Here is a 55,697-nt window from a genome sequence, read left to right as displayed (position 1 = left end):
ATTGATCCGCATGATGCGCACACCCGTACGTCTCGCGGTCGCCGCCGCGCTGCTGCCGCCGGTCGGCCGTCAGGCGTGGCAGGGGCCGGAGCGCACCGACGCGGGAGCCGAGTCCGGCGTGGCGGTGGCCTGGCGGCCGGCGGACTTCCCCGTCGGCGCACGGCCGCGGCCGTGCGCCGACGGGGAGTGCCGGGAGCACGCGGCGCCGCCGGCGGAGGACCCCCTCGCCCTCCTCGACGCGCCGCTGCCCGGCGGGGACGGAGTGCGGGAGGTGGCGCCGCGCTCCTCGGTCGCCGACCCGGCCGGTGGGGGCCGGGCCGTGCGGGAGTTCTCCGGACGCTTCGCGCTGCGCGGGGTCGCCCCGAACGGGGAGGGGTGCGGACCCACCGCCCGGCGGGCGGACGTCCGCGCCGATCCCCGGGCGGGCCGGTGTCCGGCGGCTGATCCGGCGCGCCCCTACGGGACCCAGTGGTTGCCGGAGACCGTGATCATCACCTGGAGCTGGATGCTCGCGGAGAAGTAGCTGCCGGTGTCGATCGGGGTGGCGGCCATCTTGTTCCACAGGGCGTCGAGCCATGCCTGGCTGCCGGAGTCGGTCATGGCGGCGACGGCGAAGGGGGCGAAGAAGGCGGCTTCGCTGCCGGCGGAGATCTGGGTGCCGTTGAGCTTGTAGCCCATGGCGATCTTGTTCGGGTCGCCGCCGGTCTTCGTCTTGATCCAGCCGTTGAGCTTGCGGGCGGCGGCGAGGGACTTGGCGTCGCCGCTGGTCACGGCGTCGTCGGCGATGCGCCACGGGGTGCGGCAGGCGTTCCACCAGTACTGGCCGTCGTTGGGGTCCTCCAGGACCTCGCCGGGGGCGGGCTTGGGGCTGGTGCTGGTGTCGACGACGAAGTCGGGGAGCAGGCCGGTGCCCGGGGCGTAGCCGGACTGGAGGTTGGCGATCTGCGTCTGGTGGGCGGTGCGCACGGTGTCCCAGGTGGTGTCGCCGGTGGCGGCGCGGAAGGCGCGGAAGTGGTCGACCATCCAGTCCGAGGTGCGGGAGATGTAGTAGTACTGGTCGCCGGAGCTGGTCCAGTCGCCGAGCTTGAGGAGCTTGGTGGTGGCGTTCAGCTCGTCCTTCTTGATGGCGGCGATGTGCTTGAGGGCGAGCGCCTTGTAGTTGTACGTGCCGCCGCTGCCCCACTGCTTGTCGGCGAGGAGCAGGCCGTAGGCGACGTCCATGTCGCCGTCGGTGGCGCCGTCGCCGCCGTTGACGCTGCGGCAGTTCACGTCCTGCTCGGCGGCGAGGAGGTCGGGGTTGATGGACGAGGGGTGGTCGATCTTCCACTTGACCAGACCGTCGAAGATCTTCTTGGCGTCGGGGTCGGCGCCGGCCATGGTGGCGGCGATGACCATGCCGTAGCCCTGGGCCTCGGCGACGTACGGGTGGTCGGCGTCGGGCGAGATGACCTGGTACCAGCCGTTGCCGCAGTTCTGCCGGACGAAGGCCGCCTTCCAGCGGTTGTAGTAGTCGACGACCTTCTGGTCGATGCCGGCCTGGGAGCCGGAGGGCTTGAGCATGCCGGCGGCGTAGGGCCTGAGGTGGCTGCCGAAGGGCACGCCGGGGCCGGTGCCGCCTCCGCCGCCGGTCGGAGAGCCGTAGACCTCGAACTCGTGGAGCGAGTAGCCGTACGGGGTGCCCCGCCCGGTCCCGTACATGCGGACGTAGCGGCCGGTGCCGGAGACCGCGAGGTCGTCGACGGCGCCGTCGCCGCTCGTGGTCGAGTAGACGTCGGTCCAGGTGGTGCCGTCGGTGGAGGTCTGCACGCGGTAGGTCTTCGCGTAGGCGGCCTCCCAGTCGAGCTTGACCCGGGAGAGGGTGTGGCCGGCCCCGAGGTCGATCCGGATCCACTGCGGGTCGACGCCCTCCAGGCTGGCCCAGCGGGTGGCGCGGTCTCCGTCCACGGCCAGGCCGGGGGCGAAGCCCGGGCCCTCCACGGACGAGGAGGCCGCCGGCTTGCCCGCGGACACGAGGGCGTCGGCGGCCTCGGCCTCGCTCTCGGGCAGGACGGCGAGGGGCAGGGCGAGCAGAGCGGCGAGTCCGAGCGGGATGACGCTTCGTCGGCGCATGGCAACTCCCTATTCTCTTCGGGGCAATCGCTCGTTAGGAAACGTTCCTAACTATCGGCGCGCCGAGCGTAGAGAGGGGCGGGGGCCCCGCGCAAGACCTCTGCGCGGGACCGTCGGCCGCAAGGTGGCCCTTCCGGCCGGGAAGTGACGCACCGTCAGGGCAGGTTCACCGGTCCGGCCCGCCCGCGAGGGCGCGGGCCAGCGCGCCGGCGAAGCCGTCGGGATTGTCGAGCATCAGGTTGTGACCGGCGGCGGGCACCTCCAGGACCGGCACGCCCATCGCCGCCGCCCGCTCCGCCGCCGGGTCCGGCAGGCTCGACTCCCCCACCAGGAAGGCCCGGGGGAGCGTCAGCGCCCCCAGTACGTCGCCGGCCTCGGGGTCGCCGCCCTCGACGAGCGCGACCGCGCTGCGGTGCACGGCCCGCGGGTCGGCGAGCCGCAGCCGCGCCGCGTAGTCGGCCCGGTCGGCCAGGGCGAGCATCCTCCCGAACCCGTCCCGGACGAAAGCCTCCTCGGACTGGCGCGCCACCGGACCGCTGAACGCGCCTCCGCCCGCGTACAGGTTGGGCTCGGCGACGACCAGCCGGGCGATCCGGCCGGGCCGGGCCGCCGCGAGGTGGATGGCGACGGCGCCGCCCATGGAGTGGCCGATCACGTCGACACCGGTCAGGTCGAGGTGGTCGAGGAGCGCGGCGACGGCCTCGGCCTGCCCCTCGGGGCGGTAGTCGAAGTCCGCGGGCCGGTCGCTCAGTCCGTACCCGAGCAGGTCGACCAGGAGCGCCCGGCCCCCGCCCAGCGCGGGGTGGGTGGCGATGTGCGCGAAGTCGGAGGCGGCGGTGCACCCGAGGCCGTGGAGGTAGACGCGGACGGGGCCTTCGCCCGGGACGGCGCCCGGAAGGTCGAGCCACCGGAGGTACGCCCGGCGCTCGGGCAGGAACAGTTCTCTCATGGGGGCAGCCTACGAAGGGGGCGGCGCGCCCCGATGGCCCGCCCCGGCATGGACCTGACACGTGGCTGGATCCCTGCGGTACGCTGGCCTTCCATGGCATCGAGCACCGCACTCTGGTCCTTCGCGCTCGTCGTGGGACTCCTCACCCTCACCCCGGGCCTCGACACGGCCCTCATCCTGCGCACGGCCGCGCTCGGCCGCCGCACCCGCGCCTGGGGCGTCGTCCTCGGCATCCAGACCGGCACGCTGATCTGGGGCGCGCTGACCTCGCTGGGCGTGACGGCGCTCCTGACCGCCTCGCACCTCGCGTACGAGATCCTCCGCTGGGCGGGCGCCGCCTACCTGCTGTGGATGGCGGGCCGCATGATCGCCGCGACGTTCCGGCGCGGCGGCGCCGGCGCGGGCGCGGAGGTGGAGGTCGGCGGCGCCGACACCCTCTCCGGCGGCTGGCGCCAGGGCACCCTCACCAACCTGCTCAACCCCAAGGTCGGCGTCTTCTACGTCGCCGTCCTCCCGCAGTTCATCCCGGCCGAGGCCCCGCACTTCGCGAGGGGCCTCGCGCTGACCTCCGTCCACGTCCTGCTCGGCATGGTCTGGTCGACGGTCCTGATCGCCTCCGCCACCGCCCTCGGCACCTGGCTGCGCGGAGCCCGCGCCCGCCGCGTGCTGGACCGGGTCACGGGCACCGTGATCGGCGCGTTCGCGGTACGCCTCGCGGCCGGCGACTGACCGGAATCCGCCGGGGCGGGCGGCTACGCGTACTGGGCGAGCTGGATGAGGTTGCCGCAGGTGTCGTCGAGGACGGCGGTGGTGACGGGGCCCATCTCGACGGGGGGCTGGGTGAAGCGGACACCGAGGGCGGTGAGGCGGGCGTGCTCGGCGCGGACGTCGTCGACGGCGAAGGAGGTCGCGGGGATGCCGTCGGCGACGAGTGCCCGCTTGTACGGGGGGACGGCGGGGTGGCCGGAGGGTTCCAGGACGAGTTCGGTGCCGTCCGGGTCCTCCGGGGAGACCACGGTGATCCAGCGGTCCTCACCGAGGGGCACGTCGTGCTTGAGCGCGAAGCCGAGCACGTCGGTGTAGAAGCGGAGCGCCCGCTCCTGGTCGTCGACGAAGACGCCGGCCAGGTTGATCCTCATGGAATGTCCTCCGGGGGTGCGGGGGCGAGCCATCGCGAGACGATGTGCCGCAGGGGGCTGGTGTCGAGGTCGTGGAACTTGTATCGGCCCTCACGGCGGGCCCTGACCAGGCCCGCGGCCTCCAGCACGGCGAGGTGCTGGCTGACCGCCTGCCGGGAGATGGCGAGGCCGTGCCGGGTCGCCAGCCGGGCGCATATCTCGAAGAGCGACTGCCCGCTGCGGTCGGTCAGCTCGTCGAGGATCACCCGGCGCGTCGGGTCGGCCAGCGCCTTGAACAGATCCTCCTCCATGCCGCCACGATAGGCAAGTGACTGCTTGCCTATCAAGCGGGCGTGCCGGACCCCGCTTCTCCGGCGCCGGACCGACCTCCCTCCGGCGCCGGGCCGTTGTCGGACCCCCCGCCTAAGGTGGGGCGGACACCGGTCCCGCCCTGACGAGGGAGAACGCTTTGAGCACGGCCCAGCACGACGGCACGCCTCCGTCCGGCCCGCACCTCGCCGACAGCCACGAGATGATCCGCGTGGTCGGCGCGCGGGAGAACAACCTCAAGGACGTCAGCGTCGAGATCCCCAAGCGCCGGCTGACGGTCTTCACCGGGGTCTCCGGATCCGGCAAGAGCTCACTGGTCTTCGACACGATCGCCGCCGAGTCCCAGCGGCTGATCAACGAGACGTACAGCGCCTTCGTCCAGGGGTTCATGCCGACGCTCGCACGGCCCGACGTCGACGTGCTCGACGGCCTGACCACGGCGATCATCGTCGACCAGCAGCGGATGGGCTCCGACCCGCGCTCCACCGTCGGCACCGCCACCGACGCCAACGCGATGCTGCGCATCCTCTTCAGCCGGCTCGGCACCCCGCACATCGGCTCGTCACGGGCCTTCTCCTTCAACGTCCCCTCGGTGAGCGGCGCGGGCTCCGTCACCGTCGAGCGCGGCGGCCGGACGGTGAAGGAGAAGGCGAGCTTCACCATCACCGGCGGCATGTGCCCGCGCTGCGAGGGCCGCGGCCGGGTCTCCGACATCGACCTGGCCCAGCTGTACGACGACACCAAGTCGCTCGACGAGGGCGCGCTGACCATCCCCGGCTACACGGCGGACAGCTGGTACGGCCGGACCTACCGCCTCTGCGGTCTCCTGGACCCGGCGAAGCCGATCCGGGAGTACACCGCGCGGGAGCTGGACACGCTCCTGTACAAGGAGGCGACCCGGGTCAAGGTGGAGGGCGTCAACGTCACGTACGAGGGCCTGATCCCCAAGCTCCAGAAGTCCTTCCTGGCCAAGGACGTCGAGTCGCTCCAGCCGCACATCCGGGCCTTCGTGGAGCGGGCCACGACCACCCAGGTCTGTCCCGAGTGCGACGGCACCCGGCTGAACGAGGGGGCCCGCTCCTCGAAGGTCGAGGGCATCAGCATCGCCGACGCCTGCCGGATGCAGATCAGCGATCTGGCCGCGTGGGTGCGGGAGTTGGACGACCCGTCGGTGGCCCCGCTGCTGGAGTCGCTGCGCCGGACGCTGGACTCGTTCGTCGAGATCGGCCTCGGCTACCTGGCCCTCGACCGGCCGGCGGGCACCCTGTCGGGCGGCGAGGCGCAGCGGGTGAAGATGATCCGGCACCTCGGCTCCTCGCTCACCGACGTCACCTACGTCTTCGACGAGCCGACGGCCGGTCTGCACCCGCACGACATCCAGCGGATGAACGAACTCCTGCTGCGGCTGCGGGACAAGGGCAACACCGTGCTGGTCGTGGAGCACAAGCCGGAGACGATCGCGATCGCGGACCACGTGGTGGACCTCGGGCCCGGCGCCGGCACCGGCGGCGGCACGATCTGCTACGAGGGAAGGCTCGACGGGCTGCGCGGCAGCGGCACCGTGACCGGCCGGCACCTGGACGACCGGGCCTCGGTGAAGGACGCGGTCCGGACGCCGACCGGAGTCCTGCCGATCCGCGGCGCGACCGCGAACAACCTGCGGAAGGTGGACGTCGACCTCCCGCTCGGCGTCCTCGCCGTGGTCACCGGCGTCGCCGGTTCCGGCAAGAGCTCGCTGGTGCACGGTTCGATCCCGGCGGACGCCGGCGTGGTCTCGGTCGACCAGACCCCGATCCGCGGCTCGCGGCGCAGCAACCCCGCGACGTACACCGGGCTGCTCGACCCGATCCGCAAGGCCTTCGCCAAGGCCAACGGCGTCAAGCCGGCGCTGTTCAGCGCCAATTCGGAGGGCGCCTGCCCGACCTGCAACGGCGCCGGCGTCACGTACACCGACCTGGCGATGATGGCTGGCGTGGCCACCACCTGCGAGGAGTGCGAGGGCCGGCGTTTCATGGCCTCGGTGCTGGAGTACGAGCTGGGCGGGCGGGACATCAGCGAGGTCCTGGCGATGTCGGTGTCCGAGGCGGAGGAGTACTTCGGCGCGGGCGAGGCGCGGACGCCGGCCGCGCACCGGATCCTGGAGCGGCTGGTGGACGTCGGCCTGGGCTACCTCACGCTGGGGCAGCCGCTGACGACGCTCTCCGGCGGCGAGCGGCAGCGGCTGAAGCTGGCCACGCACATGGGCGACAAGGGCGGTGTCTACGTGCTCGACGAGCCGACCACCGGTCTCCACCTGGCCGATGTGGAGCAGTTGCTCGGGCTGCTCGACCGGCTCGTCGACTCCGGCAAGTCGGTCATCGTGGTCGAGCACCACCAGGCGGTGATGGCCCACGCGGACTGGATCGTCGACCTGGGTCCCGGCGCGGGCCACGACGGCGGCCGGGTCGTCTTCGAGGGCACGCCCGCCGAGCTGGTCGCCGCCCGCTCGACCCTCACGGGCGAGCACCTGGCGCAGTACGTCGGGGCCTGACCGGCGGACCCGGCCGGTCCCGGCGGGGCGGCGGCGCCGGCCCGCCGAGGACCGCCGACGGCGGGAGCAGGGCCGGCGGGGCGCCGGCCGCCACCGCCGCCGTCACGGCGGCGCGGAGGTGGTCCGTCCACTCCGCGAGGTGGTGTACGGCCTCCGGGGGCGGGGGGCCCGCCTTGAAGCGGGCCTCCGCGCGGACCCAGGCGCGCAGCAGGGCCGGGCCGGGGTCCGGGTGGGCCAGGGCCTCGTGGAGGTCGGCCCCCGGCAGGACGCGGCGGAGGACCGGGAGGGGGCCGGGGCGGCGGGCCGCCGGTTCCACGTCGACGCCGACCGGGCCGGGGCCCGCCGCCGCCGCGACCAGGCCGTCGGCGTGGCTGAGGCTGACGCCGAGGCCGGGGTGGGCGGGGAGGTACGGGCGTCCGTGGCCGTCCCGGCCGCAGTCCGGGCACCGCTGGGCGATGCCGGCCGCCTCCGGGGAGCGGCCGGTGAGGCGGGCGGCGCAGAGGCGGAGCAGCAGGCGGGCGGCCAGGACGTCGTCGCGGCGGGACGGGACGCGGATCGCCGCGAGGCGGCGGCGCTCCCAGGGGGCGAGGAGCCGCGGGCCGAGGCCGGGGGCGTCCAGGACCTCCCGGGTGGTCGCCACCACCGCGAAGGCGCCGGGGGTCACCCGGCGGGGGCGAGGAAGCGTTCCCGGACGCGGGCGAGGGTGCGGAAGTCGTCGATGGTGACCTCCTGGAGGTCGATCGAGGTGCCGGAGATGTCCTCCAGGAGGTCGATGAACTCCAGGAAGTCCATGGAGTCGATCAGCCGGGCCTCGATGAGGTCCTCGTCGGCGTCGATCGGTCCGTCGAGGCCGGGGTTCTTCTCCTGGATCCAGGCGGCGACACGTTCCATGGCGCGGTTCTCCACTCCTTGCGGGTCGGTGGGTAGGACGGGTGGTGAATCGGACGGGTGGTGAATCGGGCGGGCGGTGAATCGATGCTGACGAGGTGTCAGCCGGTGGCGGCGCGGAGCCGGTCGAGGGCCCGCTCGGGGCCGCCGTGGGCACTGAGCATGGCGTGCACCCAGCGTTCGAGACCGAAGGCGACGCAGGCGCTGTAGGCGGGGCCGTGGCTTCCGGCGCGGATGCCGAGGCGCTCGCCGAAGAAGTTGCGGTGGCGGTTGACGGAGGCGATGGCGGTGCCGTCGGGGGCGCCGTACTCGTGCTTGACCGGGTCGAGGGCCATCAGCCGGGCCCGGGAGCCGCCCTTGTCGTAGAAGGGGTCGTCGGCGGTGGCACGGGTGAGGTCGAGGCCGAGGAGTCCTGCGGTCTCCTGGATGAACTCGCCGCCGCGCTCCAGGTGTTCGACGGCGCCTTCCTTGGTTCCGAGGTAGACGACCTCGCGCATGTGGAAGCCCCAGAGGCGGCGCAGGCCGTCGTAGTGGGTCTCGTTGCGGAAGCAGCGGCCCGCGGCGGAGATCCGCAGGCCGTCCTCGCCGACGTCGGTGCCCTCCAGGGAGAGCAGCAGTCCGTAGCAGGTGGCGGAGGGCAGCAGGTAGCCGGTGGGTTCGAGGGGCCGGCCGCCGGGGGCCCCGCCCGCGGCGAGGCCGTCGTAGGCGTCGGGGGCGAACCGGCCCGCGGAGACGCCGAGATGGGGGAAGTTGCGGAAGTAGTCGAGGCGGGCGAGTCCGTCGGCGGCGAGCAGCGGCGGGCCGGTGACCTCGGGGGCGGAGAGCCGTGCGGCGAGTCCGGTGAGCAGGGTGTCGAGGCCGCGCAGCAGGGCGGTGTGCACCGGGTCCAGCGTGATCAGCCCCGGGCCGGGGCTCTGGAGACCGGCGACGGACGGGGTCGTGGCGCTGGGTGTGCTCATGGAACCGTTCCCTCTCGGCGTGGGTGGTCGGTCAAGGGCGTCGGTCGCGCGGGCACGGCCGGCGCCTTCCCCGGGCCGGTCCGGACGGGGCGGCGGGCGGGGCCTCGCTCGCGGTCGCCGTCGACCGGGGCGCAGTGGTCGGGCCGGGGCCGACGGGTCGGGTCGTTCCGGCGCTGCGCAAGCAGGACAGTAGGCCAGTCCGCCGATGGTTGTCTAGACCAAAGATCGCCACCCAACGGACCTTCGGGGGACTGGATTTCGGGCCATTGGCCGACACGCGGGGCATACCGGCGGGTCACTTGACACCGATGATGGTCTACACCAATTCTTTCCCTCGTCCCCCGCGGCTCCTCCACCGTCGCCAGGTCCGCACCCCCCGCTCCCGTCCCGCCGTGCCCCGCACCCCCGAGCCCGCACGCCGCACGTCGCCCGACTCCCGCCTGGAGGGACCCTTGACGACCACGCCCGCCCCCGCCCCGCGCCGTCCGCGCGCCCCGTACCTGCACCGGGCGGCCACCGAGCGCCCCTACTTCAGCGACGACGGCGAGTCCTACCTCGCCGCGACGACCCTGCGGGAGCTGAAGAAGACCCGCCCGCTGCGGGTGCTCTCCGAGGCGGACTTCGCGCACTGGCAGACGTACGGCTACGTCATCGTGCGCGAGGCGATCCCGGCCGAGGCGGCCCGCCGGCTCCTCGACTTCACCTGGGACTTCCAGGGACTCGACCCCGAACGGCCGGACAGCTGGTACGAGGACCGGCCGCTGCGCTCCGCACTCGACCAGCAGCTGCTCGTCTACGGCTTCGTCGAGGCGTACCACCACCAGCTGCTCTGGGACAGCCGCCAGACCCAGCGGGTCTACGACGCCTTCGTCGACGTGTGGGACTGCGAGGAGCTGTGGGTCACCCTCGACCGGCTCAACCTCAACCCGCCCAACATCCGCAACCGCGACCGCGCCCTCATCGAACCCACCGACCGGGGCTTCGACATCGAGCTGCACTGGGACATCGACACCACCCTCGGGGTGCCGCCGCAGCGCGTCCAGGGCATCATCGCCCTCAACGACACCAGCCCCGAGACCGGCGGCTTCCAGTGCGACCCCGAGCTCTTCCGCCGCTTCGAGGAGTGGAAGCTCGCCCAGCCCGACGGCCGCGACCCGATCCGCCCGGACGTCGACCGCGCCGAGTACCCCGTCGTCCGCCCCGACCTGCGCCCCGGCGACCTGCTGATCTGGAACGGCCTGCTGGCCCACGGCGTGGCCCGCAACACCTCCGAGAACGGGGTCCGCGCGGTCCAGTACCTCTCGATGATGCCCGCCCTGGAGGAGCACGCGAAGCTGCGGCGCTCCCGCGTCGAGTCCTGGCGCCACCTGCGCACCCCGCGCTGGAACCGCACCCTCGTCGGCGACCCCGTGCTGCACGAGTCCAAGCGCTACCCCACCGCCGAACTCACGCCGCTCGGCGCCCGCCTGCTGGGCCTCACCTCCTGGCACGAGGAGGCCGCCGACGAGGCGGAGCCCGCGGCCGCCCCGACCGGGGAGCCCGCGTGCGCCGCGTCTGCCTGACCCTCCCCACCAACCGCGCCTGCACGGCGACGATCGCGGCGGTCGCCGAGGAAGCGGCCTACGGAGCCCGGGAGTTCGGCGTCGAGGTGCACCTGCTGATCCTCGACTCCTCGGCGCCCGCCGACCTCGCCGCGCACCGGGCCGCGGTCGCCGCGCTGGCCCCGGCGCCCGGCGTCGTCGTCCACCACCTCGACGAGGACCACCAGCGCGCCTTCCTGCGGGAGACCGTCGCCGCGGCCGGACTCCCCGGAGCCGACCGGCTCCTCGGCCTGATGCTGCCGGCCGCCGTGTCGTACGGCGCCTGCACCAACCGCGCCTTCCTGCTGGCCGAGGCACTGGGCTGCGCCTCGGTGCACCGCCGCGACTCCGACAGCCGCTACCAACTCCTGGACGGCGCACCGGTCTTCCCGATCCACCACGAGCTGGCCGCTCTCGGGCGGCGGGCGGCGGACGTGACGGACTCGGTCACCCGCAGCCGGCTCGACCCGGGCTGCGCCGACCGGACCGTCGCCCTCGCCGGAGCGTCCTTCATCGGCGAACCGTCCGTGGACGTCGCCGAGATCCGCGCGCTCGACCCGGAGGCGTACCACGAGGTCGTCGGCCTGTCCGTGCCCGCCGGCCATCCGGAGATCTGGCGGCGGAACCTGATCGACGAGGCGTTCCGGGGAGCCGGCACCGCCCCGTTCACCCGTGACCTGTCCACCCTGACCCTGGTCAGCCCCACCCGCGTCGACATGTGCAACGTGGCGCTCGGCCGGGAGGTCTACGGCCGGATCCCGCTGCCCCCCGCCACCGACACCATCGGCACCGACTACTTCCTCCTGCACGTGGTGCGCCACGCCCGGCTGCCCGGCGTGCTGCACAACCGGCACATCGTCAACTACCACACCGGCGAACGCCGTTCGGAGGAAGGCTTCCTGGCCTACCAGCTCCGCTTCGCCAAGTACCTGCTCGCCGCCCCCCGCCTCGAAGCGGTGTACGCGGGACTCGCGGCGGCCGGCGACGCGCTCCTCGACCCCGGCGGGCGGGTGCGGCCCGCCGCCGTCTCCGCCCTCCTGCGCGAGAGCGCCCTGATCGACCCCGCGGACGACGAGGCCAGGCTCGACGTGCTGGACCGCCGCTACCGCTCCCTCGGCGGCCGGTACGCCACCGCCGCCGCGCTCTTCGCCGAGCGGCGCGGCCGGCTGCTCGCCGACGCCCGCTCCGACATGGAGGACTTCGCCCTGCTCGTCGACGCCTGGGGCTCCCTGACCGCGCACGCGAAAGGCACCGCCGTGAACCACCCCGCCGGCCCCCCGGCCGCGTCCGCGCCGGCCGTGACGCCGTGACGGCCGCCCCCGCCGCCGACGGCGTCACCGGGGCCCGCACCCTCACCGTGCGCTACGCGGGCGGCGGCGCGCGCCGGGGTCCCGTCACCATGGGCCAGGCCAACATGATCCGCTGCATCCTGCGGGACGAGCCCGGCAGCATCAACATCCACGACGTGTGGCCGGTCCCCGAGGGCACCGGGATGGACCGGGTCCTCGCCGCGCTCGCGGAACTCGCCGCGCGCCACGAGGCGTTGCGCACCACCTTCCCGTACCAGGAGGGCGGCCCCGCCCCCGCCGAGCAGGTCGTGGCCCCCGCCGGCGCGTTCACCGTCACCGTCCTCGACCACGACGAACTCCCCGAGGACCCCGACGCCTACGCCGAGGCGGTGGCCCGCTCGGCCCGCGACACCCGCTTCCGCCTCGACCTCGACTTCCCGCTGCGGCTGAGGATCGTCGCCCTCGGCGGCCGGCCCGTCCGCGTCGCCCTCGCGGCCAGCCACGCCGTCACCGACGGCAGCGCCCTCGGGGTCCTCCGGGACGAATGGCTGACCCTCCTGTCGGGCGAGCCGCTTCCGCCGGTCACCTCGCCCACCCCGCTCGACCTCGCCGCCGAGGAGAACACCCCGGCCGGCCGGCGCAGGTCGGCGGCCTCCCTGGCCCATTGGGAGAGGATCCTGCGCACCGGGCCGCAGGCGATGTTCGCCGAGGACGGCGCCGCCGGCACCGAGACCGACACCCCGGGCCTCACCCTCCGCTCGGCGCGCGGCGGCCGGGCGCTGACCGCCGCCGCGCGGCGCACCGGCGCCCTCCCCGGCACGGTGCTGCTGACCGCCTGGTGCGTGCTCACCGCCCACCGGGCGGGCCAGTCCGTCTGCGTCGCGGCCGTGCCCACCTCGAACCGCTTCCTGCCGAAGCTCGCCCGCTCGGTGAGCACCCTCTCCCAGGACGCCCTGCTCGGCCTCGACGTCCGCGCGCCGTCCTTCGACGCCCTGCTCGCCAAGGCGTGGGGCGCGGCGATGAACGCGTACCGCCACAGCCGCTTCGACGCGCTCGACCTGTGGGAGCTGATCGGCCGGGTCACCACCGAGCGGGGCAGCCAGTTCGCGCGCGACGCCGTCTTCAACGACATCAGCGCCCTGGCCGGCACGCTCGCCGCCGCGGCGGCCCCCGACGAGGACGCCCCGGAGCTGGAGATCGGCTGGAACGAAGGGCTTTCGCTGCCGACGCGGCTGCTGACCTTCGTCTACGAGACGGAGCCGGTCCTGCGCCTCGCGACGTGGGCCGACCCCGCGCTGTTCCCCCGGACGGCTGCCGAGGACCTGGCCACCGGTCTGGTGCGGCTCCTGGAGGCCGTCGCCGAGGCCGACGTACCGCTCGACGCGCCCGGGCTCACCGGCGTGACGGGGGTGCGGCCGGTGGCGCGCGGCCCGGAGTGGACCCGGGTGGACGGCTGCTGGGTCTCCCCCGCGGCCGTCGCCGCCGCCCTCACCGACGCGCTGCGCGGGCGGCCCGTCGAGGTCGTGGTGGAGGAGGGCCCCGGGGGCGAGGAGAGCGGCCGGAGGCTCGTCGCGTACGTCGGCGCGGACGTCGGCGCGGACGAACGGGCCCGGCCGGACGGGGCGTCGACGCCCGAAGCGGCGCACACCGCGCTGATGGGCGTCCTGCCGGGGCGGCCCGGGGTGCTGGCCCCGCACCGGTACGTGTTCGTCGAGGGCCCGCCGCGGCACCCCGTCGCGGCGCAGCGGATTCTGAGCGAAGGGACCGGCCGGAGCCGGGAGATGCCACATGACCACCGATGACACCGTCGCGGCACCGGGGGCCGGGCCGCTGCCCAGCCCCTGGCGGTCGCGTCGCTTCCGGCTCTTCTTCACCGCGCGCAGCGCCTCGCTGCTCGCCGACGGCATGCTGATGGTCTCCGTGACCACCTCGGTCCTCGGCGCCGGCTTCGGGGCCACCGGCGTGGGGTACGCGCTCGCCGCCTGGATGGTGCCGATCGTGCTGCTCATCCTCTTCGGCGGGGTGCTCGCCGACCGCTTCACCCCGCGGGTGATGATGGTCGGCGCGGACGCGGTCCGGGTGGTGGCCATGCTCGTCATGGCCGCGCTGTTCGCCGGGGGCGGCGTACGGCTCTGGCAGATCATGGCCCTGATGGCGGTGAGCGGCGCGGCGACGGCGATGTTCCAGCCGGGGCTCGCGAGCATCGTCCCGCGGGTCGCCGACGACATCCAGCGGGCCAACGCGCTGCTGCGGATCTCCGAGTCGATGGCCACGCTCATCGGCCCGGGCCTGGCCGGTTTCCTGGTGGCCTACTGGGACCTGGCCGGGTCGTTCGTGGTGATCGCGGCGGCCTACGCGGTCAGCGCCGGCGGGCTGCTGCCGCTGCGGGGGCTCGCCTCCGGGCGGGACGGGAGCGCTGGGGCCGACGGGAGCGACGAGAGCGACGATCCGATGTGGCGCCGGCTCGCCACCGGCTGGCACGAGTTCCGGTCCCGTTCCTGGCTGTGGGGCGTCATCTCGCTGTGGGCGGTGTACGGCCTCTTCGTCTTCGGCCCCTCGCTGCCGCTGGGCGCGGCGCTCCTCACGGAGCAGCACGGCGCCACCGGCTACGGCTGGATCGCCTCGGCCGACGGCCTGGGCACGATCGTCGGCGGTCTGCTCGGCATGCGGGTCCGGCCGCGCCGGCCGCTGGTGGCGGGGGTCGGCGCGATGTTCTTCTTCGCCCTGAACCCGCTGGCTCCGGCGCTCGGCTGGAACTTCGCCGTCACGGCCATCACGGGCATGGTGGCCGGCTGCGGCTTCGCCTTCTGGGGCGTGATGTGGGCGACCAGCGTCCAGTCCCACATCCCGCTGGCCGTACTGAGCCGGGTGTCGGCCTACGACATCGCCGGGTCGATCATGGTGATCCCGCTGGGCCGCGCGCTGGCGGGCCCGGTGGCGGAGTCCTTCGGCGCGGACCGGGTGCTGCTCTTCTCCTCGGCGGTGTCGTTCGTCCTGCTGGGCGCCATGCTCTGCGTCCCGGCGATCCGGGGCCTCACCCGTCTCGACCGCCCCGCGACGGACAAGGCGGTGGAAACAGCAGTGGAGACGGCGGTGGAGACGGCGGCGGCGCCGGCGCCAGTGGCGGGGAAGGGGTCCGCCGCGGCGGAGGCGTGAGAGAGCCCCCGTGAGGCGGTGGTACGGAGCCCTCGGGCCCGGCCGGACGGTCGTCGTCCGGCCGGGCCCGAGGCCCGTCACTCCCAGTCGTCCCAGGACGGCTCGGTCTCGTCGTCGCCGAAGAAGAGCGGCTCGTCCTCGGGGGCCGGGGCCGCGACGGCGGGACGGGCGGCGGCCCGGGCGGCCGGTACCGGTGCCGCTGCCGTCGCCGAGGCACGGGCGGCCGGTGCCGGCGCGGTGCCGACGGAGCCGGCCGCCCGCTGGTCCGCGGCCCGGGCGGCCCCACCGGCCGGGGTCCCGGCCGAGTCCGCCGTCTCGGCCGCCGGGGCGTCGCCCTCCGCTCCGGCGAACCCGGCGAGGGCCTCCAGGACGCCCTCGCCGTACTTGGCGAGCTTGGCCTCCCCGACACCGCCGACGGTGCCGAGCTCGGTCACGCTCTTCGGCAGCGTGGTCGCGATCTCGCGCAGCGTCGCGTCGTGGAACACCACGTAGGCGGGCACGCCCTGCTCCCGCGCGGTCGCGGCGCGCCAGGCGCGCAGGGCCTCGAAGACGGGCACGGCCGCGGCGGGCAGGTCGACGGGGACGCGGGACTTGCCGGAGCGGCCGCCGCTCTCCTTGCGGGAGGGCGCTGCCTTGGCGGCCTCCTTGCGCATCGGGACCTGGCGCCGTCCGCCGAGGACCTCGCCGCTGGCCTCGGTGAGGACGAGGGTGCCGTAGTCGCCCTCCACGGCGAGCAGCCCCTGGGCGAGGAGCTGGCGGACCACGCCCCGCCACTCGGGGGTGCCGAGGTCGGCGCCGATGCCGAAGACCGAGAGGTTGTCGTGGTCGAACTGGATGACCTTGGCGGTCTTCTTGCCCTGGAGGATGTCGATGATCTGGCCGGCGCCGAACTTCTGGCGCCGCTCGCGGGCCAGCCGCCACACGGTGGAGAGCAGCTTCTGCGCGGCGACCGTGCCGTCCCAGGACTCGGTGGGGGTCAGACAGGTGTCGCAGTTCCCGCAGGGCTCGGACTTCTGGCCGAAGTAGGCGAGCAGGCGGACGCGCCGGCACTCGACGGTCTCGCACAGGGCGAGCATGGCGTCGAGGTGGGCGGCGAGGGCGCGCCGGTGGTTCTCGTCGCCCTCGGAGCCGTCGATCATCTTGCGCTGCTGGACGACGTCCTGGAGGCCGTACGCGAGCCAGGCCGTGGCGGGCTCGCCGTCACGGCCGGCGCGGCCGGTCTCCTGGTAGTAGCCCTCGACGGACTTGGGCAGGTCGAGGTGGGCGACGAAGCGCACGTCGGGCTTGTCGATGCCCATGCCGAAGGCGATCGTCGCGACGACCACGACACCGTCCTCACGGAGGAACCGCGCCTGGTTGGCGGCGCGCGTCGCGGCGTCCATGCCCGCGTGGTACGGGATGGCGTCGACGCCGTTCTCGGCGAGGAAGGCGGCGGTCTTCTCCACGGAGGAGCGCGACAGGCAGTAGACGACTCCGGCGTCCCCCGCGTGCTCGGCGCGGATGAGGTCGAGGAGCTGCCGGGTCGGGTTGTTCTTGGCGGCGATCCGGTACTGGATGTTGGGCCGGTCGAAGCTGGCGACGAAGTGCCGGGCCTCGTCCAGGCCGAGGCGGCCGGCGATCTCGCCGTGGGTGGCCTCGGTGGCCGTCGCGGTCAGCGCGATCCGCGGCACCTTGGGCCAGCGCTCGTGGAGCAGGGAGAGCGCGAGGTAGTCGGGCCGGAAGTCGTGGCCCCACTGGGAGACGCAGTGCGCCTCGTCGATCGCGAAGACGGAGACCGTGCCCCGGTCGAGCAGCCGCTGGGCGCCCTCGGTGCGCAGCCGCTCGGGGGCCAGGTAGAGGAGGTCCAGCTCCCCGGCGAGGAAGGCCTGCTCGACGGTCTGCCGCTCGTACGGGTCCTGGGTCGAGTTGAGGAAGCCCGCCCGGACGCCGAGTGCGTTGAGCGCGTCCACCTGGTCCTGCATGAGGGCGATCAGCGGCGAGATCACCACGCCCGTGCCGGGCCGCACCAGCGCCGGGATCTGGTAGCACAGCGACTTGCCGCCGCCGGTCGGCATGAGCACGAGGGCGTCGCCGCCGGCCACGACGTGCTCGATGATCTCCTGCTGCTCGCCCCGGAAGGAGCTGTAGCCGAAGACCCGGTGGAGGACCTCCAGGGCGTCGGAGGTTCCGTCGGGGTTCGGCGAGGAGGAGGCGTCGGAAGAAGCGTCGATGAGGGCCACCCGAAGAGCCTATCCGTCCCGGCGCCCCCGCCGGGACGCCCGCCCGAGCCTGTGGACAACTCTCCCCCGGCGCCCGGTCCGGTCACCCGGCGGAGTGACCCGGTCGCTGCCGCCGCCCGTCTCCGGGGACGCCGCGAGGGCGTCCGCCGCGGCGCGGGCGGTGACCGGTCGCGGGCCGCCGAGAGGGCGGGGCGGCCGGGCCCGGGGCTCATTCTCCGGCGGGACAGAGCTCCGCCCGGCGCCGATACTGGGGAGGGCATCCCTCCTCCCCGAGAGAGGACCGGCTCATGTCCCAGAACACCGCGAAGAAGCCGCACAAGCCGGCGAGCGTCACGGTCAAGGGGCGGGACATGCGGCTGCGGACCATCGGGTTCCTGCTGGTCGCCGCGCTCGCCGTCTGGTTCATCGCCGCCAACACCGGCTCCGTCACCATCCGGCTCTGGATACCGACGGTCACGCTCCCCCTCTGGTGCGTCCTCACCGTGACGCTCCTCGTCGGCGTGCTGCTGGGCCTCGTCGTCGCCCGCCGCCGCGCCGCGCGGCACTGACGGCGCGCGGAACCCGCGGGCCCCGGGCGCCGGACGCTCAGGCGTCCACCTCCGCGTCCCTCTCCGCGTCCAGGGCGGACGAGGGGCCGGGGGCACGGTCGGGGGCGCGGTCGGGGGCACGGCCCGGCTCGCGGGCGTCCTCCCGGGCGAGGAGTTCCAGCAGTCCGGCGATCTCGTGTCCGGCCTCGGCGGGGTGCCGGAAGGGGGCGTCGGCGTTGACGCGATAGCGGTTGCGGCGGCCGTCGGAGGCGCGGGCCCTGGCGAGGTATCCCCCCTCCTCCAGATCGGCGACGATCGCCTGGACGGTCCGCTCGGTCACCCCGCAGCGGGCGGCCACGTCACGGAGCCTCATCTCGGGATCGCGGGCCACCGCGAGCAGGACCCGGGCGTGATTGGTGAGGAAGGTCCACCTCGGCTGGTACCCGTTTCCGTTCTCTCCCATACGGATCGTCTCCCCCTGTCGTCCCGGTTCATGCGAAGCGCTTTTCGCGTAAACATTGACGCATATGCCGGGAGAGCGGACACTCGGGGTGAGACGTCCTCGTGGCGTCCCCGACGACCGGAGCACTTCATGAGCGCCGAACTCGTCCGACGGGTCCAGACCGTGCTCGCCGACGCCGGTTTCGGCCCGGGTAGCGGGCTGACCACGCAGACCGAGGGCCCGGCGGTCATCGTCTCCTGGCACCCGGACCGACTGATCCGGCCCACCATCACCGCCCACGCCTCCGATCCCGACGTGCACGCGGCGGCGGAGATCTCCGGCATCCGCAACGCCCTGGAAGCCGCCCTCACCAGCGTCTTCCTCTCCGCCGGCCTCGTCCCGCTCAGCCACCCCGAGGGCTTCATCAGCGTCACGGCCGTACCGGTCGGCTGAAGAACGCGATCAGCGGACACCCCGCCTCACCCGGTTCTCCGGGAGCCAGGATCCCGGATCCGGGATCCCGGATCCCGGATCCCGGATCCCGGATCCCGGATCCAAAAGCCTGGATCCAAGAGCTCGGATCCCGGATCCCGGATCCAAAAGCCCGGATCCGAGAGCCGGGATCCCAGTTCGGCATCGCCCCCACACCCTCGGAAGAACACCCGGAGCAGCGCCCTCGGCGGGCCGCGGAGTGCGGGCACACGCTTCTGCCGCTGGCGGGCGCCGCCCCTAATCCAAGGGCCGGCGCAGCGCGCTGTCCCCCCGGTCCCACGCCTCGCGGATGTGGTCGGCGAGGCGGTCCTCCAGCAGGACGGTCGCGGCGCAGCCGAAGGCGATGTCGGCCTCCAGGGCGGGTTCTTCGGCGAGGAGTCCGTCGACGACGCCGTGGCGGACCACCTGTTCGTGGACGGCGTCGGCCTCCACGTGTTCGGCGTAGAAGTGCTCGGCGGAGGCTCCCGCCCCGCAGCGCCGCATCGCCTTGGCCAGGCGCCTGGATCCGGGCGAGGAGGTGATCTCGACGCAGGCGAAGTGGCCGACGAGGGCGCCGCGCAGAGCCCGGTGGAGGCCGAAGAGCGACATCAGGTTCACGGTCGCCAGGAGCGGCGCGGGCGCGTGGTCCACGTACCGGCCGTAGGAGCGGTCGAGGCCGAGGTCGTCCATGAGCTCCGCGAAGAGCCTGGCGTGGACGCGGTCGGCGCGGCCGCCGCCGAACTCGTCGTACTCGATGGCGACCATGGAGGCCTTGGCCTGCCCGGTGAGCCGGGGGATCACCCAGGCGTGCGGGTCGGCCTCCTTGAGGTGGTAGAGGGAGCGCAGGGCCGCGTACTCGCGCAGCTGCCACAACTCCCCTTCGGTTTGCAGGCGGTGGCTGAGGCTGCCCGTGAGGTCCACGGGTTCCACGAGGAGCGGTGCGAAGGCTTCCGCGACCGTCTCCGGCGTGTCCTGCAGTCCGGCGCGCAGGGCGTCGAGGAACCGCTCTTCCACCGCCCGGCGCAGCCGCAGCAGCTCGGGGTCCCACTCACGGGCGTCGTCCACTCCCCCGAAGCCCCGGTAGTGCAGTTCGTACAGGAGGTAGAGGGCGAGCTGGAGGTCTTCGCCCCAGGGGTCGGCGTCCGGCACCGCCCCGGCCGCGTGGCGCGGCGCGCCGCCCGACCGCAGGGCCCGTGTCACGGCGCGGGACAGCGGGCCCCGCTCCTCCGCGAGGCGGGGAGCGGTGTCGACGGCCGTCGGGGGCGGGCTCGAAGGGGGCATCAGGGCTTCCTGTCCTCGGTCGGGCGGGCGGGTCGCTCGCGGCGGCGGTGGCTGGTGTCGCACCAGGGGTACGCGCGACTGCGCCGGCACGTGCAGATCGCGACGGTGAAGCGGTCGGAGCGGGCGACCGTCCCGTCGGCCAGCACGATCTCGACGGGGCCCTCCACGAGGACGGGCCCCTCCGGGTCGGCGAAGGCCCGGCGGGCGGGCGTCCGGCCCGGGGTGTCGCGCGGGGTGTCGTCAGGCGTTGCGGGCACGGATGACCACCAGCTCTTCCCGTTGTTCGTCCTCGGCCGCCAGGCCCTGTCGTTCCAGCCAGGCCCGTCGCGAGCGCAGGACCGGCCCCCAGGGGACGGAGGCCCGTGCCGTGACCCCGGCGGACAGGCCCCCGCCGGTCAGCCGGTCCACGGTCGTCTCCGCCCCGCACATGCCCGAGTGCACCATCAGCAGGACTCCGCCGGGGCGCAGCAGGGCAGGGGCCGCCGCGCAGACGCGGTCGATCACCAGGCGTCCGTCGGGGCCCGCGTCCCAGGCGCGCTCCGCGCCCCTCGGGGGCTGCCGGGCCCCCGGCGCCGGCACGTACGGAGGGTTGGTCACGACCAGGTCGAAGCGCCGCCCCTCCGTCCGCGCGGCGAAGTCGCCGTGCAGGACGCGCAGGGGCAGGCGATGGACCAGCGCGTTCAACCGTGCCGTCGCCACGGCGGGCCAGGAGACGTCGACGGCGGTGACCGCGGCGCCCCTGCGGGCGGCGCGGAGGGCCAGGGCACCGGTGCCGGTGCCGATCTCCAGGACGTCCGTGAGGGGACCGACCTCCTCACGGGCGAGGGCCGCGGCGAGCAGCCGCGTGTCCGCTTGGGGCCGGTAGACGCTGGGGAGGGCGACCAGGCCGCCGGGGAGCGTCGCCGAGGTCAGAGCGGTGCCCGACATCGTCTGTCTCACCTCCGGGTTCGAACGTGGCTCGTGCGCGAGCCGCTTCCATGGGCTTGAGGGCTGGAGGGCCGGGTGGCCGGGGCCAGAAGGGCTACGGCCTGCGGGGTGGCCTCGTGCTCAGGGCGAGAAGAGGACCTTGACCGCCCCGTCCCGCTTCTTCTGGAACATCTCGTACGCGTCCGGAGCCTGTTCGAGCGGCAGGCGGTGGGTGGCGAAGTCGTCGACGCCGAGCGGGTCCCCGTCGGTGAGCAGGGGGAGGATGTCGTCGACCCAACGCAGGACGTTGGCCTGGCCCATGCGCAGTTGCAGCTGCTTGTCGAACATCGTCAGCAGGGGCAGCGGATCGGCCGCGCCGCCGTACACCCCGGAGACCGAGACGGTGCCGCCCCGGCGGACGAGGTCGATGGCGGTGTGGAGGGCGGCGAGCCGGTCGACTCCGGCGCGCTTCATCACGGCCGCGGCCAGCGCGTCCGGCAGGAGGCCGGTCAGCCCCTGGGCGGCCGCGGCGACCCGGCTGCCGTGGGCCTCCAGGCCCACGGCGTCGATGACGGCGTCCGGACCGCGCCCGCCGGTGAGGGACCGGACGGCGTCGGCCAGGTCGTCGCACTCCTTCAGGTCCAGGGCGTGGACGCCGCGCCGGCGGGCCCTTTCCAGTCGCTCGGGGACGAGGTCGACGCCGATGACCGTGTCCGCTCCGCGGTGGGCGGCGATGCGGCAGCTCATGTCGCCGATGGGGCCGAGCCCGAGGACCGCGACGCTGCCCCCCGGCGGGACGGACGCGTACGCGACCGCCTGCCATGCCGTGGGCAGGACGTCGGACAGGTAGACGAACCGGTCGTCGGACGGCCCGTCGGGGACGCGGATCGGCAGGGAGTTCCCGAAGGGGACGCGGAGGAACTGGGCCTGTCCGCCCGGGACCTGGCCGTAGAGCTTGGTGTACCCGAAGAGCGAGGCTCCGGTGCCGTGCGCCCGCACCTGGGTCGTCTCGCACTGGGACTGCAGCCCCTGGTCGCACATGAAGCACGAGCCGCACGAGACGTTGAACGGGATCACCACCCGGTCCCCCGGCTTCAGGGCGGTGACCTCCGGCCCCACTTCCTCGACGACGCCCATGGGCTCGTGCCCCAGGATGTCGCCGGGATCGAGGAACGCCCCGAGGACTTCGTAGAGGTGCAGGTCGGAGCCGCACAGGCCGGTGGTCGTGATCCTGACGATCACGTCGTCGCCGTCGCGGATCACGGGATCGGGCACGGTGTCCACCCGTACGTCCCGCTTGCCCTGCCAGGTGACCGCCCTCATGACGCCTCCTCGAAGACCGTGTCGTGTCGCTGTCCGTCCGTGCCGCCCTCGTCCCGCCGGATCACCCGTCGCGCACCACCCGGACGGTCGTGACCTCGGTGTCGACCGCGTCCGGCACGACCATGCCCGCCGTCACGCCGGTCCGCAGGTAGCGCAGGACGTCGCCGTTCAGGCGCTCCCCCGGCACCACCGCCGGGATGCCCGGCGGGTAGGGGGTCAGCATCTCGGCGGCGATCCGGCCCTCCGCCTTCTCCCAGGGCACCTGCTCGGTGCGGCCGAAGAAGGCGTCGCGCGGGAGCGTCACCTGGTCCAGTCGCAGCCCCGTCGGCGACGGGACCTCGACGGGCGGGGCCGGGCGCAGCTCCGCCCGGTGCGCGGACAGGTCCGTCAGGGCCGCCAGCAGCGCTTCCACCGTGTCGCCGTCGTCGGCGTGGGTGAGCTGTGCGCTGATGCGGCGGTGGTCGGCGATGTGGAGGTCGATCCGGTGGCGGGCGCGGAGCAGGTCGGCGACCCGGTAGCCGGTGGTCCCCCACGCGCTGACGTCCATGATGATCTGGAGGGGGTCCATGTCGGCCGCCCGGCCGGGTCCGCAGAAGTCCTCGCGGTCGTGCACGTGGACGCCGTCGATCCGGGAGAGGCGGTCGCGGGTCTTGCGGGCGAGGGCGAGCGCGTGGTCGTAGAGGGCCTCGCCCTGTTCGGCCATCTGCCGGCGCCAGCCGTCCAGGGCGGCGTACATGAGCACGGAGGGGCTGGTGGTGCCCAGCAGGTCCTCGCGGCCCTTGAGCACCTCGGGCCGGACCAGGTCGCCCTGGAGGTGGAAGACGGAGCTCTGCTCCAGGCCGGATCCCATCTTGTGGACGGACGTGACGCACACGTCGGCCCCGGCGTCCATGGCCCAGGTGGGGAGGTCGGGGTGGAACGGCAGGTGGGCGCCCCACGCCTCGTCCACGATCAGCGGCCGGTCCCGCCGGTGGCAGACCTCGGCGATCGCGGCCAGGTCCGAGCAGGTGCCGTAGGGGGTCGGGGTGGTCACCAGCGCGCCCCGGGCGTCGGGGTGCTCGGCGAACGCCGCCTCGAAGTCCTCGGCGCTCGGGGGGTGGGCCAGGTGCCGCTCGGCGTCCCACCGGGGGTCCACCCAGACGGGCTCGATCCCGGAGAGGATCAGGCCCGACACCACGGACTTGTGGGCGTCCCTGCCCACCAGCAGCTTCTCGTGCGGTCCGGCGACGGACAGCATCGCCGACTTCACCGACAGCGAGCTTCCGCAGGTGGAGAAGAAGGCGTGCTCCGCGCCGACGGCCTCGGCCATCAGCGCCTGTGCCTCCTCCAGCACGCCCTGGGAGGACGTGCGGTCGTCCAGGCCGCTGGTGGCGAGGACGTCGGCCCGGAACACCGCTTCGCCGAGCACGGCCCGCGCCCTGGGATCGGCGCCCCTTCCTTGTTTGTGTCCCGGGGGCGTGAACGGGGTCCGGCCCTTCTCGTGATAGGCCGCCAACGCATCGAGAACAGGTGCCTTCGACTGGTCCATGCCGCGCGCCTGCCCGGTGACCGGCGACGAAAACGGACATTCGGCAGGACGCGGGGCGCGGCGGGGTGGTCGCGGCGGGCCGGAGGGCGGCGCGTCCGCGTGCCTGTGGGCGGGCGGAGGGCCTTTGCCGGCGGGCCAAAAACCCTTGCCTGCGGGCGGGGAAGTCTTGCCTGCGGGCCGGGAAACCTTGTCTGCGGGCCGGGAACCCTTGCCGGCGCGCCGGCGGACGCGTCCCGGCCGGCCGGGACGGGGCGCGTGCGGAGCCCGGCGGTCACGGCCCCCGTACGCGGCTCCGCCGCCTCCGGCGCGGGGGACGGGGCTCCGTACGGCCGACCGGGTGCGTCACCGCGCGAACGAGGTGACGTACGGGGCGGGCGAGGTGACGTATCGGGCGATGCGGGTAGCCGCACCATGACATCGGCAGCCGGTACGACCCCGCTGCCGCCCCGCGTCCACGCCCGAGGCCCCGGCTCGTCGCCCCGGCCCCGGGCGGCCTACGGAGGCTTCCATGCCCGAGAACACGCCCGGGGTCCCCGACCCGGTGACACGCCACCCCCGGCCCCCCTTCCCCGACCAGGAACAGGACCATCCCGGCTCGACGGAGGAGATGCGCCCCCGGCCCGACCACGGCGAGGACTCCTACCGGGGCCACGAGGTGCTCGCCGGCCGCGCGGCGGTGGTGACCGGAGGGGACTCCGGGATCGGCAGGGCCGTGTGCCTGGCGTTCGCCAGGGAGGGCGCGGACGTCGTCTTCACCCACCTCCCCGAGGAGGATGGGGAAGCCGCCGAGACCGCGCGCCTGGTCCGCGAGGCCGGACGGACGGCGGTGCCCGTCCTGTGCGACATCCGGGACGAGGACCAGTGCACGGCCCTGATCGACCGTGCCGTGGAGGAGCTGGGGCGGGTGGACATCCTCGTCAACAACGCCGCCTACCAGATGTCCCGGCCCGACGGGATCGAGACGATCAGCACGGAGCAGTTCGACCGGGTGATGAAGACCAACCTGTACGGAATGTTCTGGCTGACGCGCAAGGTCCTGGCCCACATGCCGCGAGGCGGGTCGATCATCAACACCACCTCGGTGCAGGGCTACCAGCCAAGCCCCCATCTCCTCGACTACGCGATGACGAAGTCGGCGATCATCTCCTTCACCCACGGTTTGGCCCAGATGCTGGCCGAACGCGGCATCCGCGTCAACGCCGTGGCCCCCGGCCCCGTGTGGACGCCGCTCATCCCCGCGACGATGCCCGACACCACGGAGTTCGGCGCGCAGTCCCCGCTGGGCCGCCCCGCCCAGCCGGCGGAGATGGCGCCCGCCTACGTCTTCCTGGCCTCACCCGGGGCGAGCTACATCACCGGCGAGATCGTCAACGCCACCGGCGGCACCCCCCTGCCCTGACGCGGGGCGCCGGTGCCGGCACCCCGCCCGCGCCCGGTCCGGGCGGTCCGGCCGCCGGGGAGCGGCCGGTCCGCCTCCCTCCCGCGCTCCGCCCGTGCGGGAGCCCGCCCACGGCCCCGTGGGGTGGGCTCAGCCCGGATCGGTCGCCCCGATGTCCGGCGCGAGGTCCAGGAGCAGGAGCGCCGCCGCCACGTGGGTCGGGTTGTCCTCCACCTTGACGGCCGAGAGCTCGTTGGCTCGGGAGACGCGCCTTTCGACGGTGTTGCGGTGCGCGTAGAGGTGGGCGGCCGCCCGGGTGGTGTTGAAGCCGCACTGCACGTAGGTGAGGAGCGCCTGTCGCAGGGCGGTGTCGGCTTCGGCCAGCGGTCCGAGGGTGTTGGTGACGAACCGACGCGCGCCGGCGCGGTCCTTCGTGAGCGCGTCGATCAGCTCGACGTCGGCGTAGGGGGTGAACCGCCGGTCCGAGCCGAGCCGGACGACCAGCGCCTGCGCCGCGAGGGCGTCCTGATGGCTGGACCGGAACCCTTCGAGTCCGCGTCCCGGCCTTCCCGCCGCCACGCGGACCCCGTCGGCCGCCGCGAGGGCCTTCTCCACGTGGTGCAGGTCCGGGACGGCCTCCCCCGAGAGCCAGATCCACCGCGAGGTGGTGCTGGCGCGCGCCACCAGGACGCTCCGGCCCCCGGCGGCGGAGCGCGCGGCGGTGATCGCCTCGTCCAGGGCCCCGGCCTGCCGGGGGTCGTCGATCCACAGGACGAGGCCCGCGTGCCACCGCGCCATCCGGTAGCGCAGACGTCCTTCGGCGAGGTCCTCCGCCATCGGCGCCCCGCCGGCGATCAGCTGGATCATCGCGATCCCCTCGGCGTCCGTGTTGCCCATCGCCGCGGCGAGGCCGGCCCTGCGCAGGGCCGCGACCGAGTCGAGGGCGTACTGCACGAGCGAGCGCGCCGTCACGTCCAGGACCCCCACGAGGAGGTCGGGGTCGGCGCAGTCCGCCACGCACTCCTCCAGCCACCGCCGCCAGCCGATCCCCAGGGCCACGCGCCAGGCGACGGCGAAGTCGGGCGCGATGCCCCGGGAGACGAGGTCGTTGATGTACGCCGTGGTCCGCGGGCCGATGTACGGCTCCACCCGCCGTCCCGGCTGCTGGACGTTCGCGGTCAGCCACTGGACGAGGTCGGAGCGGTTGAGCTCGCGGTCCTCCTCGACCAGTGAGGCGTCCGCGAGGAGGGCGGGGTCGTTCTGGGCGACGAGAGAGGGCCTCGCGAAGGCGGCGACCATGGCGTCCGTTTCCGTCAGCAGGCGCTGGCACAGTGACCTGATCGCGTCGGCGACCTCGCGGGAGGGCGTGGGCCACAGCTCTTCCATGTTCTCAGTGTCCCCCTGCTCGCGAGGAGCCGGTGCTCCTGACATGCCGTGTCACGGACGGATGAAGGGCCCGCCGGCGGCGGGGGCGAGGGCCGTCGGACCGCCGGTGTCCCCCGCCTCGGCCGGCGGGAACTCCTCCGCGCGGTCCGCCGGTGTGCGGGCGGTGGCGGGCGGAGCCTCCCGGGGCCGTGCGGGCGTCCTCCCGGCCCGTGCCGTGGCGACGCCCGCCCCGGCCGGGGCCGGGCCCTTCTCCGCGGTTGCGGCGGCGGAGCGGTGGTGACGCGCTCCCGCCGCGGTGACGCGGCCGCCGCCTCCGCCCGCCCGCGGACCGCCGGGGCCGGCGTCCGCCACCCGGGTGGACACGGCCGGGTCTCCGGGCACAACCGCGCGCATGGGTCTCCAAGGATCGGGGGAGGTTTAGCAGTACTAAACGGCGGCAGGTTTACCACGCCGTCGGTGGCGCCACAAGGGTTTCGGCGCCGCCGCTCCCTCCGGAGGGGCGCGCCGGCCGTCCGGGAGGGGCATGCCTTAGCCTCGGGTCACGGAGGGGCCCGTCCGGGTCGGCCCGTCACCGGACGGGCACACGACCTCGGCCTCGGGACGGGTGGTGAGCGCACGATGTCCATCGGCGACGGCAGGAGAGCGGGCGGAGCGGCCAGGGGTTCCGCCGCCCTTGAAGCATCAGCGGGCGCGCGACTGAGGGAGATCAGGCTCGGCCACGGGTGGTCGCTGACGGAGGTCGCCCAGCGGGCAGAGGTCACCAAGGGCTTCCTGAGCCAGTTGGAGCGGGGGCTCACCAGCGTGTCCGTCCCGACCTTGCTGCGCGTCTGCGAAGTGCTGCGCATCGGAGTCGGCGAGTTGTTCGCGTACCCCGACGAGCAGGCCGTGGAGGGCGGAAGCCGGATCGACATGGGCGGCGAAGGCGTGGCCGAGTACCTGCTCACGCCCGCCGGCACCACGGCGTTCCAGGTCTTCCGTTCCGTGATCGAACCGGGCGGGGGCACCGGCGGCCCCTATCGGCTCGACACCGACACGATCTTCGCGATGGGGCTGAGCGGTTCGACCCGTCTGATCGTCGGGGGCGAGACCCGGATGCTGCCGGCCGGCGCGTCCACCTCGTTCTCCGGGCGGACGCTCCATCAGTTCGACAATCCGGGCACCGCGGCGAGCGAGGTCCTCTGGGTCCTGTCGCCTCCCCTGCCGCGCACCGCGCGGGGACTCGCCTAGGGCCTGTCCGGCCGGACGCGGCGGGAGCGGTCGGACAGGCCCTGGAGCCGCTCGGGGACGGCCGGTCGGCGCGCTCGCAGGACGAGGGCCTGCACCGCTCCGACGGCGGCCGAGAGGGCGACGAGCCCGCCGATCACCCAGGCGCCCGTGGTGGTGCCGACGAGGAGCGGGAAGTTGGCGACCATCAGGCAGACCACACAGGCCAGGCCGAGGAAGGAGACGGCCGGGGCCACGACCGTACGCCCCACCGGCTGCCGCCCGTCGGCGCGCCGGAAGAACCCGATGACGGCGAGGCTGGTGGCCGCCATCAGCAGGACGACGCCGAGGGTGGCGGCGCCGGAGAACCAGGTGTAGAGGTCCCCGATGGGGTCGAGGCCGAGCGCGGCGACGACGAGCGTGACGACGAACGCGACCGCCGAGGCGACGGCCGAGGACGCCGACGGAGCGCGGTGCCGGGGGTGGACGACGCCCAGCGGCGCCGGAAGCGCGCCGGCCCGGGACAGCGCGAACTGGTAGCGCGTCACGACGTTGTGGAAGGCCAGGACGCAGGCGAACTGGCTGGTGACCAGGAGCAGTTGCATGGCGTCGGCCCAGACGGACCCGGCGTAGCTCCGCGTCAGCGTGAGGACCAGGCCCTCGGGGTCGGCCTGCGCGGCTCCGACCACCGCGTCGACGCCGGTCCCCATCACGATCGCCCAGACGGTGATCGAGTAGAAGACCCCGATCACCAGGATCGCGACGTACGTCGCCCGCGGGACCGTGGTGTCGGGGTCCTTCGCCTCGTTGCGGAACACGGCCGTCGCCTCGAAGCCGATGAACCCGAAGAGGGCGAACATGACGCCGAGGCCCAGGGAGCCGGTGCCCGCGATCGAGGGCGACCACGGCTCGGCCGTCAGGCCGTGGGCGCCACCGCGGCCCACGATGCCGAGGTCCATGACCAGGAGCAGCAGGGATTCCAGCACCAGCACGGCACCGAGCACCTTGGCGCTCAGCTCGATGTCGCGGTAGCCGAGGAAGGCGATGACGCCGAGCGAGAGGAGCGCCCACGCCCACCACGGTGAGCCGACGTCGGCGTACCGCTCGATGACGTTGCTCGTCGCGACGCCGACGTAGGCGTTCACCCCGACGAGAAGCAGCGTGTAGGAGAAGAGCGCGAGGGTCGCGGCCGAGAGACCGGGTACGCGGCCGAGTCCCGCCTGGACGTAGGCGTAGAAGGCGCCCGCGTCGCGCACCCGTCCGGCCATCAGCGTGAAGCCGGCCGCGAAGACCAGCAGCAGCACGGTGGACAGGGCGAAGTACAGGGGCATCCCCGGGCTGCCGCTCACGGCGAAGGCGAGCGGCACCCCGCCGGCCACGAGTCCGAGCGGCGCCGCCGCGGCGACGACCATGAACACGATCTGCGAGACGCCGAGTCCGCGGTGGAGCGGGTTGCCCGGTCCCGCTTCGTCGCCGGGTGTCTCGACGTGCCCTGTGCTGGAGAGGTCGGTCATCTCGACCACCTTTCGGCTCACGGGCCGGTGCCGGCCCGTCATGGGTGGATGAACGCGTGCGAGGAACGGGTGCGTGGGGCGGTCCGTCCGGGCGGGGCGGGCCGGAGCGGCTCCCGCGCGGCGGGGCGAGGGAAAGGGGATCCGGCTTCCGCCTCTCCGGCCCGGTCCCGGAAGGGGCGTGGTTCCGAGCGGGACGCGGACCGCTCGGCGCCGCCTTCCGGTCACGGCCGCGTGCGTGACGGTCCCGGTCCGCCCCGGCTCGACGCGCCCGCGGGTCCCGGCGCGCGGCAGGGTCATGACGACAGGGGTCCGAACTCTGTGCATGACCACGACAAGTCGTTTAGTGCCGCTAAACACCGAGGCGCAAACGTCTATCACGCGGTCCCCCGCGCCGCAATGACAGCGGCGGCTCGGCCGTTTCGCCGACGCCGCCGGCCGCCCCGCTCCGGTCCGCTCCGGTCCGCTCCGCGAAGAGACCCGGCCGCGTCGCGGCAGGGCGGCGGCCACCGTACGGACGCGGCGGCGCGGTCCGCCTGTGCATCGTGCACCGGGCCCTGGCGAAGGAGGTGCCCGCTGTCGTTCTCGCGGGCGGTCACGGCTCGCGACAGTGAGGTAACCGCCACAGGAACAGCGAGGAAACGCCATGACAGCTGAGGTGTTGGACGCCGTCGAGGAATTCGACGTGGTGATCATCGGAGCAGGGATCTCCGGGATCGGCGCGGCCACCTATTTCAGCCGGGAGCTGCCCGACAAGTCGCTCGTCGTGCTGGAAGCGCGCGACGACATCGGAGGCACGTGGGACCTGTTCCGCTATCCCGGCATCCGCTCGGACTCCGACCTCCACACGTTCGGTTACGCGTTCAAGCCCTGGCGCCACGAGGCCTCGATCGCCGACGCCCCCCTCATCAAGGGGTACCTCCACGAGACCGTCGAGGAGAACGGCCTGGAGCGCCTGCTCAGGCTCGGCCACCGGGTCGTCCGCTCGGAGTGGTCCTCGGCGGACTCGCGGTGGACCCTCACCGTCCGGACGACGGACCCCGCCACGGGTGCGGACCGGACCAGGACGATCCGCGCGGGATGGGTCTTCGCCGCCACCGGCTACTACCGGTACGACGAGGGGTTCTCCCCGGAGTTCGCCGGGCGGGACGACTTCGAGGGCCGGATCGTCCATCCGCAGCACTGGCCCGAGGGACTCGACTACAGCGACAAGAAGGTCGTCGTCATCGGCAGCGGCGCGACCGCGATCACGCTGGTGCCGGCCATGACCACCGGGGCGGGCGCCGCCCGGCACGTGACGATGCTGCAGCGCACCCCCACCTACGTCATGGCGCTCCCCCGCGTCGACAAGGCCGCCCTGGCGCTCACGAAGCTGCTCGGGGAAGAGCGCGGCTACGCCGCGACGCGGTTCAAGAACATCTGGACGGAACACGCCGTCGTGAAGGGGCTGCGGAGGTTCCCCAAGGCGGGACGGGCCTACATCCGGCGCGAGAACGTCAAGCGCCTGCCCAAGGGGTTCGACGTCGACAAGCACTTCAATCCGCCGTACGACCCGTGGGACCAGCGGGTGTGCGTGGCGCCGAACGGCGACTTCTTCGACGCGATCAAGGACGGAAGGGCCTCCGTCGTCACCGACGCGGTGGCGCGGTTCAGCAAGCGCGGAGTCGTCCTGGCGTCGGGCGAGGAACTGGAAGCCGACATCATCGTCACCGCGACGGGACTGAACCTGCGGCTCTTCGACGGCATGCCCCTCGTGGTCGACGGACGCCAGGTCGACCTCGCGGACGCGCTCTGTTACCGCGGCATGCTGCTGAGCGGCCTCCCGAACTGGGCGATGGCGATCGGCTACACCACCTCGTCCTGGACGCTCAAGGTGAGCCTGATGTGCCGTTACTTCATCGATCTCGTCCGGCACATGGACGCCCGCGGATACGACACGGTGGTTCCGGTCGCACCGGCGGGGACGAACCGCAGGCCCGTCATGGACCTCCAGGCCGGGTACGCCAAGCGCGGCGAGAAGCTCATGCCCAAGCAGGGCCCCGAGAAGCCCTGGCGGATGGCGATGTCCTACCCCGAGGACGCCAAGGCCCTGCGCGGCCCGGTGGCCGACGAGCACCTGGAGTTCGGCACCCGCCGTGCGGCCGCCCAGTCGCCCGGCGGGGGGCGAGCCACCCATGCCTGAGACCAGCTGCTCCGAGAGCGCCGACCAGTACGCGACGCTGCCGTCCGGCATGACGATCTGCTACCGGGACCACGGCGACCAGGACTCCCCCGCGATGCTGCTCGTCGCGGGACTGGGCGAAGACCTCACCTTCTGGACCGACTCGTTCGTCGGCTCCCTCGTCGCCAGGGGCTTCCGGGTCGTCGCGATCGACAACCGCGACGTCGGCCAGTCGACGTTCGTCGCCGCTCCCCCTCCCGGAATCTGGCGCCAGATCGCCGGGCGTCCGCGCGGCGACGCGTACGCGCTGGCCGACATGGCCCGGGACGCCGTCGGCGTACTCGACCACCTCGGAATCGCGCGGGCGCACCTGGTCGGTCGGTCGATGGGCGGAATGATCGCGCAGACGATCGCGGCCACGGCGCCCGAGCGGGTCCTGTCACTGGCCTCCCTCTACTCCACCACCGGGGGGCGCAAGGTCGGTCAGCCGTCCCTGTCGACGATCCGGCTCCTCGCAGCGCCGCCGGCGAGGAACAGGACCGAGGCGGTCCGTGCCCACCTGCGGCTCACCCGGCACGTCGCGGGAACGGACCATCCCATCGATGACGCGGCCGAGGCGGCCATCGCGGCTCGTGGGTGGGACCGCAGCGCCGGCGAACCGGCGGCCGGCACGGCGCGCCAGATCCAGGCCATCCAGCGCTCCGGGGACCGGACCGCCCAGCTGAGCGGGATCACCGCCCCGACGCTGGTCATCAACGGCGACCGGGACCCGCTGGTGCACCCGAGCGGGGGCGCCGCGACCGTACGGGCGATCCGCTCGGCCCGGCACGTGGTCATCCCTGGCATGGGCCACCACATCCCCGAGTCCCTCGTCTCCCCCATCACGACCTACATCGCGCAGCACGCGAACCGCGTGGGCGAAGGAGGAAACCATGTCCGGATCTCGTGAACCCCGCTCCAGGGGCACCACGGTCGACGTCGTGGTCGTCGGCGCCGGCTTCGCCGGCCTGAGCGCCGCCGAACGGCTGGTGAGCACGGGGCGGTCCGTCCTGGTCGTGGAAGGCCGCGACCGGGTCGGAGGCCGCTCGCTCTCCGGCGAGGTGGCAGGCGTGAAGGTCGACCTCGGAGCGACATGGGTGGCCCGGCGCCACACCGCCATCCGGGACCTCGCGCACCGGATGGGGTGTACCACGACCGGCCAGTTCGACCAGGGTCGCAACGTGCTGTGGCTGGCAGGCCGGCGCCGCACCTACAGCGGCACCATTCCCAAGGTCTCCCCCGCGACCCTGGTGGACATGGCCCGCATGCAGGCGGCGGTGAACAAGCTGGTCGCGACCATCGACCTGAACACCCCGTGGGAGACGCCCGGAGCCGGCGGGCTCGACGCCCTCTCGTTCGGCGAATGGCTGGACCGGAAGAACGCGCTGCCCAGCACCCGTGCGCTGATGACCATCGTGAGCAAGGTGCAGTGGGGCTGCACCCCGGGAGACGTCTCCCTGCTGCACGTACTGCGCTACATCCGTGCGGCGGGCGGCCTCGACCACATGCTGGACGTCGAGGGCGGAGCCAACGAGGACCGGTTCGTCGAGACCACCCAGGAGATCGCCAAGCGGGTGGCGGAGCGGCTCGGCGACCGCGTGCGCCTGGACACGCCGGTGCGCCGCGTCACGCAGGACGACGACGGCGTCACCGTCAGCACCGACTCCGGCGAGATCCGCGCCGGGTACGCGATCGTCACGGCCGCGCCGGAGCACCGCGCCGCCATCGCCTTCGAGCCCGCGCTGCCCGAGCAGGCCGAAGGGCTCGCGCGGACCTGGCCCATGGGCGCGCTGAGCAAGGCGTTCGTGGCGTACGAGAGGCCGTTCTGGCGGGCCGAAGGCTGTTCCGGCGAGGCGGTGACCGACACCGGCACCGTGTTCATCACCTTCGACGTGTCGCCCGGCACCGGCGGGCCGGGCGTCCTGATGGCCTTCTGCGACCCCCGCGTCTTCGACGGCTTCGACGCCGAGACCCGGCGCGACCTGGTCGTCCGGCAGCTCGTCGACCTCTACGGTCCGCAGGCCCGCACCCCGATCGACTACCTGGACCACCGCTGGGGTTCGGAACCGTTCGCCCCGGGCGGCCCCCACCCCGCCGCCGGCCCCCTCGCGACGGTGAGCTACGGCAAGGCGCTGACCGAGCCCCACGGGCGCGTCCACTGGGCCGGCACCGAAACCGCCGGCGAATGGGCCGGGACCATGAACGGCGCGGTCCTGACCGGCCAGCGCACCGCCGAGCGCGTCCTCACCCTCCTGTCCCGCGACGTCCGAGAGGGGGCGTCACGATGAGGGAGACCCTGTTCCTGCTGGCCGACCTCTGGATGATCTTCGTCGGCTACTTCTACGGCTGGAGGTTCGTCCGCCGCTACGGCAACTACCTCCTCGGTCTCGAGTTGATGGTCGTCGCGACGTCGGGCAGCAACTTCCTGCTCTGGTCCCTGCTCGGTGCCGAGGGCGACAGCGTCCTGTACGACGTGGCGTACTTCTTCGACGCGTTCTCCCGGTCGGTCGGCATCACGCTCATCCTGATCATGGGCCTGATGAAGGTCACCCACCGCTACAGGCCGAGCCGCGGCGTCGACGTCGCCGTGTTCGGATTCGCGATCGTGGCAGGTCTGTTCCTCCGGCCGTTCCACGGCGCGGATCTCCACACCGGCGGCACCGCGTACTGGGTCGCCGTGTTCTACGTCGTCGTCAACCTCCTCACGGCCGTCTTCCTCGGGTACTTCGTCAAGCGGCTCTGGGACGCGGGCGCGAAGCTGCTCGCGATCTGGACGGGCCTGGCCACCGCCGCCGGGACCACCATCGCGTTGGTCTACGACTTCTTCCCGCTGCCGTTCGACGACGCGAACCGCACGATCTTCTACACCGCCGCGCTGGCGACCTGGGGCACGCAGGGATTCGTCCTCTTCCACGCCTACCGCGCGCTGCACGACCACAACGCGGCCTCGGACGCGAACCCGGCCCGCGCCACCGGCGCCCTCGCATGAACCCGGAACACCGACAAGGAGTCAGCATGGCGAAGAAGCACGTGTACGCGGTGGTGGACCCCGCCACCGGCAAGCTGGTCAAGGAGTACCCCACCGCGACGGACGAGGCGGTCGAGGGGGCGGTCGACGCGGCGGCGGAAGCCTACGCGCAGTGGTCGAGGCAGACCTCCGTGGCACAGCGCGCCCAGCTGCTGGACACCGTCGCCGCCCTCCACGACGAGCGCAGCGCGCACCTCGCCGGGATCATCCACCGCGAGATGGGCAAGCCGCTGGAGGAGGCCGTCAGGGAGGTCGAGTTCAGCGCCTCCATCTACCGGTACTACGCCGAGAACGCGGAGAAGTTCCTCGCCGACGAACCGATCGAGCTCCTGGAGGGGGAAGGCACCGCTTTCGTCCGCCGCCAGCCGGTCGGCGTGCTCCTTGGAATCATGCCCTGGAACTACCCGTACTACCAGGTGGCACGGTTCGCCGCGCCCAACCTCGCGCTGGGCAACACCATCGTGCTCAAGCACGCGTCGCAGTGCCCGGAGTCGTCCGCGGCCCTCCAGCAGCTGTTCACGGACGCGGGCTTCCCCCAGGGCTGTTACGTCAACGTCCGCGCCACCGGCGAGCAGATCGGTCGCGCCATCGCCGACCCCCGCGTGCGGGGCGTCTCCTTCACCGGTTCGGAGCGGGCCGGCGCGGAGGTCGCGGAGAAGGCCGGGCGCAACCTCAAGAAGGTGGTGCTCGAACTGGGCGGCTCGGACCCCTTCATCGTCCTGTCGACCGACGACCTGGACGCCACGGTCCGGGCGGCGGTCGAGACGCGGTTCGAGAACGCCGGCCAGGCGTGCAACGCCGGGAAGCGGTTCATCGTCGCCGAGGACCTCTACGACGCCTTCCTCGCCAGGTTCACCGAGGAGGTGCTCGCCCTGACCGACGGGGCGGCGCCGCTGTCCTCGGTCGCCGCCGCCGAGTACGTCGAGGAACAGGTCGGGCGAGCCGTCGGCGAGGGGGCGGCCTTCGTCTCCGCGCGACAGCGCGAGGGCGCGTACTTCCCGCCCGGCGTGCTGACGGGCCTCTCCCCGTCGTCGCCGTCGGCCGCCGAGGAGCTCTTCGGCCCGGTCGCGACCGTCTACCGGGTCGGCTCCGAGGAGGAGGCCGTCGAGCTGGCGAACGGGACGCCGTACGGCCTGGGCTCCTACGTGTTCACGACGGACCCGGAGCAGGCGCTGCGCGTCGCCGACAGGATCGACGCCGGCATGGTCTTCGTCAACGGCGTCGGCCTCGAAGGCGCGGAACTGCCCTTCGGCGGGGTCAAGCTGTCCGGCTTCGGCCGCGAGCTCGGCCGGGCGGGAATCGACGAGTTCGCCAACAAGAAGCTCATCCGCACCGCCCGGACCTGATCGCCGCACCGCACAGAAGGAAACCCGCCATGACCATCGAATTCGACGCCGCCGTCTTCAGCGCGCCGAACGAACCACTGACCATCGAACGAGTGATCCTTCCCTCGACGCCTCCGCCCGGCGAGGTGCTGGTGCGGCTCAAGGCGAGCGGAGTGTGCCACAGCGACCTGCACGTGCTCGTGGGCGACTGGGAGGTGCCTTCGCCGATGGTTCTCGGCCATGAAGGGGCCGGGATCGTCGAAAGCGTGGGCGAGGGCGTCACGACGCTGAAGGAGGGCGACCACGTCGTCCTGTCCTGGACGCCCTCCTGCCGCCGCTGCTCCTACTGCGTCAGCGGCAGGCCCGTCCTGTGTGACATGGTCAGCCGGCACTCGGCGAACCACCTGTCGTTCGACGGCCGGACCCGGATCACGTCCGTGGCCGGGGACGACGTCTACAGCTTCGCGGGCCTCGGAACGTTCGGCCAGTACACCCTCGTGCCCGAATCGGCCGCGATCGTCATCCGGGACGACGCCCCGTTCCCCCAGTCGGCCCTGGTCGGATGCGCCGTCACCACCGGCGTCGGCGCGGCCGTCAACACCGCCGAGGTGCGGCCGAGCGACACCGTGCTGGTCCTCGGCTGCGGCGGCGTCGGCCTGAACGCGATCCAGGGTGCCCGGCTCGCCGGCGCGCGCAGGATCATCGCCGCGGACGTCTCCGACGAGAAGCTGGAACAGGCACGCGTCTTCGGCGCCACCGACGTGATCAACAACGGCCGCGAGGACTTCGCGGACCGGGTGCGGCAGCTCACCGACGGACACGGCGTGGAGATCGCCATCGAGGCCATCGGCCTGCCCCGCACCATCGAGGCGGCCTACGAGGTCCTGGCCCGGGGCGGGACGGCGGTCGTCGCCGGGCAGGTGGCGGACGGCATGCGGATCTCCATCGATCCCTTCGTCATGTCCGATCAGGAACTGTCGCTCATCGGCTCGAACTACGGATCGAGCAAGCCGGCTTCCGACTTCCCGCTGCTGATCGACCACTACATGAACCACCGCCTCGATCTGGACTCCCTCGTGACGAACGTGATCGGCCTTCAGGACATCAACGAGGCGTTCGACCAGATGAAGCGCGGCATCGGCATCCGCTCGGTGATCACGTACTGAAAGGCAGGGGCGATCCGATGGCCCTGGAATCATCACGCTCGGCCTTCGAGCGAGCCCGCCGCAGCGTCGGCGGGGGCGTGGGGTCCGGCCTGCGCGCCGCGATGCCACCCCATCCGCTCTTCGTGCGCGAGGCGCGGGGCGCACACGTCTGGGACCTGGACGGCGACCGGTACGTCGACTACGTGATGGCCTGGGGGCCGCTCGTGCTCGGTCACGGCGATCCGCGGGTGCTGTCGGCGGTGTCCGAGGTCGCGACGAGGATGCAGGTCGTCGGCACCGGCCACGCGCTGGAGTACCTCGCGGCGGAAGCGGTCCTCGAAGCGGTACCGCACGGCGAGCGACTGCTGTGGAGCAACACCGGGACCGAAGCGGTGCAGGTGGCGCTGCGCCTCGCGCGGGCCGCCACCGGCCGGCGCCGCGTCCTCAAGTTCGCCAGGAGCTACCACGGCTGGCACGACACCGTGTACGCCGGGATGTCCGAGGACGACTGCGACCGCCCCGCCACCCCCGGCGGGCCGGGGCAGTCGGCCAGTGTGCTGGACGACCTGGTGGTGGCGCGCTTCAACGACGTACAGCTGGCCGAGCGCCTGCTGGGCGAGGCCGTCGAGCGCGACATCGCGGCCGTTCTCGTCGACCCGGTGATGAGCAACGCCGGCGTCGAAGCACCCACGCCGCGGTTCCTGTCGACGCTGCGGACCCTCTGCGACCGGCACGGCGTCGTCCTCGTCTTCGACGAGGTGATCGCCGGGTTCCGGATCGCGCGGGGCGGCGCGGCCGAGAAGTACGGCGTGCTGCCCGACCTGTCCGTCTTCGGGAAGGCGATGGCCGGCGGCTTCACCCAGAGCGCCGTCGTCGGCCGGGCGGATCTCGTCGACCAGGTGACGTCCGGCGTCGTGCACGCCGGAACCTTCAACGCCAACCCGATCGCCCTGGCGGCCGTCGCGGCGACGATGCGCGCCCTGGCCGACCCCGCGGTCTACGAGCGGCTCGAACGGACCTCGTCCGAGTTCGAGACCCTGGTCGGCGGCGTCCTCGGCGCATCGCCCGACCTCGGCGGCTTCCACCGGGTCGGCTCGCTCCTCCAGTACGTCCCCGCCGGCGGCGCCACGGGGCTCCACGGGACCAGCGGACTCTGGACCCGGATCCTCGAAGGGATGCTGCGTCAGGGCTTCCTGTTCATGCCGTCCGGCAAGGTCTTCCTCAGCACGGCGCACACCACCGCCGACATCGAGGCGACGGCCGAGGCCCTCGACCGGCTCCTGCGGACGTCGTGACGCCCCCGTCACGTCGCGCGTCACCCCACTCGCTCCGGGCCGGGCCGCGTGTCCTGCTCCCCCGCGGCCCGGCCCGGCCCACCTTCCCGGAAGAAACACCATGCTGAACCTCTCGGTCCTGCTCGAGGACTCCGCCCGCACGCACCCGGACCGGGACGCCGTCGTCCTCGGCACGACGCGTCTCACCTACGCCCAGCTCGACGCCGCCGCCAACCAGGTCGCCAACCTCCTGGTGGACCGCGGCATCTGGCCCGGCGACAAGGTGGCGCTCAGTTGTCCGAACGTGCCCTGGTTCCCGGTCGTCTACTACGGGATCCTCAAGGCCGGCGCCGTCGTCGTACCGCTCAACATCCTGCTCAAGGGCCGGGAGGTCGCCTACCACCTCGCCGACTCGGGAGCGAAGGCGTACTTCTGCTTCGAGGGCGGCGAGGGCCTGCCGATGGGCGAGGCGGGACACGCCGGGTTCTCCGGGACCCCGGGCTGCGAGGAGTTCTTCCTCATCACCGCCGACCCCGCGGCGGACAGCCCGATCGCGGGCGTCGAGACCCTGGGCGCCGCGCTGCGGGGCACCGCGACGACCTTCGACAGCATCGGCACCTCGGGGGACGACCCGGCCGTGCTCCTCTACACCAGCGGTACGACGGGGCAGGCGAAGGGCGCCGAACTCAGCCACACCAACCTGGTGCTCAACGCCCTCGCGTGCAAGCAGCTGCTGGAGTACCGGCCGGCCTCGGAAACCCATCTGGTCGTGCTGCCGCTGTTCCACTCCTTCGGCGCGACCGTGCAGATGAACGCCGGCTTCTCGACGGCGAGCACCCTGGTGCTGCTGCCGCGGTTCGACGCCCGGCAGGCGGTGGCCCTGATGCGGCAGGAGGACATCACCGTCTTCGCGGGCGTCCCCACCATGTGGTGGGGCCTGCTGCGGGCGCTCACCGGCGACGTCGACGTCGAGCGGATCGCGGGGAACCTGCGCGTCGGCGTCTCCGGCGGCGCCTCGCTCCCCGCGGAGCTCGTCAAACAGGTCGGGGAGCGGCTGGGCATCCAGGTCCTGGAGGGCTACGGCCTCTCCGAGACCTCGCCGGTGGTGACCTTCGGCGACCCGGCGCGAGAGCCCCGGCCCGGCTCCATCGGCGTGCCGATCTGGGGCGTGGAGGTCAAGCTCGTCAGACCGGACTGGTCCGAGGTCGAGGACGACGGCACGGGCAGCGCCGTCGGGGAGATCGCGGTCAGGGGCCACAACGTCATGAAGGGCTACCACGGCCGCCCCGAGGCCACCGCCGAAGCCGTCAGGGACGGCTGGTTCCGCACCGGCGACCTGGCCCGCAGGGACGAGGACGGCTTCTACTACATCGTCGACCGGGCGAAGGACCTGATCATCCGCGGCGGCTTCAACGTGTACCCGCGCGAGGTCGAGGAAGTCCTGATGACGCACCCGGCGGTGAGCCTGGCCGCGGTCGTCGGCGTGCCGCACGAGAGCCACGGCGAGGAGATCAAGGCGTTCGTCATCCTCGACCGCGGCGCCGAGGCCCGCCCCGAGGAGCTGGTCGCCTGGGGCAAGGAGCAGATGGCCGGCTACAAGTACCCCCGGATCGTGGAGATCGTGCGGACCCTGCCGATGACCTCCACCGGAAAGATCCTCAAGCGCGAACTCTCCTGACCGGCACGCCGAACCCGTGGACCCGGCCGGGAAGGACGGCAGATGACGGTGGAGGACGGCCGGCGGCGGGACACCTTCCCCGACGGGTCCGGCACGGGAGCGGACGCGGCGGCGGACGCCCCGGCCGCCGCGTCCGAGGCCCGCGGCACCGGCCGGGGCGAGACGCCGGGGCGGCCGGCGTCGTCTGGGCGGACGCGGACGCCCACGGGACGCTCGGCACGCCGGCCGGCAGCCCGGTGCGGTGACTGGCCGGCACGTCGGCGCTGGACCACCAGTACCGCGACGATCCACGGGCCTTCACGACGGTACAGCGCCACGCACCGGCGCCGGAACCGCGGCCCGCTCCGGCGGAGCCGACCGGTGAGGACGTCGCGTTCGCCATGGCCCCGCTGTTCCGCATCACCGGCGCCGTGGTCGACGCGACGCGCTCCCCGCTCACCGGCACCACCCGGCCCCACCGCTCCCCGCCGACCAGCGCCACGCCGCCCCACCGCTCCCCGCCGACCAGCGCCGCGCCGCCCCGCCCGCCCCGCGCCCGTCTTCCCCGCTCACCCAGAGAGAGGTCCTGTGCCCTCCGTTTCCTCCCGGCGTTCCCCCCGTGACACACGGGTGCTGGTCACCGTCAACGCCCTGCCGCTCGCGATCGGCGTCCTGCTGTCCTGTTCCACCTCCCTCGGAGGGATCTCCGTGTACGGACGCCTCACGCTCGGCATGGCGTGGGCGCTCACCCAGCTCGTCGCCCTCGTCGCCGGGACGTGGTGGTACGAGAACCGGGTCGCGTCCTCCTCCGCACCGGTCCCGGGGGCGACCGCCGCCGCCGCTCGTTCGGCCGGGGGCGCGTGGTGACGACGTACCTCCTGAGCGTCGGCTCGCCCGATCTCATCGGCTCCGCCGCGAGGGGCGCGGTCATCAGCGCCTTCCTCGTCTTCGTCGGCCTCTGCCTGCTGTGGGTCTTCATGCTCGCCACGCAGGAGGACGACCCGGAACGCCTCTACGTCGCCGGCCGGTCCCTGCCGCCCGTCTTCAACGGGGTCGCGATGGCGGGGGAACAGATCACGGTCGTCATCCTGGTCTCGCTGCCGGGAGCCATCGCCCTCTTCGGCTACGACGGGGTCTCGGCAACCGTCGACAGCGCCCTCGCGCTCGGCGTCTTCCTGCTCCTCGCCTCCAGGATCCGCGCGACCCGCCGCTACACCCTGGGCGAGCTGTTCTCCCTGCGGGCCGAGGGGCCGGGAACACGGATCGCCGGGGCCGTGGTGACGCTGTGCATCGCCGTGCCCCTGCTCATGGTCCAACTGCGTGCCGGCGGCATCACCGCCGCCCTTCTGATAGGGATGCCGACCGAGCGGGCCCAACTGGTGTGCACGGTGCTGATGGGATTCCTGATCACGTGCTTCGCAGGGGTGGCCGATCTGCGCGGCACCAGTTTCGTCCAGGCCGCCAAAGTGCCCGTAGCCCTGGCGACGCTCGCCGCGGTGACCCTGCTGGCGCTCCGCCTGTTCGACTGGAGTCCCGGATCGCTCCTGTCGGCGGCCGTGGACAAGAGCATGTCGCCGGACGAGTACCTCAGCCCCGGCATGTGGACGCACACCGCCGGCTTCGGGACGCTCGGCACGCTCAGCGACCACGTCGTCGTCATCCTGGGCACCGCGATGATGCCCCACCTGCTCCTGCGCGTCAGCGCCAGCCGGGACGTACCCGCCGCCCGGCGCTCCCTGAGCGTCGCCGTAGGACTGACCGGCCTCTTCTACCTGCTCCTGGTCACGACCGGCTTCGCCGCGGCCGCGGTGGTGGGCAGCGGACGGATCGGAGCGGTCGACGCGAAGGGCCAGGGCTCCCCGATCCTCCTGGCGTCGGAGGTACTCCCCCACCACTCCACCGGCCGGATCGTGCTCATCACCCTCGTGGCCTGTGTCGCCTTCCTCGCCGTCCTCACGGCCGTGGCGAGCGTGACCTTCGCCGCCGCCGTCTCCATGACCCGCGACCTGCTCGGGCTGAAGGGCCGCACCAGGATCGGGATCGGAGAGCCGGCAGTCCTGCGGCTGTCCGTCGTCGCGCTCTGCGCCGTGAGCCTTCTCCTCACCACCGCCGTACACCGCTACCCCATCGAGTTCCTCCTCGCCTTCTCGCTGAGCCTCGCGGCCACGTGTGTGTTCCCCGCACTCGTCTACTCCTTCTTCTGGACCGGCTTCGACCGCCGAGGGCTGCTGTGGCTCGTCTACGGAGGGCTGTCCCTCTGCGTGATCCTGACCCTCGCCTCCCCCGCCGTGTCCGGAGCGAGATACGCACTGCTGCCGGAGCAGGACTTCAACCTGTTCCCGCTCCACACCCCCGGGCTGGTCTCTGTCCCTGCGGCCTTCCTCCTCGGATGGCTCGGCAGCGCGCGTCCCTGGGAGCGAACGGCACACCGCCGGCATACGGCGCCGGAACCGACTCCTCGCCTGGGTGTCCCCGAGGCGCGCGCCGGATCCGACAAGAACGTCGTGAGCGGATAGCTCCGCCGTCCCCGCGACGGGCCTGTGCACCGTGCACCGGGCCCGGGCCAAGCAGGTGCCCGCTGTCGTTCTCGCCGGCGGTCCCGGCTCGCGACAGTGAGACGACCACCACACGAACGACGCGTGAACGGCCTGACCGTCGCACCCGCCCGACCGTCACGAGGACGACGCGCGGGAGTCCCCAGAACGGAATGCCCGGCGGTTGATCGAGCGGTCGGTCAACCGTGACCCAGATCGAGGGAGAGGACGCGCATGACGACCCAGAAGAAGGCCCAGGCCCTGACCTCCGTGGCCAACGACGCGCCGGCGGAGGAGATCCTCAAGATCGTGACCCGTGACGGCGGCGTCATCATCAAGGGCTTCCTGACGCAGGAGCAGATCGCCCGCTTCAACGCCGAGATCGAGCAGCCGCTGCGGGCGCTCGCCCCGGGGTCGACCCACGAGGACGAGATCGTGGCCGCGTTCCACGGCAGCAACACCAAGCGCCTCACGAACCTGGTGACGCACAGCGCCACCTTCCGCAGCGAGGTCATCGACCACCCCCTGGTCCACGAGATCAGCGACCGGGTCTTCCTCCAGGAGTCGGGCACGTACTGGATGACCACCGCGCAGGTGATCGAGATCGGCCCCGGCAACAAGGCGCAGCTGCTCCACCGCGACCTGGAGAACTGGTTCCCGTTCATCGGCCTGGGGCCCGCCGGCCCGGAGGTCACCATCAACTTCCTGGTCGCCCTGACCGACTTCACGGAGGAGAACGGCGCCACCCGCGTCATCCCCGCCAGCAACCACTGGAGCGACTTCGAGGACCGCGGGACTCCCGAGCAGACGATTCCCGCGGTCATGGACGCCGGGGACGTCCTTCTCATCAGCGGCAAGACCGCGCACGGCGGCGGCGCGAACCGGACCGGCGACGAGTACCGGCGCGGCCTCGCCTTCACGTTCAACGCCGGCTTCCTCACCGGTGAGGAGGCGTACCCCTTCCTGGTCGACAGGGAGCTCGCCAGGACGCTCTCGCCGCGCGTCCAGCGCATGCTCGGCTTCCGCTCCCAGTACCCCACGGGCTCTCCCGGCCTGTGGCAGGTCGACTACGCCGATCTGGGCGACCACCTCGGCCTCTGAGACCCGGGCCCGGGCCAGAGGCCGCCGCAGCCGTCCGAGGAGCGCACGTCATGGCTTTCCCGTACATTCGCCCTATGGGAACCGAGGTCGATGCGTTCCTCGGCCGGCTGGCCCGCCACCTCAGACCACAGGTGAAGAGGCTGGCCGGACTGCTGCTCCAGCGCCTGAACGGCGAGTTCCCCGAGCTGTGGGAGAACGCGGACGTCGAGGCCCTGACCCTGGAGGAGACGGACCAGCACGTCACCGCCCTCCTGGATCTCCTGGAGGCCCGCCCCGGCGCGAGCGCGCCGGGGGCTCCCCCGACCGCCTTGGACCTGGGGCGCCTGTACGCCCGGCGGGGGCTCCCGGTGACCCGGCTCCTGCGCGCCTACCGGCTCGGCCATCTCGGCCTGCTCGAACGGATGCAGGCCGAGGCCGCCCGTCTCACCGGCGACTGGCACCTGATCCACCTGGTCTCCATGAGGCTGGTGGCGCTCGGTTTCGACTACGTGGACCACTCCTCGGAAGAGGTCGTCGCCGCCTACCAGGAGGAACGCGACCGTCTCCTGCAGCGTCGGTTCGCCCTCACCGACAGGGCGAGCAGGCTCATCGGGACCACCCTCGACATCACCCGCACCGCGGAGGAGCTGACGGAGGTCTGCACCGAGGACTTCGCCGACCTCGTCACCGTCGACCTCTTCGACTCCGCCCTCGACGAGACGGGCACGGCCTCGCCGGAGCCCCTGACGCAGCGCCGCGTCGCCCAGCGCTCCGTCCTCGACGGCTGTCCGGAGTCCCCGCTCCGCGTCGGTGAGACCCACGCCTACCCCGACGGCTCGGAGCCGGTGCGGGCGCTGACCACCGGGCGGTCCGTCCTGAGGCACGTCACGGGGGCCGGGGCGCCGCCGTGGATGGCGCCGTCCGAGTCCCACGGCCGAGTGCTGCGCGGCCTCGGCCTCCACTCCGTGCTCCTCGTCCCCCTGCACGCGCGCGGAGACGCCCTGGGCCTGGTGCAGTTCGTACGCCATCGCACCTCGGTGCCCTTCGACGACGAAGACGTTCTGCTGGCCCAGGAGATCGCCTCCCGGGCCGCGGTGTCCATCGACAACGCCCGCCGGTACACCCAGGAGCGTTCCACCGCGCTCACCCTCCAGCGGGCCCTGCTGCCGCGCGACACGGTGGCACAGCCGGGCGTCGAAACGGCTTCGCGCTACCTGCCCGCCGGGTCCCGCGCCGGTGTGGGCGGTGACTGGTACGACGTCATTCCCTTGTCCGGGGCCCGCGTCGCGCTCGTCGTCGGCGACGTGGTCGGTCACGGCCTGCACGCCGCCGCCACCATGGGCCGGCTCCGCACGGCCGTCCGCGCCTTCGCCGACATCGACCTCATGCCCGATGAGCTCCTCACCCGTCTGGACGACGTGGTCATCCGGATGCAGCGCGAGGAGTCGCCGGACCAGGGCGAGACCAGCGCCACCTGCCTGTACGCGGTCTACGACCCCGTGTCCCGCCGGTGCTCCCTCGCCAGCGCCGGCCACATCCCCCCGACCGTCGTGACCTCCCCGGCCCCCGGCGAGGCCGCCAGGGTGGCCGGGCTGCCCGAGGTGCCCATCGGGCCGCCCCTCGGCCTGGGCGGACTCCCCTTCGAGACGAGCGAGTTCGAGCTGCCGGAGGACAGCCTGCTGGTCCTGCACACCGATGGGCTGATCGCCGGCCGCACGCGTGACGTGGACCTCGGACTCGCCGCCCTGCACGGCGTCCTCACCTCGGCGCCGGACTCGCTGGAGGAGATCTGCGACCGGCTGCTGGCCACGCTGCCGCCCGGCCGCCCCGCCGACGACGTCGCCCTGCTCGTCGCCCGGACCCGTGCCCTCGACCCGGACCACGTGGCCACGATGGACCTCCCGTCCGATCCGGCGGCCGTGTCCGGGGCCCGCCGCTTCGCCTCCGACGTCCTGGCGGCCTGGGGACTGGAAGACCTTTCCTTCACCACGGAGCTGGTCGTCAGCGAACTGGTGACGAACGCGATCCGCTACGGCAAGAGCCCCGTCCAGCTGCGACTGATCCTCCAGTCGACGCTCACCTGCGAAGTCTCGGACGCCAGCAGCACCGCCCCGCACCTGCGCCGCGCCCGGATCTACGACGAAGGCGGCCGCGGCCTGCTCCTGGTGGCCCAGTGCACCGCACGCTGGGGGACGCGGCACGGTCGCGAGGGGAAGGTCATCTGGGCGGAACAGACCCTCCCCGCGGACAGCGCGGCGGCCGCCGAGGTGACGTGACGCCTGGTCCGAGCCGACTTGATCGGTCGACTAAGTCGATATAGTGGACACATGGCTCATGTTTCCGCGGCGGAGCGCCGCCCCCAGTTGATCAAGGCGGCCATCGACCTCATGACCCGGGAGGGCGTCGCCGCGGGGAGCACCCGCGCCATCGCCGCGGAGCTCGGTGTCGCGCAGGCCACCGTCCACTACACCTTCGGCACGAAGGAGGACCTGTACCGAGCCGTCATGGACCAGATCACCGACGAGCTGGTCGCGCAGGTGCGGCGGGCGGCGCCGGAGGACGCGGGCTTCGAGGAGACCTTCAGCGCCCTGGCGGGTGCCCTGTGGGGCACCGTGCGCGAGCCGACGTCGCACCACCAGCTGCTCGGCGAGCTGACCCTGTTCGCCCTGCGCGTGCCCGGTCTCGACGAGGCCCGGCAGAGCCACTACCGGCGGGTCATAGGGGTGACCGCGCAGGTGATCACGGAGACGGCCGAGCGGACGGGGCAGGAACTGGCCGAGTCCCCGGAGACGGTGGCCCGGTTCTTCCTCTCCGGCTTCGACGGACTCACCATGCAGGTCCTCCAGTGCCTGCCGGACGAGGCCACCGAGCGCACGGGCCTCAGGGCGCTCGTGGCCGCGACCGTGGCGCTGGCCGAGGGGAACCTCGACCTCCCGGACGTACCGATGGCCTGACGTGACGCGGAAACGGTGGTGGGCGCACCCGGGAAGGTGCGCCCACCACCGTTTCCACGGGGGAGTCAGCCGGCCCAGACGTCCTCGACGTAGCGTCCGGACCCGACGAGCGCGGCGAGCCACGCCACGGCCCGCTCGTCGCTCTCGCCGGTCCGCTCGCGGTAGACCGCCATGAACGCCTCCCGCACGGCGGGGGCCATCCGGCGGCCGTCGCCGCAGATGTACACGCGTCCGCCGGACTCCAGGACCGACCACACCTCCTCGCTCTCGCGGGCGATGCGCTCCTGGACGAAGCGGGCGCCGTTCTCGGGCGCGTGCATGAAGGTGGGGCGCATGCTGACGGCGCCGGCGGCCTCGGCCGCCTCGAACTCCTCCCGGTGCAGGTAGTCCACGTCGGGGTGGTCGCAGCCGAAGTAGCAGAGCAGGGTGCCGGTCGAGCCGGTGTGGTGACGGTCGAGGACGGCGCCGCGGAAGGGTGCGAGGCCGGTGCCCGCGCTGACCAGGATCACCGGCACGGAGGGGTCCTCGGGGAGGCGGAAGGACTCGCCGCACGGCAGGACCCGGGCCTGGATCACGCCGCCCGCGTTCACCGTCTGCAGGAAGTGCGAGGCGATGCCCCTGAACGTGCCCTCCCCCGACCGGTGGGGCGCGGCGAGCAGCGACACCATCAGGTCGACCTCGCCGGGCCGGGCCGCGGCGGACGACGAGACCGAGTAGTGCCGGGGACGCAGCACCGGCAGCAGCTCCAGGAAGCGCTCGAAGGGCAGCTCGCACGCGCGGTAGCGCTCCAGGAGGTCCAGGACGCTGAGCCCTGCGGCCGTCACCTGCTCCCGGAAGGTCTCGGGACCGGCGGTGGCGAAGGCGGTGAGCGGCTGCTTCTCGGGCGGGCAGGCGGTGTGCTCGGCGAGCACGGCGACCTGCTCCTGGGTGGCCGCGTCCTGGAGCTCGACGAAGTCGGCGAGCAGGCGGCGCAGGGTCAGCGGCCGGTCGACGGGCAGGGCGCCCCGGCTGCGGCGGCGGGCGCGCAGCCGGACGGTGCGGTCCAGGTCGAGGCCGAAGCGGTCGGCGACGCGCTGGACGAGGTCCTCGGGGTTGCTCGGGAGGACGGCCAGGTGGTCGGCGGTGCGGTAGCTGACGCCCTCGGGCAGCCGGAGGCGCAGGAACCGCTTGGAGCGGCCCAGTTCGTGGTCGGTGTCGACGAGTTCGTACGCTTCGAGGACCTCCATCGGCTGGACGCCGTGGCGCTCGGCGAGACCGCCGAGGACCGACTCCGAGGTGTCCTCCAGCTCGTACAGCCCCTCGCCTTCCGTCTCCGGTGCGGGGGCGGCCGCTTCACCGGCGACGGCCTCGCCGTATTCGTCCAGGAGCGCCTTCCACAGGTCTTCCGTCCACTGGTCGACCGATCCGCCGAAGTCACCGGAGGCGTCGGCGCTGCCGCGCTCCAGGAGCGGGACGGCGCCGGCGGCGGCCAGGCGCTCGTCGATCAGGGTGGGGATCCGCTGGTAGGTGGCGGCCCAGTTGCGGTCGCCGACACCGAGGACGGCGTACCGCAGCCCCGTGAGCGAGCCGGGAGCGAGGTTCTCCAGCCAGGCGACGAACCCGGCGGCGTCGTCGGTGGGGCGGCCGTTGTAGGAGGCGGCGACGATGACGACGGGCCCCTGGGAGTCGGCCAGCCTCTCCGTGTACTGGTCGAGGGAGGCGACGGACGGGGTGAAGCCGTGCTCCTCGCCGTCCGTGCCGAGGTCGCGGGCGATGCCGGCGCAGGTGCCGAGGTTGGAGCCGTGCAGCAGCGTCAGTGCGGTGCCGCTCGCCCGGCGGGTCACGGCCGTGGTCCGGCCCGCGACGGGGTCCGCCTTCGCCGCGACGGGCAGGCGCCGTTCGTCGCCGGTGCGGCGGGCGAGCCTCAGGCTGAATCCGTCGGGCTTGATCGTCAGCGTCGACTTGATCTTCATCTGGTAGTCGGTGTGGTCGATCAGACGGTAGCGGTGGACCAGCAGGCCGAGCAGCAGGGTGGCCTCGTGCAGCGCGAACTGGCGCCCGATGCAGGCCCGTTCGCCGCTGCCGAACGGTTTGAAGGCGTGGACCGAACGGGCCGCCTCCCGCTCGGGGGTGAAGCGCTCGGGATCGAACAGTTCGACGTTCTCCCCCCAGGCCGCGTCGCGGTGCAGGGCCGAGGCGATCACCATCAGCGACTCGCCCTCGCGCACGGGGTACTTGCCGCCGATGACGGTGTCCTCGATCGGCTCGACGGCGTACGCGGGCGCCGTCGGCCACAGCCGCAGGCTCTCGTTGAGCACCTGGCGGATGTAGGCGAGCTTGCCGATGTCGCCGTACTGGGGGTCGGGGGATTCGGTGTCGCCCCACAGGGCGTCCACCTCGGCCTGGGCCCGGGCGAGCACCTCGGGGTGCTTGGTCAGGTAGTACAGGGCGAAGGAGAGCGCGCTGCTGGTGGTCTCGTGGCCGGCGATGAGGAAGGTGATCACCTGGTGCCGGATGTTGACGTCGTCCAGCGGCTCGCCGGTGACGGGGTCCTTGGTGTGCAGCATCAGTCCCATCAGGTCGTCCGTGCTGGTGTCGCCGGAGGCGCGGCGCTCCCTGATCACGTCGTCGACGAGGTCCGTCATCAGGTCGATGTCCGCGCGGAACTGCTCGACCTTCTTCCTCTTGAAGATCTCTGAGCCCGGGATGGACTCGCCCTTCTCCTGGGCGAAGACGAGGGCCCGGGACATCGCCTCGACGAACGGGTGCAGGTCGTCGCGGCGGAAGGACTGGAAGTCGTAGCCGAAGCCGCACAGGCCGATGGTGTCGAAGGTCAGCCGGGTCATCTCGTCGGGCACGTCCACCGACTGCACGCCGGCCAGCCGGTCCCACTTGCCGATCAGCGACCGGGCGACCCGGAGCATGGGGGCGTGGTAGCCGCGCATCGAGCCGAGCGAGAACGCGGGCATCAGGATGTCGTGGGCCTTGCGCCAGTTCGGTTCGTGGTTGTAGGCGGTGAACAGGCCGTCTCCCGCCAGCGCCCGGACCTCGACGAGGTCGGTGTGGACGTGCTTGCGGAAGCGGGTCTCGTCCGACAGTTCGGTCACGAGGTCCAGACCGCCGACCATGACGGTGTCCCTCCCGAAGAGCCGCAGCCGGTACACGGGCCCGAACTCCCTGAACTCCTTCAGCAGGTAGGCCAGGAAGTCCGCGCCCGCGGGAACGTTGAACGCGTGGCCCACGAGGGGCAGCGGGGGGCGCTCGGGGATCGCCCGGGCCGCGCCTACGGACACCTGAGTCATGAGCGTGCCTTTCGTTGCACTCCAGCAGTCACCAGCCAACATACAGATGACTTTGTCGAGTGAACATGTCGCATGACTGTATTGAACGACACAGTCATCTGGCGGAACTCTGGACCTTTTGCGAACGTCCGGCGGAAGCGGCTTGACAGGCGACCTCGTCGATAGACACGGTTAAGCGACATGGTCAGTCGACCATGTCGAGCGCCTGAGCTCTCCGCGCGCTTCTTCCCACCGAACACATCGAGGTTTCCGCATGAACACCATGCTGGCCGGACGGCTGCGCCTGGACACCCGCACCTTCGCCGTCGAAGAGGTTCCGATCCCGGTTCCCGGGCCGGGCGAGGTCCTCGTGGAGGTGCGGGCGGCCGGCGTCTGCCTGTCCGACATCCATCTGATCGACGGCAGCCTGAGCCCCTTCCACCCCGTCGACGCCGTCAAGGACTCCGGCGTCATCACCCCCGGCCACGAGGTGGCGGGCGTCGTCCACACCGTCGGCCCCCACGTGAAGGGCGACTGGACCCCCGGCCGGCGGGTCGTGCTCCAGGCCGGGCAGGCGTGCGGCGACTGCGGCGACTGCCTGCGCCACATGCCCTGCCGGCAGCCCCTGACCCGAGGAGTGGACTACGACGGGGGCTGGGCGCAGTACGCCCTCGCCCGGGAGGACACCCTGCTCCCCATCCCGGACCACCTGCCGTTCGACCAGGCCGCGATCATCCCCGACGCCGTCTCCACCCCGTACGCCGCGATCGTGGACACCGGCGCGGTCCGCCCCGCGCAGGCCGTCGGCATCTGGGGAGCCGGGGGCCTCGGCGCCCACGGCGTCCGGCTCGCCCGTCTGGTGGGTGCCGCCCCCGTCATCGCCGTCGACCCGCTGCCCTCCGCCCGCGAGCGCGCCCTCCTGTTCGGTGCCGACCACGCGCTCGACCCCCTGGCCGGAGACTTCGCCGAGGCGGTGGGCGAGGCCACGGCGGGCCGGGGGATCGACGTGGCCTTCGACTTCGCCGGCGTCGGAGCGGCCCGCGCCCAGGCCGCCGCCGTCCTCGGCCCGAACGGCGTCCTGGTGCTCGCCGGCCTCACCCCGGAGCCGGTCACCGTCGCCGACAGCATCGACTTCTGCTTCAACGTCCGGCAGATCCGCGGGCACTACGGCTCCGAGCCGGAGCACGTGGAACAGCTCGTCGGACTGGCGGCCGCCGGACGGATCGACCTCGGCCCCTCCGTCAGCGCCCGCATCCCGCTGGCGGAAGCCGCGGACGCCGTCGCCCGACTGGAGCGGAAGACCGGAGACCCGATCCGTCTCGTGCTCACCCCCTGAGCGGGCGGGGCGGCGGCCGGCTCGACCCGCACGGCGCGGACGACCCGGCCGCCGCCCCCGCCGCTGGAGGACCGACGGCGCCCGTCAGGCGCCCTGCCCGCCGTCCAGCGCCGCGACCATGCCGGCCACGATCACCGTGTTGAAGACGAACGCGATGGTCGCGTTGGCCGCCACCGTCCGGCGCATCTCCCGCGACATCACCGTGACGTCCGTCGTGCCGAACGTCGTCATGACCGACAGGGCGAAGTACACGTAGTCGGCCCAGGCCGCCGTCTCGTCGCCCGGGAAGTCCAGCGCCGCCTCGTCCTCCACGAGGTTGTCGGCGTGGAACGCGACCGCGAAGGCGACCAGGACGCAGATCCAGGCGACGACGACGAGACCGAGCGCCATCAGCACCCGCGCGGTCGCCGGAAGGGCGGAGCCCAGGTGCCCGGGACGCCAGACCGCCGACACCACGAGCGCCGCCGACGCGATGAGGACCGACACCCCGGGTCCCGGCGCGGTCCCCAGGAGGTAGCGCCGCAGCACGGTGCCCCGCGCCTCCCGCCGGGCCCACAGCCGGATCCGTTCCGGGGGTGCGGCCGAGAAGGCCCTCGGCGTGACCACCAGGTAGCAGAACAGGTAGGCGAACAGCGCCACCACACCCAGGTCGGCGCTGAAGGCGGTCACCGCCCCCGGCGCGAGAACCCCCAGCGGGCTTCCGAAGCCGAACACAGGGCAGGACGCGGATCGAGGGCCCGTGCGGCGGCCGCCTGCGGAGGCGCGCCCCGTCCGGGCGCAGGTCTCCCCGGGTCAGCGCACGCGTCCGCGCGGCTTCAGCGGGGTGGCGGGCAGTTCCGGGGCGGTCAGGGGGGCACCGTCGTAGCCGTGCACCTCGCCGAACCGCGAGCCCTTCTCCCAGTCGTCGCGCGCCTGCGCGATCTCCTCGCCGGATCGGCCGATGAAGTTCCACCACATGACGATCTCCTCCTCGAAGGGTTCGCCGCCGAGGAGCATCAGGCCCGCGTCGGAGGAGGCGCGGAGCGGGAGGGCGGTGCGGCCGCAGCCGAGGTAGAGCATGGAGCCGGGCAGGACGGGGACGCCGTCGACGTGGGCCTCGCCGGACATGGCGAGGACCGCGTACTCGAAGTCCGGGTCGAGCGGGAGCTCGGTCTCGGCGCCGGCGGCCAGGGCGAGGTCGGCGCCGACGATCGGGCTGTACGTCGTGCCCGGCGAGGCCGCGCCGTCGAGGGAGCCCAGGATCACCGTGGCGGTGAGGCCGGGCGCGGTGACGCGGGGCAGGTCGGCGTGGTGCTGGAAGTGCGGCTCGACGTGCCGGTGGGCGTCGGGCAGGGCGACCCAGAGCTGGGCACCGTGCAGCAGCCGGGCGTGCGGACGGGGGCTCTCCTCGGAGTGGGAGATGGCCCGGCCCGAGGTCATCAGGCCCAGTTCGCGGGGGCGGATCGTCTGGAGGCTGCCGGTCGAGTCGCGGTGCAGGACCTCGCCCTCGTGGAGCCAGCTGACGGTCTGCAGTCCCATGTGGGGGTGGGGCGGGACCTGCATGCCGGGCTCGTCGGCGATGTCGTCGGGGCCGTAGTGGTCGACGAAGGCCCAGGCGCCGACCATCCGCCGGCCGAGGTTCGGCAGCAGCCGCCGCACCTCGGTCGACTCGCCGAGCCGGACGTGCCGGGGGCTGAGGAGTTCGCGTACGGGCTCGGCGACGACGAAGCCGCGGCCACCGCACACGGCGAGCTCGGCCTGGCGGTCGAGATTGCTCATCGGGATCGACACCTCTCCAGTGGGGGGAAGGGGAGTCCACGGAATCCGTGGATCCGTGGACTCCGTGGAGACCTGGGGTTCCGTGGAGACCTGGGGTTCCGTGGGAGCCGCTGGGTTTCCGCGAGGAGACCCAGTGGTGGAATGTTCAACTACTCTTCGGTGTTGACGGGGTCGGACCACCCCACAGGGTGGCAGATCCGGCACCCCGGAACAGGGAGAGCAAGTGAGCGACACGTACTACGAGTTCGGAACGGCCGCCGACCGCTGGAGCCGCGCGCAGCTGTTCTTCGACGCGAAGGAGTACCAGACCGCCGTCCGCGTCCTGCGCGGCCTCGTCGCCGAGCACCCGGACCAGACGGCCCAGCGGCTGCTGCTCGCCCGCGCCTACTACCACTCCGCCCAGCTGAAGAACGCCGAGACCGAGCTCCGCGCGATCCTGGAGCGCGACCCGGTGGAGCACTACGCCCGGCTGATGCTGGGCCGCACGCTGGAGCGCCAGGGCCGCCAGGACGAGGCCGCCCCGCACCTGCGGATGGCCGCGGCGATGAGCGGCGAACTGCCGTCCTGACGCGGAACTGATACCCCCACGCGGTATGGTCGGGCCCAGGAGGTCCTGATCATGCCCACACCCCGGCCGCGCCCCGGCGAGCGAGCGGGAGGTACCCTCGCGCACCTCCTGCTCGTCGTCGTGCTCGCGCTCGGGGTGTTCATGATGCACTCCGTGGGCCACCCCGGCGGGCCGCCCTCGGAGGCCCCCGGCGCCGTGACGAACGGCGCCGTGGAGAGTGGCGTCGTGGAGAGTGGCGTCGTGGAGAGTGGCGTCGCGGAGAGTGGCGTCGTGGCGGCGCATTCCGCGCGGTCCGGCGGCGCCCACGGGGCCGATCCGCAGGACGAGGGGCACGCGCCCGGCTCGGGGATGGACATGACCACGCTCTGCGTGGCCGTCCTCGCCGGCTGGCTGCTCGCCGGCCTCGTCCGCGCCGCGCTCGGCCGCCGCCCCGACTGGCTCGTCCTCCTCCTCGCGCGGCTCACGCCCGCGCTCGGGCCGCACGCCCCGCCCCGCCGCCCTCCCGACCTCGCCCGGCTGTCCGTCCTGCGGATCTAGGCCGTACCGCCCGCCGCGGGCCGCTCCACGCCGCCCGCGCACCTCCGGTACCAGCCCACACCCGTACGTACAGCACCCGAGGAATCACCATGCGTACTTTCCGGAAGCGCACCCCCCGCACCCTCGCCCTGGCCGGCGCCGCCACCGCGGCCGCCCTGCTCCTCGCCGCCTGCGGCAACGAAGGCTCCCCCAGCGGGATGGACCACGGCGGTACGACCCCGTCGGCCACCGGCCTGGCCACCGGCTCCGGCTCCGGCGCCCCGTCGGCCGCGGGGGCCTTCAACGACGCGGACGTGATGTTCGCGCAGATGATGATCCCCCACCACCAGCAGGCCCTGGAGATGGCGAAGCTCGCCGACGGGCGCGCCGAGGACGCCGACGTGAAGAAGATCGTCGCAGCCGTCGAGCAGGCGCAGGACCCCGAGATCCAGAAGATGAAGGCGTGGCTCAAGGGCTGGGGCAAGCCCGAGTCCGCGGGCATGGGCCACTCGATGGCCGGGATGATGTCCGAACAGGACATGAAGGACCTCTCCGTGGCGAAGGGCAAGGACTTCGACCGCACCTTCGCCGAGCTGATGATCGCCCATCACGAGGGAGCGGTCGAGATGGCGAGGACGGAGCAGAAGGACGGCGAGAACGCCGAGGCGAAGGCGCTGGCGGGCGAGGTCGTCCGGACCCAGGCCGCGGAGATCGCCGAGCTGAGGAAGATCCTCGACCGGCTCTGATCCGCGTCCGCGTCCGTGTGCGTGTGCGCGTGCGCGTGCGGACCGGGCTGGGGCCCGCCCTGTTTTCCGGGCGGGCCCCGGCCGCCCTCCTCCGGTCGGCCACCGGCTCCTCTCCCTGCCCCTCTCCGCCCCTCCCGGCGAACGAAAGAACGATGATCAAGTACCGGTTTCCCCGGGCCGCGGCCGTCTGCGCCGCGACCGCCCTCACCCTCGCCCTCACCCTCACCGCCTGCTCAGACCCTGGATCCAAGAGCTCCGATCTTGGATCCAGGAGCTCGGATTCTGGATCCAAGGGGTCGGATCCCGGATCCAAGGGGTCGGGTCCTGGATCCGGAGGATCGGACATCGGATCCGCCTCCCCCTCCCTCTCCCCCTCCACATCCCGCTCCCCCTCCGCCCTCACCCACATCCACGGGCTCGGTCTCCACCAGGGTGCCCTGTACGTCGCCACCCACGAGGGGATCTACTCCCCCAGCCCCACCGGCCCCGCCGGCGCCCCCGTCCTCGTCGGCGACCGGCGGGACGACTTCATGGGCTTCACCGTCGCCCCCGACGGGACCTTCCTGGCCAGCGGCCACCCCGCGCCGGGCAGCGGCGGCCCCCCGGACCTCGGGCTCGTCGCCTCGGCCGACGCCGGCCGCAGCTGGACGGAGGAGTCGCTCGGCGGCGAGGTCGACTTCCACGCCCTGGACACGGCACCCGGCGGGCCCGTCTACGGCTACGACAGCACCCACGGACGGCTTCGGGTCACCCGCGACCGCACCGTCTGGGAGGACCGGGCCCGGCTGCGGGCCCTCGACATCGCCGTCTCACCGGCCGCCCCGGACACCGTGCTCGCCACCACCGGGAGCGGCGTCGCCCGCAGTACCGACGGCGGCAGGACCTTCTCGCCCGGAGCGGGGCGGGTCCTGGCGTACGTCTCCTGGGGCGCGGCCGACGCGCTCTACGGCGTCTCGCCGGACGGGGTCCTCTTCCGCTCAGGCGACGGCGGCAGCGCCTGGACCGAGGTGGGCACCGTGCCCGGCGGCGGCCCGCAGGCGCTGACCGCCGTCGACGCGCGCCGGCTGTTCGTGGCGACGGGGGACGGGGTGTACGAGTCCCGGGACGCGGGCCGCTCGTTCGTCCGCCGGATGGAGGTGACGTCCGGGGAGGACGGGCACTGAGGAACCGGGCCGTACGGAGGGACTCAGACCACGGCGGCCTCCGCGACGGCGCCGCCGCCGTCGGCGGCCG

50 protein-coding genes (1 of these 50 cut by a window edge) are annotated in these 55,697 nt (G+C 73.1%); 29 read left to right on the top strand and 21 right to left on the bottom strand.

Annotated elements, in window-relative coordinates:
• Positions 1-13: 13 nt before the first annotated feature.
• Complete coding sequence (locus tag ACF1ED_RS03730; RefSeq protein WP_391756745.1) at positions 14-523, top strand: hypothetical protein; 510 nt, start codon at positions 14-16, stop codon at positions 521-523.
• Here ACF1ED_RS03730 and ACF1ED_RS03725 read toward each other — a convergent pair.
• Complete coding sequence (locus ACF1ED_RS03725; RefSeq protein ID WP_391756744.1) at positions 457-2,109, bottom strand: glycosyl hydrolase family 8; 1,653 nt, start codon at positions 2,107-2,109, stop codon at positions 457-459. The genes ACF1ED_RS03730 and ACF1ED_RS03725 overlap by 67 nt on opposite strands.
• A 166-nt stretch (positions 2,110-2,275) precedes the next feature.
• Entirely contained in the window at positions 2,276-3,058 is a 783-nt protein-coding gene (locus tag ACF1ED_RS03720; RefSeq protein WP_391756743.1) for an alpha/beta fold hydrolase, read from the bottom strand.
• 93 nt (positions 3,059-3,151) lie between these two features.
• Here ACF1ED_RS03720 and ACF1ED_RS03715 point away from each other — a divergent pair, with 93 nt between their 5' ends.
• Entirely contained in the window at positions 3,152-3,787 is a 636-nt protein-coding gene (locus ACF1ED_RS03715; RefSeq protein WP_391756742.1) for a LysE family translocator, read from the top strand.
• Between the two features lie 23 nt (positions 3,788-3,810).
• Here ACF1ED_RS03715 and ACF1ED_RS03710 read toward each other — a convergent pair whose 3' ends face one another.
• A complete protein-coding gene (locus ACF1ED_RS03710) occupies positions 3,811-4,197 on the bottom strand; it encodes a VOC family protein (protein ID WP_391756741.1) in 387 nt (128 codons plus the stop codon).
• Positions 4,194-4,487, bottom strand: coding sequence for an ArsR/SmtB family transcription factor (locus tag ACF1ED_RS03705; protein ID WP_391756740.1), 294 nt, complete (start codon positions 4,485-4,487; stop codon positions 4,194-4,196). Before ACF1ED_RS03705 ends, ACF1ED_RS03710 begins: the two co-directional genes overlap by 4 nt.
• Positions 4,488-4,708: 221 nt before the next feature.
• Between ACF1ED_RS03705 and ACF1ED_RS03700 the strand changes: the two genes are divergently transcribed.
• Positions 4,709-7,036, top strand: coding sequence for an ATP-binding cassette domain-containing protein (locus tag ACF1ED_RS03700; protein WP_391756816.1), 2,328 nt, complete (start codon positions 4,709-4,711; stop codon positions 7,034-7,036).
• Here the strand turns inward: ACF1ED_RS03700 and ACF1ED_RS03695 are convergent.
• The 3 genes from ACF1ED_RS03695 to ACF1ED_RS03685 form a co-directional block, all read right to left on the bottom strand.
• Entirely contained in the window at positions 6,999-7,700 is a 702-nt protein-coding gene (locus tag ACF1ED_RS03695; RefSeq protein ID WP_391756739.1) for a 4'-phosphopantetheinyl transferase family protein, read from the bottom strand. The genes ACF1ED_RS03700 and ACF1ED_RS03695 overlap by 38 nt on opposite strands.
• Entirely contained in the window at positions 7,697-7,927 is a 231-nt protein-coding gene (locus tag ACF1ED_RS03690; RefSeq protein ID WP_391756738.1) for an acyl carrier protein, read from the bottom strand. Before ACF1ED_RS03690 ends, ACF1ED_RS03695 begins: the two co-directional genes overlap by 4 nt.
• 98 nt (positions 7,928-8,025) lie before the next feature.
• Positions 8,026-8,883, bottom strand: a complete 858-nt coding sequence (locus ACF1ED_RS03685) for a hypothetical protein (protein ID WP_391756737.1) — start codon at positions 8,881-8,883, stop codon at positions 8,026-8,028.
• A gap of 452 nt (positions 8,884-9,335) precedes the next feature.
• Here ACF1ED_RS03685 and ACF1ED_RS03680 point away from each other — a divergent pair, with 452 nt between their 5' ends.
• From ACF1ED_RS03680 to ACF1ED_RS03665, 4 genes are read left to right on the top strand one after another with little or no spacing between them, the layout of a single operon-like run.
• On the top strand, positions 9,336-10,445 hold the full coding sequence (locus ACF1ED_RS03680) for a phytanoyl-CoA dioxygenase family protein (protein ID WP_391756736.1): 1,110 nt from the start codon (positions 9,336-9,338) through the stop codon (positions 10,443-10,445).
• Entirely contained in the window at positions 10,427-11,773 is a 1,347-nt protein-coding gene (locus ACF1ED_RS03675) for a DUF6271 family protein (protein WP_391756735.1), read from the top strand. The genes ACF1ED_RS03680 and ACF1ED_RS03675 overlap by 19 nt, the downstream gene beginning before the upstream one ends.
• Positions 11,770-13,554 carry a condensation domain-containing protein gene (locus ACF1ED_RS03670; protein ID WP_391756734.1) on the top strand — a complete coding sequence of 595 codons (1,785 nt, stop codon included), beginning with the start codon at positions 11,770-11,772 and terminating at the stop codon, positions 13,552-13,554. Before ACF1ED_RS03675 ends, ACF1ED_RS03670 begins: the two co-directional genes overlap by 4 nt.
• Positions 13,541-14,908, top strand: a complete 1,368-nt coding sequence (locus tag ACF1ED_RS03665; RefSeq protein WP_391756733.1) for an MFS transporter — start codon at positions 13,541-13,543, stop codon at positions 14,906-14,908. Before ACF1ED_RS03670 ends, ACF1ED_RS03665 begins: the two co-directional genes overlap by 14 nt.
• A gap of 77 nt (positions 14,909-14,985) precedes the next feature.
• Here the strand turns inward: ACF1ED_RS03665 and recQ are convergent, their stop codons facing one another.
• On the bottom strand, positions 14,986-17,127 hold the full coding sequence (gene recQ, locus ACF1ED_RS03660; protein ID WP_391756732.1) for a DNA helicase RecQ: 2,142 nt from the start codon (positions 17,125-17,127) through the stop codon (positions 14,986-14,988).
• 287 nt (positions 17,128-17,414) lie between these two features.
• Here recQ and ACF1ED_RS03655 point away from each other — a divergent pair, with 287 nt between their 5' ends.
• Positions 17,415-17,675, top strand: a complete 261-nt coding sequence (locus ACF1ED_RS03655; RefSeq protein ID WP_391756731.1) for a DUF1049 domain-containing protein — start codon at positions 17,415-17,417, stop codon at positions 17,673-17,675.
• A gap of 37 nt (positions 17,676-17,712) precedes the next feature.
• Here the strand turns inward: ACF1ED_RS03655 and ACF1ED_RS03650 are convergent, their stop codons facing one another.
• Positions 17,713-18,117 (bottom strand): helix-turn-helix transcriptional regulator, encoded by a 405-nt coding sequence (locus tag ACF1ED_RS03650; protein ID WP_391756730.1) that lies wholly within the window; start codon positions 18,115-18,117, stop codon positions 17,713-17,715.
• A 129-nt stretch (positions 18,118-18,246) separates the two neighbouring features.
• Here ACF1ED_RS03650 and ACF1ED_RS03645 point away from each other — a divergent pair, with 129 nt between their 5' ends.
• Positions 18,247-18,549 (top strand): hypothetical protein, encoded by a 303-nt coding sequence (locus tag ACF1ED_RS03645; protein ID WP_391756729.1) that lies wholly within the window; start codon positions 18,247-18,249, stop codon positions 18,547-18,549.
• A gap of 276 nt (positions 18,550-18,825) precedes the next feature.
• On the opposite strand, the gene ACF1ED_RS03640 is transcribed toward ACF1ED_RS03645, so the two are convergent.
• From ACF1ED_RS03640 to ACF1ED_RS03620, 5 genes are all read right to left on the bottom strand, one after another.
• Positions 18,826-19,848, bottom strand: coding sequence for an iron-containing redox enzyme family protein (locus ACF1ED_RS03640; protein ID WP_391756728.1), 1,023 nt, complete (start codon positions 19,846-19,848; stop codon positions 18,826-18,828).
• Positions 19,848-20,105, bottom strand: a complete 258-nt coding sequence (locus ACF1ED_RS03635) for a CDGSH iron-sulfur domain-containing protein (protein ID WP_391756727.1) — start codon at positions 20,103-20,105, stop codon at positions 19,848-19,850. Before ACF1ED_RS03635 ends, ACF1ED_RS03640 begins: the two co-directional genes overlap by 1 nt.
• Entirely contained in the window at positions 20,089-20,775 is a 687-nt protein-coding gene (locus ACF1ED_RS03630; RefSeq protein WP_391756726.1) for a HemK2/MTQ2 family protein methyltransferase, read from the bottom strand. The genes ACF1ED_RS03635 and ACF1ED_RS03630 overlap by 17 nt, the downstream gene beginning before the upstream one ends.
• A 120-nt stretch (positions 20,776-20,895) precedes the next feature.
• Positions 20,896-22,077: a zinc-dependent alcohol dehydrogenase gene (locus ACF1ED_RS03625; protein WP_391756725.1), complete on the bottom strand. Its 1,182-nt coding sequence runs from the start codon at positions 22,075-22,077 to the stop codon at positions 20,896-20,898.
• A 61-nt stretch (positions 22,078-22,138) separates the two neighbouring features.
• The gene (locus ACF1ED_RS03620; RefSeq protein ID WP_391756724.1) at positions 22,139-23,605 is read right to left on the bottom strand and encodes an aminotransferase class I/II-fold pyridoxal phosphate-dependent enzyme; all 1,467 of its coding nucleotides are present in this window, start codon (positions 23,603-23,605) and stop codon (positions 22,139-22,141) included.
• Between the two features lie 508 nt (positions 23,606-24,113).
• On the opposite strand from ACF1ED_RS03620, the gene ACF1ED_RS03615 reads away from it, so the two are divergent.
• Positions 24,114-25,004 carry an SDR family oxidoreductase gene (locus tag ACF1ED_RS03615; protein WP_391756723.1) on the top strand — a complete coding sequence of 297 codons (891 nt, stop codon included), beginning with the start codon at positions 24,114-24,116 and terminating at the stop codon, positions 25,002-25,004.
• Positions 25,005-25,133: 129 nt separating this feature from the next.
• Here the strand turns inward: ACF1ED_RS03615 and ACF1ED_RS03610 are convergent, their stop codons facing one another.
• A complete protein-coding gene (locus ACF1ED_RS03610) occupies positions 25,134-26,369 on the bottom strand; it encodes a helix-turn-helix domain-containing protein (RefSeq protein ID WP_391756722.1) in 1,236 nt (411 codons plus the stop codon).
• 51 nt (positions 26,370-26,420) lie between these two features.
• Positions 26,421-26,762 carry a hypothetical protein gene (locus tag ACF1ED_RS03605; protein ID WP_391756721.1) on the bottom strand — a complete coding sequence of 114 codons (342 nt, stop codon included), beginning with the start codon at positions 26,760-26,762 and terminating at the stop codon, positions 26,421-26,423.
• Between the two features lie 225 nt (positions 26,763-26,987).
• Between ACF1ED_RS03605 and ACF1ED_RS03600 the strand changes: the two genes are divergently transcribed.
• On the top strand, positions 26,988-27,596 hold the full coding sequence (locus tag ACF1ED_RS03600; protein WP_391756720.1) for a helix-turn-helix domain-containing protein: 609 nt from the start codon (positions 26,988-26,990) through the stop codon (positions 27,594-27,596).
• On the opposite strand, the gene ACF1ED_RS03595 is transcribed toward ACF1ED_RS03600, so the two are convergent.
• Positions 27,593-29,086 carry an APC family permease gene (locus ACF1ED_RS03595; protein ID WP_391756719.1) on the bottom strand — a complete coding sequence of 498 codons (1,494 nt, stop codon included), beginning with the start codon at positions 29,084-29,086 and terminating at the stop codon, positions 27,593-27,595. The genes ACF1ED_RS03600 and ACF1ED_RS03595 overlap by 4 nt on opposite strands.
• A gap of 643 nt (positions 29,087-29,729) precedes the next feature.
• On the opposite strand from ACF1ED_RS03595, the gene ACF1ED_RS03590 reads away from it, so the two are divergent.
• From ACF1ED_RS03590 to ACF1ED_RS03530, 13 genes are all read left to right on the top strand, one after another.
• Complete coding sequence (locus ACF1ED_RS03590; RefSeq protein WP_391756718.1) at positions 29,730-31,265, top strand: flavin-containing monooxygenase; 1,536 nt, start codon at positions 29,730-29,732, stop codon at positions 31,263-31,265.
• Positions 31,258-32,193 carry an alpha/beta fold hydrolase gene (locus ACF1ED_RS03585; protein ID WP_391756717.1) on the top strand — a complete coding sequence of 312 codons (936 nt, stop codon included), beginning with the start codon at positions 31,258-31,260 and terminating at the stop codon, positions 32,191-32,193. Before ACF1ED_RS03590 ends, ACF1ED_RS03585 begins: the two co-directional genes overlap by 8 nt.
• Positions 32,177-33,571, top strand: a complete 1,395-nt coding sequence (locus ACF1ED_RS03580; RefSeq protein WP_391756716.1) for a flavin monoamine oxidase family protein — start codon at positions 32,177-32,179, stop codon at positions 33,569-33,571. Before ACF1ED_RS03585 ends, ACF1ED_RS03580 begins: the two co-directional genes overlap by 17 nt.
• A complete protein-coding gene (locus ACF1ED_RS03575) occupies positions 33,568-34,272 on the top strand; it encodes a transporter (protein WP_391756715.1) in 705 nt (234 codons plus the stop codon). Before ACF1ED_RS03580 ends, ACF1ED_RS03575 begins: the two co-directional genes overlap by 4 nt.
• A 26-nt stretch (positions 34,273-34,298) precedes the next feature.
• Positions 34,299-35,657, top strand: a complete 1,359-nt coding sequence (locus ACF1ED_RS03570; protein WP_391756714.1) for an NAD-dependent succinate-semialdehyde dehydrogenase — start codon at positions 34,299-34,301, stop codon at positions 35,655-35,657.
• 29 nt (positions 35,658-35,686) lie between these two features.
• Positions 35,687-36,802, top strand: a complete 1,116-nt coding sequence (locus ACF1ED_RS03565) for a Zn-dependent alcohol dehydrogenase (RefSeq protein WP_391756713.1) — start codon at positions 35,687-35,689, stop codon at positions 36,800-36,802.
• A gap of 17 nt (positions 36,803-36,819) precedes the next feature.
• Positions 36,820-38,076, top strand: coding sequence for an aspartate aminotransferase family protein (locus tag ACF1ED_RS03560; protein WP_391756712.1), 1,257 nt, complete (start codon positions 36,820-36,822; stop codon positions 38,074-38,076).
• 100 nt (positions 38,077-38,176) lie between these two features.
• Positions 38,177-39,733: a long-chain fatty acid--CoA ligase gene (locus ACF1ED_RS03555; RefSeq protein ID WP_391756711.1), complete on the top strand. Its 1,557-nt coding sequence runs from the start codon at positions 38,177-38,179 to the stop codon at positions 39,731-39,733.
• A gap of 609 nt (positions 39,734-40,342) precedes the next feature.
• Complete coding sequence (locus ACF1ED_RS03550; protein ID WP_391756710.1) at positions 40,343-40,579, top strand: hypothetical protein; 237 nt, start codon at positions 40,343-40,345, stop codon at positions 40,577-40,579.
• A complete protein-coding gene (locus ACF1ED_RS03545) occupies positions 40,576-42,228 on the top strand; it encodes a transporter (protein WP_391756709.1) in 1,653 nt (550 codons plus the stop codon). The genes ACF1ED_RS03550 and ACF1ED_RS03545 overlap by 4 nt, the downstream gene beginning before the upstream one ends.
• Before the next feature lie 252 nt (positions 42,229-42,480).
• Positions 42,481-43,347 carry a phytanoyl-CoA dioxygenase family protein gene (locus ACF1ED_RS03540; RefSeq protein WP_391756708.1) on the top strand — a complete coding sequence of 289 codons (867 nt, stop codon included), beginning with the start codon at positions 42,481-42,483 and terminating at the stop codon, positions 43,345-43,347.
• Positions 43,348-43,397: 50 nt separating this feature from the next.
• Positions 43,398-45,602 (top strand): SpoIIE family protein phosphatase, encoded by a 2,205-nt coding sequence (locus ACF1ED_RS03535; RefSeq protein ID WP_391756707.1) that lies wholly within the window; start codon positions 43,398-43,400, stop codon positions 45,600-45,602.
• A 51-nt stretch (positions 45,603-45,653) separates the two neighbouring features.
• Positions 45,654-46,280 carry a TetR/AcrR family transcriptional regulator gene (locus tag ACF1ED_RS03530; protein ID WP_391756706.1) on the top strand — a complete coding sequence of 209 codons (627 nt, stop codon included), beginning with the start codon at positions 45,654-45,656 and terminating at the stop codon, positions 46,278-46,280.
• 65 nt (positions 46,281-46,345) lie between these two features.
• Here the strand turns inward: ACF1ED_RS03530 and ACF1ED_RS03525 are convergent, their stop codons facing one another.
• Complete coding sequence (locus tag ACF1ED_RS03525; RefSeq protein WP_391756705.1) at positions 46,346-49,561, bottom strand: bifunctional cytochrome P450/NADPH--P450 reductase; 3,216 nt, start codon at positions 49,559-49,561, stop codon at positions 46,346-46,348.
• A 253-nt stretch (positions 49,562-49,814) separates the two neighbouring features.
• On the opposite strand from ACF1ED_RS03525, the gene ACF1ED_RS03520 reads away from it, so the two are divergent.
• Positions 49,815-50,876, top strand: a complete 1,062-nt coding sequence (locus tag ACF1ED_RS03520) for a zinc-binding dehydrogenase (protein WP_391756704.1) — start codon at positions 49,815-49,817, stop codon at positions 50,874-50,876.
• Between the two features lie 84 nt (positions 50,877-50,960).
• Here ACF1ED_RS03520 and ACF1ED_RS03515 read toward each other — a convergent pair whose 3' ends face one another.
• Together ACF1ED_RS03515 and ACF1ED_RS03510 are read right to left on the bottom strand one after the other, a co-directional pair.
• A complete protein-coding gene (locus tag ACF1ED_RS03515; RefSeq protein WP_391756815.1) occupies positions 50,961-51,569 on the bottom strand; it encodes a DUF1345 domain-containing protein in 609 nt (202 codons plus the stop codon).
• A 99-nt stretch (positions 51,570-51,668) separates the two neighbouring features.
• On the bottom strand, positions 51,669-52,634 hold the full coding sequence (locus ACF1ED_RS03510) for a pirin family protein (RefSeq protein WP_391756703.1): 966 nt from the start codon (positions 52,632-52,634) through the stop codon (positions 51,669-51,671).
• A 223-nt stretch (positions 52,635-52,857) separates the two neighbouring features.
• On the opposite strand from ACF1ED_RS03510, the gene ACF1ED_RS03505 reads away from it, so the two are divergent.
• The 4 genes from ACF1ED_RS03505 (at position 52,858) to ACF1ED_RS03490 (ending at position 55,627) form a co-directional block, all read left to right on the top strand.
• Complete coding sequence (locus ACF1ED_RS03505) at positions 52,858-53,202, top strand: tetratricopeptide repeat protein (protein WP_043227684.1); 345 nt, start codon at positions 52,858-52,860, stop codon at positions 53,200-53,202.
• Between the two features lie 51 nt (positions 53,203-53,253).
• On the top strand, positions 53,254-53,739 hold the full coding sequence (locus ACF1ED_RS03500) for a DUF6153 family protein (protein WP_391756702.1): 486 nt from the start codon (positions 53,254-53,256) through the stop codon (positions 53,737-53,739).
• 89 nt (positions 53,740-53,828) lie between these two features.
• Positions 53,829-54,464, top strand: coding sequence for a DUF305 domain-containing protein (locus ACF1ED_RS03495; protein WP_391756701.1), 636 nt, complete (start codon positions 53,829-53,831; stop codon positions 54,462-54,464).
• Positions 54,465-54,616: 152 nt separating this feature from the next.
• Entirely contained in the window at positions 54,617-55,627 is a 1,011-nt protein-coding gene (locus ACF1ED_RS03490) for a F510_1955 family glycosylhydrolase (protein WP_391756700.1), read from the top strand.
• A gap of 23 nt (positions 55,628-55,650) precedes the next feature.
• On the opposite strand, the gene ACF1ED_RS03485 is transcribed toward ACF1ED_RS03490, so the two are convergent.
• Positions 55,651-55,697: the 3' portion of an amidohydrolase gene (locus ACF1ED_RS03485; protein WP_391756699.1), read on the bottom strand. It continues 1,657 nt past the right edge of the window; the window shows 47 of its 1,704 coding nt (coding positions 1,658-1,704); the start codon falls outside the window, past its right edge; the stop codon is at positions 55,651-55,653.

Source organism: Streptomyces sp. NPDC014656, from assembly GCF_043084305.1.
In the GTDB taxonomy this organism is placed as follows: domain Bacteria; phylum Actinomycetota; class Actinomycetes; order Streptomycetales; family Streptomycetaceae; genus Streptomyces.
This window is presented reverse-complemented; position numbering and strand designations above follow the sequence as displayed.

Bases quoted from the DNA above. Each gene is read 5' to 3' on its own strand.
- ACF1ED_RS03590 (WP_391756718.1), top strand. From the start codon at position 29,730: ATGACAGCTGAGGTGTTGGACGCCGTCGAGGAATTCGACGTGGTGATC.
- ACF1ED_RS03510 (WP_391756703.1), bottom strand. From the start codon at position 52,634: ATGAGCAATCTCGACCGCCAGGCCGAGCTCGCCGTGTGCGGTGGCCGC.
- ACF1ED_RS03500 (WP_391756702.1), top strand. From the start codon at position 53,254: ATGCCCACACCCCGGCCGCGCCCCGGCGAGCGAGCGGGAGGTACCCTC.
- ACF1ED_RS03495 (WP_391756701.1), top strand. From the start codon at position 53,829: ATGCGTACTTTCCGGAAGCGCACCCCCCGCACCCTCGCCCTGGCCGGC.
- ACF1ED_RS03705 (WP_391756740.1), bottom strand. From the start codon at position 4,487: ATGGAGGAGGATCTGTTCAAGGCGCTGGCCGACCCGACGCGCCGGGTG.
- ACF1ED_RS03560 (WP_391756712.1), top strand. From the start codon at position 36,820: ATGGCCCTGGAATCATCACGCTCGGCCTTCGAGCGAGCCCGCCGCAGC.
- ACF1ED_RS03690 (WP_391756738.1), bottom strand. From the start codon at position 7,927: ATGGAACGTGTCGCCGCCTGGATCCAGGAGAAGAACCCCGGCCTCGAC.
- ACF1ED_RS03620 (WP_391756724.1), bottom strand. From the start codon at position 23,605: ATGGACCAGTCGAAGGCACCTGTTCTCGATGCGTTGGCGGCCTATCAC.
- ACF1ED_RS03710 (WP_391756741.1), bottom strand. From the start codon at position 4,197: ATGAGGATCAACCTGGCCGGCGTCTTCGTCGACGACCAGGAGCGGGCG.
- ACF1ED_RS03645 (WP_391756729.1), top strand. From the start codon at position 18,247: ATGAGCGCCGAACTCGTCCGACGGGTCCAGACCGTGCTCGCCGACGCC.
- ACF1ED_RS03565 (WP_391756713.1), top strand. From the start codon at position 35,687: ATGACCATCGAATTCGACGCCGCCGTCTTCAGCGCGCCGAACGAACCA.
- ACF1ED_RS03720 (WP_391756743.1), bottom strand. From the start codon at position 3,058: ATGAGAGAACTGTTCCTGCCCGAGCGCCGGGCGTACCTCCGGTGGCTC.
- ACF1ED_RS03585 (WP_391756717.1), top strand. From the start codon at position 31,258: ATGCCTGAGACCAGCTGCTCCGAGAGCGCCGACCAGTACGCGACGCTG.
- ACF1ED_RS03615 (WP_391756723.1), top strand. From the start codon at position 24,114: ATGCCCGAGAACACGCCCGGGGTCCCCGACCCGGTGACACGCCACCCC.
- ACF1ED_RS03665 (WP_391756733.1), top strand. From the start codon at position 13,541: ATGACCACCGATGACACCGTCGCGGCACCGGGGGCCGGGCCGCTGCCC.
- ACF1ED_RS03730 (WP_391756745.1), top strand. From the start codon at position 14: ATGCGCACACCCGTACGTCTCGCGGTCGCCGCCGCGCTGCTGCCGCCG.
- ACF1ED_RS03715 (WP_391756742.1), top strand. From the start codon at position 3,152: ATGGCATCGAGCACCGCACTCTGGTCCTTCGCGCTCGTCGTGGGACTC.
- ACF1ED_RS03535 (WP_391756707.1), top strand. From the start codon at position 43,398: ATGGCTTTCCCGTACATTCGCCCTATGGGAACCGAGGTCGATGCGTTC.
- ACF1ED_RS03700 (WP_391756816.1), top strand. From the start codon at position 4,709: ATGATCCGCGTGGTCGGCGCGCGGGAGAACAACCTCAAGGACGTCAGC.
- ACF1ED_RS03555 (WP_391756711.1), top strand. From the start codon at position 38,177: ATGCTGAACCTCTCGGTCCTGCTCGAGGACTCCGCCCGCACGCACCCG.
- ACF1ED_RS03725 (WP_391756744.1), bottom strand. From the start codon at position 2,109: ATGCGCCGACGAAGCGTCATCCCGCTCGGACTCGCCGCTCTGCTCGCC.
- ACF1ED_RS03520 (WP_391756704.1), top strand. From the start codon at position 49,815: ATGAACACCATGCTGGCCGGACGGCTGCGCCTGGACACCCGCACCTTC.
- ACF1ED_RS03570 (WP_391756714.1), top strand. From the start codon at position 34,299: ATGGCGAAGAAGCACGTGTACGCGGTGGTGGACCCCGCCACCGGCAAG.
- ACF1ED_RS03625 (WP_391756725.1), bottom strand. From the start codon at position 22,077: ATGAGGGCGGTCACCTGGCAGGGCAAGCGGGACGTACGGGTGGACACC.
- ACF1ED_RS03575 (WP_391756715.1), top strand. From the start codon at position 33,568: ATGAGGGAGACCCTGTTCCTGCTGGCCGACCTCTGGATGATCTTCGTC.
- ACF1ED_RS03605 (WP_391756721.1), bottom strand. From the start codon at position 26,762: ATGCGCGCGGTTGTGCCCGGAGACCCGGCCGTGTCCACCCGGGTGGCG.
- ACF1ED_RS03640 (WP_391756728.1), bottom strand. From the start codon at position 19,848: ATGCCCCCTTCGAGCCCGCCCCCGACGGCCGTCGACACCGCTCCCCGC.
- ACF1ED_RS03490 (WP_391756700.1), top strand. From the start codon at position 54,617: ATGATCAAGTACCGGTTTCCCCGGGCCGCGGCCGTCTGCGCCGCGACC.
- ACF1ED_RS03525 (WP_391756705.1), bottom strand. From the start codon at position 49,561: ATGACTCAGGTGTCCGTAGGCGCGGCCCGGGCGATCCCCGAGCGCCCC.
- ACF1ED_RS03630 (WP_391756726.1), bottom strand. From the start codon at position 20,775: ATGTCGGGCACCGCTCTGACCTCGGCGACGCTCCCCGGCGGCCTGGTC.
- ACF1ED_RS03580 (WP_391756716.1), top strand. From the start codon at position 32,177: ATGTCCGGATCTCGTGAACCCCGCTCCAGGGGCACCACGGTCGACGTC.
- ACF1ED_RS03540 (WP_391756708.1), top strand. From the start codon at position 42,481: ATGACGACCCAGAAGAAGGCCCAGGCCCTGACCTCCGTGGCCAACGAC.
- ACF1ED_RS03655 (WP_391756731.1), top strand. From the start codon at position 17,415: ATGTCCCAGAACACCGCGAAGAAGCCGCACAAGCCGGCGAGCGTCACG.
- ACF1ED_RS03595 (WP_391756719.1), bottom strand. From the start codon at position 29,086: ATGACCGACCTCTCCAGCACAGGGCACGTCGAGACACCCGGCGACGAA.
- ACF1ED_RS03530 (WP_391756706.1), top strand. From the start codon at position 45,654: ATGGCTCATGTTTCCGCGGCGGAGCGCCGCCCCCAGTTGATCAAGGCG.
- ACF1ED_RS03685 (WP_391756737.1), bottom strand. From the start codon at position 8,883: ATGAGCACACCCAGCGCCACGACCCCGTCCGTCGCCGGTCTCCAGAGC.
- ACF1ED_RS03610 (WP_391756722.1), bottom strand. From the start codon at position 26,369: ATGGAAGAGCTGTGGCCCACGCCCTCCCGCGAGGTCGCCGACGCGATC.
- ACF1ED_RS03650 (WP_391756730.1), bottom strand. From the start codon at position 18,117: ATGGGAGAGAACGGAAACGGGTACCAGCCGAGGTGGACCTTCCTCACC.
- ACF1ED_RS03600 (WP_391756720.1), top strand. From the start codon at position 26,988: ATGTCCATCGGCGACGGCAGGAGAGCGGGCGGAGCGGCCAGGGGTTCC.